At 61.6% G+C, this 42,022-nt stretch carries 37 protein-coding genes; 22 read left to right on the top strand and 15 right to left on the bottom strand.

The features are described 5' to 3' along the window. Window positions 1–112 precede the first annotated feature (112 nt). The 4 genes from rpsK to rplQ all read left to right on the top strand — a co-directional run bounded on the left by rpsK (window position 113) and on the right by rplQ (window position 2,727). On the top strand, window positions 113–457 hold the full coding sequence (rpsK, locus tag VJX68_RS13770; RefSeq protein WP_324096280.1) for a 30S ribosomal protein S11: 345 nt from the start codon (window positions 113–115) through the stop codon (window positions 455–457). A gap of 39 nt (window positions 458–496) precedes the next feature. After that, window positions 497–1,123: a 30S ribosomal protein S4 gene (gene rpsD / locus VJX68_RS13765; RefSeq protein WP_324096278.1), complete on the top strand. Its 627-nt coding sequence runs from the start codon at window positions 497–499 to the stop codon at window positions 1,121–1,123. Window positions 1,124–1,207: 84 nt separating this feature from the next. After that, window positions 1,208–2,236, top strand: a complete 1,029-nt coding sequence (locus VJX68_RS13760) for a DNA-directed RNA polymerase subunit alpha (protein ID WP_324096277.1) — start codon at window positions 1,208–1,210, stop codon at window positions 2,234–2,236. A 38-nt stretch (window positions 2,237–2,274) separates the two neighbouring features. After that, entirely contained in the window at window positions 2,275–2,727 is a 453-nt protein-coding gene (gene rplQ, locus VJX68_RS13755; protein WP_349255917.1) for a 50S ribosomal protein L17, read from the top strand. Window positions 2,728–2,792: 65 nt separating this feature from the next. On the opposite strand, the gene VJX68_RS13750 is transcribed toward rplQ, so the two are convergent. Further along, a complete protein-coding gene (locus tag VJX68_RS13750) occupies window positions 2,793–3,020 on the bottom strand; it encodes a hypothetical protein (protein WP_324096276.1) in 228 nt (75 codons plus the stop codon). Window positions 3,021–3,119: 99 nt separating this feature from the next. Here VJX68_RS13750 and tldD point away from each other — a divergent pair, with 99 nt between their 5' ends. The 6 genes from tldD (at window position 3,120) to VJX68_RS13720 (ending at window position 10,887) form a co-directional block, all read left to right on the top strand. After that, a complete protein-coding gene (tldD, locus tag VJX68_RS13745; protein ID WP_324096275.1) occupies window positions 3,120–4,568 on the top strand; it encodes a metalloprotease TldD in 1,449 nt (482 codons plus the stop codon). A 28-nt stretch (window positions 4,569–4,596) separates the two neighbouring features. Next, window positions 4,597–5,946, top strand: a complete 1,350-nt coding sequence (locus tag VJX68_RS13740) for a TldD/PmbA family protein (protein WP_324096274.1) — start codon at window positions 4,597–4,599, stop codon at window positions 5,944–5,946. Between the two features lie 127 nt (window positions 5,947–6,073). Next, window positions 6,074–6,904 carry a Crp/Fnr family transcriptional regulator gene (locus VJX68_RS13735; RefSeq protein ID WP_324096273.1) on the top strand — a complete coding sequence of 277 codons (831 nt, stop codon included), beginning with the start codon at window positions 6,074–6,076 and terminating at the stop codon, window positions 6,902–6,904. Between the two features lie 141 nt (window positions 6,905–7,045). Further along, complete coding sequence (gene clpB / locus VJX68_RS13730) at window positions 7,046–9,661, top strand: ATP-dependent chaperone ClpB (protein ID WP_324096272.1); 2,616 nt, start codon at window positions 7,046–7,048, stop codon at window positions 9,659–9,661. A gap of 197 nt (window positions 9,662–9,858) precedes the next feature. After that, the gene (locus VJX68_RS13725) at window positions 9,859–10,317 is read left to right on the top strand and encodes a cupredoxin domain-containing protein (protein WP_324096271.1); all 459 of its coding nucleotides are present in this window, start codon (window positions 9,859–9,861) and stop codon (window positions 10,315–10,317) included. Window positions 10,318–10,320: 3 nt separating this feature from the next. Beyond that, entirely contained in the window at window positions 10,321–10,887 is a 567-nt protein-coding gene (locus VJX68_RS13720; RefSeq protein WP_324096270.1) for a c-type cytochrome, read from the top strand. Between the two features lie 22 nt (window positions 10,888–10,909). On the opposite strand, the gene VJX68_RS13715 is transcribed toward VJX68_RS13720, so the two are convergent. After that, a complete protein-coding gene (locus VJX68_RS13715; protein ID WP_324096269.1) occupies window positions 10,910–11,188 on the bottom strand; it encodes a metal/formaldehyde-sensitive transcriptional repressor in 279 nt (92 codons plus the stop codon). A 254-nt stretch (window positions 11,189–11,442) separates the two neighbouring features. Between VJX68_RS13715 and VJX68_RS13710 the strand changes: the two genes are divergently transcribed. From VJX68_RS13710 to VJX68_RS13695, 4 genes are all read left to right on the top strand, one after another. After that, entirely contained in the window at window positions 11,443–12,720 is a 1,278-nt protein-coding gene (locus VJX68_RS13710) for a TolC family protein (protein WP_324096268.1), read from the top strand. Then, window positions 12,717–13,844, top strand: coding sequence for an efflux RND transporter periplasmic adaptor subunit (locus tag VJX68_RS13705; protein ID WP_324096267.1), 1,128 nt, complete (start codon window positions 12,717–12,719; stop codon window positions 13,842–13,844). The genes VJX68_RS13710 and VJX68_RS13705 overlap by 4 nt, the downstream gene beginning before the upstream one ends. Before the next feature lie 44 nt (window positions 13,845–13,888). Beyond that, on the top strand, window positions 13,889–17,011 hold the full coding sequence (locus VJX68_RS13700; RefSeq protein ID WP_324096266.1) for an efflux RND transporter permease subunit: 3,123 nt from the start codon (window positions 13,889–13,891) through the stop codon (window positions 17,009–17,011). A gap of 84 nt (window positions 17,012–17,095) precedes the next feature. Further along, the gene (locus VJX68_RS13695) at window positions 17,096–17,938 is read left to right on the top strand and encodes an SMP-30/gluconolactonase/LRE family protein (protein WP_324096265.1); all 843 of its coding nucleotides are present in this window, start codon (window positions 17,096–17,098) and stop codon (window positions 17,936–17,938) included. On the opposite strand, the gene VJX68_RS13690 is transcribed toward VJX68_RS13695, so the two are convergent. The 4 genes from VJX68_RS13690 to VJX68_RS13675 form a co-directional block, all read right to left on the bottom strand. Continuing rightward, complete coding sequence (locus VJX68_RS13690; RefSeq protein ID WP_324096264.1) at window positions 17,935–18,831, bottom strand: DMT family protein; 897 nt, start codon at window positions 18,829–18,831, stop codon at window positions 17,935–17,937. The genes VJX68_RS13695 and VJX68_RS13690 overlap by 4 nt on opposite strands. An 11-nt stretch (window positions 18,832–18,842) precedes the next feature. Beyond that, the gene (gene hpnI, locus VJX68_RS13685; RefSeq protein WP_324096263.1) at window positions 18,843–19,982 is read right to left on the bottom strand and encodes a bacteriohopanetetrol glucosamine biosynthesis glycosyltransferase HpnI; all 1,140 of its coding nucleotides are present in this window, start codon (window positions 19,980–19,982) and stop codon (window positions 18,843–18,845) included. Between the two features lie 111 nt (window positions 19,983–20,093). Beyond that, complete coding sequence (hpnJ, locus tag VJX68_RS13680; protein WP_324096262.1) at window positions 20,094–21,542, bottom strand: hopanoid biosynthesis associated radical SAM protein HpnJ; 1,449 nt, start codon at window positions 21,540–21,542, stop codon at window positions 20,094–20,096. 214 nt (window positions 21,543–21,756) lie between these two features. After that, window positions 21,757–22,518 (bottom strand): class I SAM-dependent methyltransferase, encoded by a 762-nt coding sequence (locus tag VJX68_RS13675; RefSeq protein WP_324096261.1) that lies wholly within the window; start codon window positions 22,516–22,518, stop codon window positions 21,757–21,759. A 140-nt stretch (window positions 22,519–22,658) separates the two neighbouring features. On the opposite strand from VJX68_RS13675, the gene VJX68_RS13670 reads away from it, so the two are divergent. Genes VJX68_RS13670 through VJX68_RS19450 form a run of 3 tightly spaced genes read left to right on the top strand, consistent with a single transcriptional unit; the run spans window position 22,659 to window position 24,907 of the window. Then, window positions 22,659–23,306 carry a 7-cyano-7-deazaguanine synthase gene (locus tag VJX68_RS13670; RefSeq protein WP_324096260.1) on the top strand — a complete coding sequence of 216 codons (648 nt, stop codon included), beginning with the start codon at window positions 22,659–22,661 and terminating at the stop codon, window positions 23,304–23,306. A 7-nt stretch (window positions 23,307–23,313) separates the two neighbouring features. After that, window positions 23,314–24,327 carry a BMP family protein gene (locus VJX68_RS13665; RefSeq protein WP_324096259.1) on the top strand — a complete coding sequence of 338 codons (1,014 nt, stop codon included), beginning with the start codon at window positions 23,314–23,316 and terminating at the stop codon, window positions 24,325–24,327. A 4-nt stretch (window positions 24,328–24,331) separates the two neighbouring features. Continuing rightward, window positions 24,332–24,907, top strand: coding sequence for a hypothetical protein (locus VJX68_RS19450; protein ID WP_324096258.1), 576 nt, complete (start codon window positions 24,332–24,334; stop codon window positions 24,905–24,907). A 270-nt stretch (window positions 24,908–25,177) separates the two neighbouring features. Here VJX68_RS19450 and VJX68_RS13655 read toward each other — a convergent pair whose 3' ends face one another. Genes VJX68_RS13655 through ggt form a run of 3 tightly spaced genes read right to left on the bottom strand, consistent with a single transcriptional unit; the run spans window position 25,178 to window position 29,607 of the window. Further along, complete coding sequence (locus VJX68_RS13655; RefSeq protein ID WP_324096257.1) at window positions 25,178–26,176, bottom strand: lysylphosphatidylglycerol synthase transmembrane domain-containing protein; 999 nt, start codon at window positions 26,174–26,176, stop codon at window positions 25,178–25,180. Continuing rightward, window positions 26,154–27,890, bottom strand: coding sequence for a phospholipid carrier-dependent glycosyltransferase (locus VJX68_RS13650; RefSeq protein WP_324096256.1), 1,737 nt, complete (start codon window positions 27,888–27,890; stop codon window positions 26,154–26,156). Before VJX68_RS13650 ends, VJX68_RS13655 begins: the two co-directional genes overlap by 23 nt. A 31-nt stretch (window positions 27,891–27,921) precedes the next feature. Next, a complete protein-coding gene (ggt, locus tag VJX68_RS13645) occupies window positions 27,922–29,607 on the bottom strand; it encodes a gamma-glutamyltransferase (RefSeq protein ID WP_324096255.1) in 1,686 nt (561 codons plus the stop codon). Between the two features lie 97 nt (window positions 29,608–29,704). Between ggt and VJX68_RS13640 the strand changes: the two genes are divergently transcribed. Further along, complete coding sequence (locus VJX68_RS13640) at window positions 29,705–30,523, top strand: enoyl-CoA hydratase-related protein (RefSeq protein WP_324096254.1); 819 nt, start codon at window positions 29,705–29,707, stop codon at window positions 30,521–30,523. 77 nt (window positions 30,524–30,600) lie between these two features. Here VJX68_RS13640 and VJX68_RS13635 read toward each other — a convergent pair whose 3' ends face one another. Beyond that, on the bottom strand, window positions 30,601–31,089 hold the full coding sequence (locus VJX68_RS13635; RefSeq protein ID WP_324096253.1) for a universal stress protein: 489 nt from the start codon (window positions 31,087–31,089) through the stop codon (window positions 30,601–30,603). Window positions 31,090–31,208: 119 nt separating this feature from the next. Between VJX68_RS13635 and VJX68_RS13630 the strand changes: the two genes are divergently transcribed. From VJX68_RS13630 to VJX68_RS13620, 3 genes are read left to right on the top strand one after another with little or no spacing between them, the layout of a single operon-like run. Next, window positions 31,209–31,583, top strand: a complete 375-nt coding sequence (locus VJX68_RS13630) for an Hsp20/alpha crystallin family protein (protein WP_324096252.1) — start codon at window positions 31,209–31,211, stop codon at window positions 31,581–31,583. 28 nt (window positions 31,584–31,611) lie between these two features. After that, complete coding sequence (locus VJX68_RS13625; protein WP_324096251.1) at window positions 31,612–34,134, top strand: Lon protease family protein; 2,523 nt, start codon at window positions 31,612–31,614, stop codon at window positions 34,132–34,134. Window positions 34,135–34,179: 45 nt separating this feature from the next. After that, on the top strand, window positions 34,180–35,583 hold the full coding sequence (locus VJX68_RS13620) for a nicotinate phosphoribosyltransferase (protein ID WP_324096250.1): 1,404 nt from the start codon (window positions 34,180–34,182) through the stop codon (window positions 35,581–35,583). A 13-nt stretch (window positions 35,584–35,596) separates the two neighbouring features. On the opposite strand, the gene VJX68_RS13615 is transcribed toward VJX68_RS13620, so the two are convergent. From VJX68_RS13615 to VJX68_RS13600, 4 genes are all read right to left on the bottom strand, one after another. After that, on the bottom strand, window positions 35,597–37,774 hold the full coding sequence (locus VJX68_RS13615) for a hypothetical protein (RefSeq protein WP_324096249.1): 2,178 nt from the start codon (window positions 37,772–37,774) through the stop codon (window positions 35,597–35,599). A 31-nt stretch (window positions 37,775–37,805) separates the two neighbouring features. Beyond that, entirely contained in the window at window positions 37,806–38,657 is an 852-nt protein-coding gene (locus VJX68_RS13610; protein WP_324096248.1) for a class I SAM-dependent methyltransferase, read from the bottom strand. After that, window positions 38,654–39,526 (bottom strand): glycosyltransferase family 2 protein, encoded by an 873-nt coding sequence (locus VJX68_RS13605; RefSeq protein ID WP_324096279.1) that lies wholly within the window; start codon window positions 39,524–39,526, stop codon window positions 38,654–38,656. Before VJX68_RS13605 ends, VJX68_RS13610 begins: the two co-directional genes overlap by 4 nt. Window positions 39,527–39,648: 122 nt before the next feature. Then, window positions 39,649–40,713: a 3-deoxy-7-phosphoheptulonate synthase gene (locus tag VJX68_RS13600; RefSeq protein ID WP_324096247.1), complete on the bottom strand. Its 1,065-nt coding sequence runs from the start codon at window positions 40,711–40,713 to the stop codon at window positions 39,649–39,651. Between the two features lie 241 nt (window positions 40,714–40,954). On the opposite strand from VJX68_RS13600, the gene VJX68_RS13595 reads away from it, so the two are divergent. Beyond that, entirely contained in the window at window positions 40,955–41,587 is a 633-nt protein-coding gene (locus VJX68_RS13595) for an anti-sigma factor (RefSeq protein ID WP_414643486.1), read from the top strand. A 12-nt stretch (window positions 41,588–41,599) separates the two neighbouring features. On the opposite strand, the gene VJX68_RS13590 is transcribed toward VJX68_RS13595, so the two are convergent. Further along, window positions 41,600–41,737, bottom strand: coding sequence for a hypothetical protein (locus VJX68_RS13590; RefSeq protein ID WP_324096245.1), 138 nt, complete (start codon window positions 41,735–41,737; stop codon window positions 41,600–41,602). Window positions 41,738–42,022: the final 285 nt, after the last annotated feature.

Below are 42,022 nucleotides of genomic sequence, written 5' to 3'. Positions count from 1 at the left end.
GGGTGGCGCTCCTGCCGCATCGGCTGCGGGCGGAGCCGCTCCTGCTGCGGCTGGCGCTCCGGCAGCAGCCGGTGCTCCTGCCCCCCGGCGTGCGCGACGCGCACGTCGTTCGGTGCCCGAGGGCGTCGCGCATGTGCATGCGACCTTCAACAACACGATCGTGACGATCACCGATCAGCAAGGGACCGTGATCGCATGGTCGAGCGCCGGCTCGGTCGGCTTCAAGGGCTCGCGCAAGGGCACTCCGTTCGCCGCGCAGATGGCGGCAGAGGCGTGCGCCCGCAAATGCTCTGAAGTCGGGATGCGCGCGGTAGTCGTCCACGTCAAGGGTCCGGGCGGCGGCCGCGAATCCGCAGTCCGCGCGCTGCAAGCGGCCGGACTCGGCGTCATCTCGATCAAGGACGTAACTCCAATTCCGCACAACGGATGCCGTCCGCCGAAGCGCCGCCGAGTCTGAGCCGAATTAACCGCGAGCGAACAAGGAACGTAACTTAACATGGCGAGAAACCTGGGACCGGTCTGCCGTCTGTGCAGACGCGAAGGACTGAAACTCTTCCTCAAGGGAGAGCGATGCTACAGCGACAAGTGCGCGATCGAGCGGCGCAATTATCCGCCCGGCGCGCACGGACAGGCGCGCACGCGCTTCTCCGAATTCGCGATTCGGCTGCGCGAGAAGCAGAAGGTCAAGCGCATTTACGGCCTGATGGAAACGCAGTTCGCCGCGTACTTCGCGATGGCTGAGCGGATGGACGGCATCACCGGCGAGAATCTGCTGGTGCTGCTCGAGCGGCGGCTCGACAACGTCGTCTATCGTCTCGGTTTTGCCAGCTCGCTGGCGCAGGCGCGGCAGGTCGTTCGTCACGGGCATATTTTAGTTAACGGCAGGAAAGTCACGATTCCCTCGACCCTGGTCGAGGTTGGCAGTGTGATAAGCGTGGCCGAGGCGAGCCGCACCAAGAAGGTGATCGTCGAGGCAATCGAGATGGCACAGCGCCGCGGCGTTCCGCCGTGGATGGCACTCGAGCGCGAACAATTCCGCGGCTCGCTCCGGGCGCTGCCGGCGCGCGCTGAACTGACAATGCCGATTAGCGAAAAGCTGATCGTCGAGCATTACTCAAGATAGGGCGGAGGCTACCGATTCGGCGTCCCGGTCCGTGGTGGACCTGTGTGGGCGCGGGAAATCCATCGGGAAAAAAGAGCACAGACTATGCAAAATGACTGGCGAGATCTGATCAAACCCAAGGCTGTCGAGTTCGACGAGAAGGAAGTCACTCCTTCCTACGGCAAATTTTCCGCGGAACCGCTCGAACGCGGCTACGGAATCACCGTTGGCAACGCGCTGCGGCGCATCCTGCTGTCCACCCTGCCCGGCTGCGCGATTACGGCAGTCAGGATCAAAAACGTCCTGCATGAGTTCTCGACTCTGGCCGGCGTCAAGGAGGACGTGACCGACATCGTCCTCAACTTGAAGGAAATCCGCCTCCGCCTGCACGAGGGCGAGCAGATTACCGCGACCTTGAAGGTCAAAGGCGAAGCGCAGGTCACCGCGCGCGACATCACCGGCGGACCCAGCCTCGAAATCCTGACCCCGGACAAGCATATCGCGTCGCTCGACAAAGGCGCCGACCTCGACATGGAACTCGTCATCAAGCGCGGCCGCGGCTACGTCCCCGGCGAGCGCACCGATGAGGAGGAACCGATCGGCACGATTCGCCTCGACGCGATCTTCTCGCCCATTCGCAAAGTCAACTTCACCGTCACCAACGCGCGCGTCGGCCAGCGCACCGACTACGATCGGCTCGCGCTCGAAATCTGGACCGACGGCTCGATCAACCCGCGCGAGGCCCTGACCTACGCGGCACGCGTGATGCGCGATCAGATGACGATTTTCGCGGGCGTCGAGGAAGAAGCCGAAGTGCCCGCCGGCGCGGCCGAGGGCGGCGAAGCGCGTCCCACGATGAGCGAGTTGCTCTATCGGCCAGTCGAGGGGCTGCCGATTTCGGTGCGCGCTTTCAACGGCCTGCAGAACGCCGACATCAAGTATATCGGCGAGCTGGTGCAGCGCACCGAGCAGGACATGCTCAAAATCAAAAACTTCGGACGCAAGTCCCTCAACGAGATCAAGGAAGTCCTCGCCGACATGGGCCTCTCGCTCGGAATGCGGCTGGAGAACCTGCCACCGCGCGGCGAGCTCGACCGCATGTGGGAAGAGCAAGAACGCCGCGAATCGGCATAAAGTCCGACGCGAGTCTGCATAGCTTTTTGGAGTAACTGATGCGTCATCTCAATTCGGGCCGCAAGCTCAATCGCACTTCGGCGCATCGCAAGGCGCTGTTCAAGAACATGGTGCTCGCGTTGATTCGTCATGAACGAATCAAGACAACTGATCCCAAGGCCAAGGAACTGCGGCGTATCGCGGACCGGATGGTCACGCTCGGCAAGCAGAACGATCTCGCCGCGCGTCGCCGCGCGTTCGCGGCGTTGCAATCGCATGACGCGGTCAAGAAGCTGTTCGACGAGATCGCGCCGCGCTTCAAGGATCGCAACGGCGGCTACACCCGGGTGATCAAGTTCGGCCATCGCCGCGGCGACGCGACGATGATGTCGGTGATCGAGTTCACCGGACAGGAAGAGCAGACCAAGGCCAAGAAGCCGCGCAAGCGCTCCGCCGCAAAGAAGGAAGGCGCGACCGCCGAGAAGCCTCGTCGAGCCGCCGCCGCGGGCTGATCCAACTCTAACCTCACGACCAACGACGCAAAGGCACGAAGAGAATCTCTTCGTGCCTTTTCTTTTTACTCGATGCGCTCGAGCAGCTTGGCGCGCAGCGCCATGTGCGCGCTCTTGAGCCCCGACAGGATTCCGTCTTCGAAGTTCCACTCGCCGCTCGCCATCAGGTCGGCGAAGTCGTTCGGGTTGCGGATGTCCTCCGGGGTGAGCCCGGGATGAATCGCACGCGCCATTGCGAGCACCTTGCTCTCCTGCTGCGCGATCATCTCGAGCATCAAGCGATCTATTATCACCAGTGTCTCCCGCGTGGCCATTCGCAGATCGTAACGCAGCGAGCACCTTCTTGGCGAGTGCGCGCTTTGATAATGTTGATTCACAGGCGGCAAAATATAATGTCCAACGAACTCGTTGCTCCCGATAAATTCTTCCTCAACCGCTTCGGCATGAACCACGGCGCACTCGAGCGAATCCTCGGCAGCGCGCTCGAACGCAAGGCTGACTACGCCGATCTCTACTTCGAGTACCGCAGCGCCGAGGGCTTGGGGCTCGAGGAATCGATGGTGAATCACACCAGCAAGAGCGTCAGCCACGGGGTGGGCGTACGCGTGTGCGCCGAGGATCGCACCGGCTACGCGTATTCCGACGAAGTCACGATCGACAGGATGCGCCTTGCGGCCGAGGCTGCGCGCGCGATCGCAGACCAGCGCGGCACGACGCCCGCCGCCGTGCAGGTCGGCGCCCCGGTCGCGCGTCACGCGCTGTACGATCTTCCGAGCACGCCGCTCGACGTTCCGGTGCAGGAGCGCGCGAAGCTGCTGAGCGAGATTGATCGCCTCGTGCGCGCCTCCGATCCGCGCGTGAAAAACGTGATGGCGTCATTCGCGTGCGAGCGGAAGATCGTGATGATCGTGAGGAGCGACGGGCAGGTCGCCGCGGACGTGCAGCCGCTGTGCCGGCTCAACGTCACCGTGATCGCCGACGACGGCAAAGGCCGCCAGATGGGCTCCTACGGCGGCGGCGGGCGCGTCGAGTGGAACTACTTCATCGAGAATGACCGATGGCGTGAGTATGCCCTCGAAGCCGCGCGCCAGGCGATCGTCAACCTCGACGCTATCGACGCGCCTGCGGGCGAGATGGTGGTCGTGCTCGGACCGGGATGGCCGGGGATTCTGCTGCATGAAGCAATTGGCCACGGTCTCGAAGGCGACTTCAACCGCAAGAAGACGTCCGCATTCGCAGATCGAATCGGCCAGAAAGTCGCAAGCGAACTTTGCACGGTGATCGACGACGGCACCATCCCGAATCGTCGCGGCAGCCTGAACGTTGATGACGAAGGCACTCCCACTTCGCGCACAGTGCTGATCGAAAAAGGAATCCTGCGCGGCTACTTGCAGGATCGGATGAACGCACGGCTGATGAAGATGGAGCCGACCGGCAACGGCCGCCGCGAGAGCTTCGCGCATTCGCCGATGCCCCGGATGACCAACACCTTCATGCTCAACGGTGAATCGACGCCCGAGGAAATAATCAAGTCGGTCAAGAATGGCCTCTACGCCGTCAACTTCGGCGGCGGACAGGTCGATATCACCAACGGCAAATTTGTTTTTTCCGCGAGCGAGGCTTACCTGATCGAGGACGGCCAGGTAACGCGGCCCGTGAAGGGCGCGACCTTGATTGGCAACGGTCCCGACGTGTTGACGCGCGTCTCGATGGTCGGCAACGACCTCGCACTCGACGCCGGCGTCGGCACCTGCGGCAAGGACGGCCAATCGGTACCGGTGGGCGTGGGACTTCCGACGATTCGAATCGACGGCATAACGGTCGGCGGTACGCGCGCATGACAATCAAGATGATAGTGAGAACAATCTGATGGCGGCGGTTGATATTGAACTCGCCAATTGGGCGCTCGATGAAGCGAAGCGCAAGGGCGCCAGCGCGGCGGAGGTTTTGTGCGTTACGGCGGAGTCTCTGGATGCAGGCGTGCGCCTGGGCGAAGTAGAGAAACTCAAGAGCTCGCGCGAGCGCCGGCTCGGTCTGCGCGTGTTTTGCGGACAATCTTCAGCGACCTCCTCGACGGCCGAACTCGAGCGTGACTCGCTTGGCGCTTTCGTTGCGAGCACGGTCGAGCTTGCGCGCCTGTCGGCCGCCGATCCGTGGGCGGGACTGCCCGACCCCGGGCTTCATCCGAAATCGTTGCCCGAGCTTTCGCTGGCGGATCCCGACAGCGGAATCGTGACCGCGGATCGCGCACTCGAGATCGCGCGCATCGGCGAGAATGCGGCGCTGAAATTCGATCGGCGTATCAAGAATTCAGGAGGCGCCGAATTCAGTTCCGGACGCTACCGGGTACTATTCGCCAACAGCCAGGGTTTCTCCGGCGAGTATTCCGGCACTTCGTACAGCCTTGTGGTGGCGCCGATCGCGCAAGATGGCGACGCGATGCAGCAGGGAGTCTGGTACACGTCGAATCGCCGCTTCGGAAAACTCGAGGATGCGGAGTCGGTCGGAATAACTTCCGCCAAGCGAGCGCTACGCCGTCTTGGAGCGCGCAAAATCAAGACGACGCACGCGCCGGTGGTGTTCGATCCCGACATGGCCGCAGGCTTGATTCGATCGATCGTCGGGGCCGCATCGGGGCCAGCACTATACAAGGGAGCGTCATTCCTGCTCGGCCAGCTGGGCAAAGCGATTGGCGCTCCGGGCGTCACGATCGTTGACGACGCGCTGATTCCCGGCGGACTCGGCTCCAAGCCTTTCGACGGCGAGGGGCTGCCGACCTCCCGCAAGAACGTGATCGACAAGGGCGTGCTCGCGACCTACCTGCTCGACTGCTATTCGGCGCGCAAGCTCGGTCTCGCTCCCACCGGCAACGCCGCGCGCTCGGTCGGCGAGGCTCCCAGCGTCTCGACCACCAACCTGTACCTCGAGCCCGGTGGATATACGCCCGCGCAGATAATCGGTTCGGTGAAGGAGGGGCTGTACCTGACCGAAACCATCGGATTCGGCGTGAACATGGTCACCGGAGATTACTCGCGCGGGGCCGGTGGAATCTGGATCGAGAATGGCGAACTCGCGTACCCAGTGCAGGAGATCACCATCGCGGGCAACCTGAAGGACATGATCGCCGGCGTCGAAATGATCGGCAACGATTTGAACTGGCGCTCGTCCACTGTCGCGCCAACGATCAAGATCGCCGAGATGACGATCGCCGGCGCCTGATAGCCTCCGATACTTTTTTACCAGTATCAGCCTCCCTCTTGACGTAGGCGCAAATCTGAGCTAACTGTTTGTAGGGTTTAATTACACACGTCGGCCGTCATATGGTGCAGCCGCAAGGGAGATGCCTATGAACCTTCAGGTTTCCGCACAGGCTCAGGAAAGGCTGCTATCCAAGCTCTCATCGATGGGACTTCCGCGCTCCGCCGCCACGACGCTGCTCGAGCGCCACATGCTCGTGCGCTATCCCAAGGGCGCGGAGTTGTTTACGATGGGCTCGCCCGCCGATGTCGTTTTTGCCGTTCTTACAGGCCTGGTCAAGGTTCATAGCTCGCGCGCGGGCAGCGACCCGGTGCTCGTCGAACTGGCCGGTCCGGGCGACCTGGTTGGATATGCGGATTTTGCCGACGCGGACGGCGGGCGCTCGCAGTTGTTCGAGGCGACCGCGCTGACCAACACCTGCGTTGCGCTGTTCACGCGTCATCAGATCGCCGAAGTGCTTAAGGGTCTCGAGCCAGAAGCGCTGCTCGGGATTACCGAAGCGATCAATTCGATGTGGTCGTCGGTCGTCTACCGCTACGCGACTTTTTTGGGAATGTCGCTGCGCAAACGGCTCGAGATTGTGCTGGGCGAGCTGGCGGAACGATTCGGCGTGCCCGATTCGCGCGGTACGCTCCTGCTGCCTGAGCTCGCGCAGGAAGAACTCGCCGAGATGATCGGCAGCTCACGCCCGATGGTCAGCAAGCTGCTCACCGAGATGACCGAGCGCGGCATGCTAATTCGCGAGGGACGGCGCCATATCCTTATCGCCGCACAAAAGCCTGACAACGCAGCGGCCGCGGCTGCTCCGCGCGAACCCAAGCTGCACCCGGCGTTCGAGCCGGCGCCCGCGGCCACGCGCCGTGTGCGAGCGGATCGCCGTGCGGTGCGCCCGACCGTGACGCCGATTGAAAATATCTAGGCCTTCGACGACAGCACAAAGCCTCCGTGGGCCTGCGCCTGACTGCGAACTCGCGGTTGGGCGCGGGTTTTCTGCGTGGATTTTCGTTTGCCCCAGACTGAAAAGTAGTTAGCTTAGTCAAAAGGGAAAGCCGACGATCGCATGAACGCTAACCGATTCACCGAAAAACTTCAGGAGGCGCTCGGACGCGCGCAGAACGCCGCGCTTAGCGCTCACAACCAGGCCGTTGACGTCGAGCATCTGTTGGCGTCGCTGCTCGAAGATAACGAAGGGCTCGCGTCTTCGATCCTGAAGCTCACGGGCGTCGATCGCGATGCGGTGAGCCGCAAGCTCAGCGCCGAACTCGCGAAGATTCCGCATGTAACCGGCGGCGGCGCCGACAGCGGGCAGGTCTACGCGACCCAGCGCCTGGGCCGCGTGCTCGCGCGCGCGGAGCAGGAGGCGGGCAAGCTCAAGGACGAGTACGTTTCGGTCGAGCATGTGTTGATCGCGATGCTCGATGAGCCGGGCGCCGCTTCAAAAATTCTGCGCGAAGCCGGGTTGACGCACGACAAGCTGATGGCCGTGCTCAAAAAGGTCCGCGGCAGTCAACGCGTCACCTCGTCGAATCCCGAGGCGACCTACGAGTCGCTGGAAAAATACGGCCGCGACCTGACCAAGCTGGCGTCGGCCGGCAAAATCGATCCGGTAATTGGACGCGACGAGGAAATTCGACGTGTAATCCAGGTCCTCTCGCGCCGCACCAAGAACAACCCAGTGCTGATTGGCGAGCCGGGCGTCGGCAAGACCGCGATTGTCGAGGGCCTTGCACGCCGAATCGTCCAGGGCGACGTGCCAGAGGGAATCAAGAATCGCAGGCTGGTCGCGCTCGACATGGGAGCGCTGATAGCGGGCGCCAAGTTCCGCGGCGAGTTCGAGGAACGGCTCAAGGCCGTCTTGAAGGAAGTGCAGGAGGCCGCAGGCGAGATAATTCTGTTCATCGACGAGTTGCACACCGTCGTCGGCGCTGGCGCGGCTGAAGGCGCGATGGATGCGTCGAACCTGCTCAAGCCCATGCTGGCGCGCGGCGAACTGCATTGCATCGGCGCGACGACGCTCGACGAGTACCGCAAATATATCGAGAAGGATGCTGCGCTGGAGCGGCGGTTCCAGCCGGTGATGGTCGAGGAGCCGAGCGTCGAGGATACAATCTCGATTCTGCGCGGCCTCAAGGAGCGCTACGAAGTTCATCACGGAATTCGCATCAAGGATTCCGCGCTGGTGACGGCGGCGGTGCTCTCGAAGCGTTACATCACCGATCGATTCCTGCCGGACAAGGCGATCGACCTGATCGATGAAGCGGCGGCCAAGCTGCGCACCGAGAAGGAATCGATGCCGGTCGAGATCGACGAGGTCAATCGGCGCGTGATGCAATTGGAAATTGAACGCGAGGCGCTCAAGCGAGAAACCGATCAGGCCTCGCGCGATCGCTTGCAGAAACTCGAGAAGGAACTGGCCGAGGTCAAGGAAAAGCGCGCGGGCCTGCAGGCGCAGTGGGAAACCGAAACCGGCGGCCTCGAGAAACTGGCAAAAATCAAAGCTGAGATCGAACAAACCAAGCTCGCAATCGAAAAAGCCAAGCGCGAGTACGACCTCAACAAGGTCGCCGAGCTGCAGTACGGCAAGCTCGCGTCACTCGAGAAGCAGCTCGGCGCCGAAGAGCAGGGGCTGATCGAGAAGCACACCGGCGGCAAACGTTTGATCAAGGAAGAAGTGGACGAGGACGACATCGCCGAAGTCGTCGCGCGGTGGACCGGGATTCCGGTGTCGCGCCTGCTCGAAGGCGAGGTGCAGAAGCTCGCGCATCTCGAGGAGCATCTGCACAAACGCGTGATTGGCCAGGACGAAGCGGTGATCGCGGTTTCCGACGCGGTAATTCGTGCCCGTTCCGGACTCAAGGATCCCAACCGCCCGATCGGATCGTTCATTTTTCTCGGTCCCACCGGCGTCGGCAAGACCGAACTCGCGCGCGCGCTGGCCGAGTTCCTGTTCGACAGCGAAGCCGCGATGATCCGAATCGACATGTCCGAATACATGGAGAAGCACACCGTCTCGCGGCTGGTGGGCGCACCGCCGGGGTATGTCGGCTTCGAAGAGGGTGGGCAGTTGACGGAAGCCGTGCGCCGCCATCCTTACTCGGTCATCCTGTTCGACGAGATCGAAAAGGCGCACGCCGATGTATTCAACGTCCTGCTGCAATTGCTCGACGACGGCCGGCTCACCGACGGTCACGGACGCACGGTGGATTTCCGTAACACGGTTGTGATCATGACGTCGAATATCGCCAGCCAGATTATTCTCGGGTTCAAGGGACAGGACTACGAGAAGATGAAGGCGCAGGCGCTCGAGGTCTTGCGGCAGAGTTTCCGGCCCGAGTTTCTCAACCGCGTCGACGAGGTCGTCGTGTTCCATCCGCTGACCCGCGACGAGCTGCGCCAGATTGTCGATGTCCAGTTGATACGCCTGCGCCAGCGGCTCGAGGAGCGCAAGATCGAGCTCGAATTGAGCGACAAGGCGCGCGACTACCTGGCCGAGAACGGCTACGATCCGTCGTACGGGGCGCGTCCGTTGAAACGGCTCATCCAGCGCGAACTCGAAACGGCTCTCGGTCGAAAACTGCTCTCGGGCGAGATTCGCGACAGTTCACGGGTTAGGGTCGATGCGGGCGCGCGGGGCTTAGAATTCTCCAGCAAACCGCTGGCCGGCGCATCTAAGTAGCTGTTTCCACGCTAAATTTTACGATATTCGATCTAATCTCCCGCGCGCTCTTGTCTCGCGCAAAATAAGCATTAAACTTTAGCTGGCTTGATGATCGCATGGTCGATTAATCAGCTTGGCTAATGTTGAAGCTGGTTGCGCGGCGAGCGAGGAATATCAGTACCCAGTGATAAATCTCCGGCATTAGAGGGTAAGGTATGGCTAGCTCCACAATCGGTCTCCGCATTGCAGCCGCCGCTTCACGCAAGCCACGGTCTCGTACTTTCGTCCGTATCGCGATCGTCGCCGCAGCCGCCGCGATCGCCGCGGCGCTCGCGCTGCTGCCCGATCCAGCCAAAGCGGCCAGCAATCCCGTCGTGATCAAGATGGCTGACACGCAACCGTTCTACACACCCGCAAAAGTCGCGATAAAAGTCGGCGATACCGTGCAATGGGTTAACGGCGGCGAGAAGGTGCATTCGGTCTCGACCAGCGCCGCCAACGCCCAGAATCCCAAAGACACTTCGATGCCGAAGGGGGCGGAGGCGTTTGATTCAGGCTTCATCCCACCCGGCGGCGACTACAGTTATACGTTCACCGTGCCCGGCACCTATCGTTACTTTTGCCTTCCGTATGAGAAGGCGGGTATGTTCGGGGTGATTGTCGTCAAGAAGTAGAGCGTGGAGACTTTCAGAAACGTGATCGGTCCGCTTGCTCGGACAATTCGCGTCGCGGGATTGCTGCTGGCCGTTGCGATTGCGATCGCGGCGTTGCCGGCGCCCGCCACTTGTTTCCCGTGGAGCATCGACATGTACCGCGGGCCGGAGGTTCAGCCCTACGCCGTGGCGCCGCGCATCACTCCGGCGGACACGATTCCAGTGCATGGCGGAGAGCCGCCGATGGACCTCGAGCAGGCGACGATCAAGATGCATAACCCGTTGCAGCCGACGCCGGAGAATCTCGCGAAGGGTAAAGAGCAGTTCAATACCTACTGCGCGCCGTGTCACGGCGAATCGGCGGATGGCAACGGCCCCGTCGCGCACATCCTGGCAAAGCCGCCGAAAAACCTGGTCACTGGTAAGAGCAAAGATCTTCCCGACGGCTACTTTTACGGCACAATCCGCGACGGCAACTTGGCGATGCCCTCTTACGCTGAAGAAATGGCGCCCGAGCAGCGCTGGCAGGTCGTGATGTACATCCGATCGATGCAGAGTGCAGCCGCGAAAGCCAAGGTCGCGGGCAACTGATCCTGCCTCACTGACCGTTTCGTCACGTCAGGTAGGTCTTGATCACGTCGATCAGGTCCTGCGCGGCCTTCGCCTGGGCGGAGGTCGGATGATCGTCGGGATCGACCAGATGAAGCTTGATGTGACCCTCCATCACTTCCGCCATGAGGCTGTCGAGAGCTCCTCTGCCGGCGGCGAGGGTATGCATGATGTCGGTGCAATCGAGTTCGCGTTCGAGCGCGCTCTCGGCCGCATCCAGCTGGCCGCGGATGCGGCGTACGCGGTTGATGAGTTTTTTCTTATCTCTGATCGTATGAGCCATTGACGGGTCGCCTCGATTTCGTTATAGCATACCCTGGTAGGTATAATACAATACCCCAGCGGGTATTAAGGAGCCTCCTGCCATTTGCAATGCAGCTGTTGCGCGGGACGCTTTCGGTCGTCGAATCAAAGCGGTTTAATTGATTGTCGATTGCAGACCTGACGTGGCTTATGTAACCGATTCGGGGTCATGGCGATGGAACCTTTCCAAGTCGGCGACGTGTTTGAATGGGCGGCGTGGACCCAGGAGTCTGGATGCCCACGATAAAGATCGGCGGCGCTCTGATGCTTGCGATCGCGGCAATAGCCCTTGCCGCGTCGCTCGCGCGCGCCGCGGACGCTCCGCTTTCTGAATCACAGCTCGTCGAAATCGCAATCGAGGCGAATCCGCAGGTAAAGTCGGCGCGCTACCGATGGGACTCCACGGTCCATTCGATCAAACAGACGGTCGCGCCGAATGATCCGGTATTCACTTACACCAACAGCGACAGTCCCAAGAATCCGCTCGGGCGCGCGTCGCTGCGCGAATTCAACTTCACCGAGACTTTTCAATTCCCCGGCAAGGCGCTTCATCAGCGCGACCAAGCGGAGTTTGCCGCCGAGATTGCGCATCTTATCCTCGCGGCGACGGTGCGCGACGTCCGCGCCGCGACCGAGACCGGCTATTTCCAGTTGGTGCTCGACCAGGCCCTGAGCGACGTCAACGCCGAGAACGTCCAGAACCTCGACCAGGTGGTCCGAGTCACCGAGACCGCTTACTCGGGCTCGGCGGTGCCGCAGACCGACGTGATCAGCGCGGAGTTCAACCTGGCGGCAGCGCGCCAGCTTCAACGCCAGTACCTGACTGCAGTTCAAAACGATGAGACCGCTCTGAATCTGCAACTCTATCGACCGGTGGGCGAACCGTTGGTCGTCGATCGAACTCTTAAACTGGAAGCCCTCAACTACCCGCTCGACGCGCTAACCGATCGCGCGTACACGGTCCGGCAGGAAATCCTCGAAGCGGCGCTCGCCGAGCGCAACGCGAACACCGCGCTCTATCTCGCGAAGATGGAGTACCTGCCGGACTTCACCGCGGGCGTTCAGTACGACGATTACCTGGTTCCAAGCTTCGCCCCAAAGCCGAGTCAGACGCGCGACTGGGTCGGTATCGTCGGTTTCAACCTGCCGGTCTTTTTCTGGCTCAGGCAGGACGAGGACGTGGCGCGCGCGAAGGCTAATCTGGCAGCCGCGCGGTCCGACCAGGCGCTGATTAAAATCCAGACTGCCGCGGCGGTTGCCACGCTGTACCGCAGCGCGCAGTACGCCTACGAGACCGCGATCCTCTATCGCGATTCGCTGATTCCACTGGCGCGGCAGAATTTCCGAGTCGCGCTGACCGCCTATCAGTCTGGTAAGATCGATTTCGTCACGCTCTCGACCGTGCTGCAGAGCGAATACGCTGCGCGGGTGAATTACCTGCAGGCAGCGAATCAATTTCTGGCCGGCGAAGTCTCACTCGAGCAGGCCATCGGAGCGCCACTGCGTCAATGAACCGCCGCAACTTCAATCCCATCGCGCTTGCGGTGCTGGCTGCGGGAATCTCAATCGCCGGATGCCACACTGACTCGGCCGGCCCGGCCGCCGCGGTTCCTGAAGCGACGCCCGTCGTGCAACTGGTTCGGCAGCAGGGCGTTGAAGTGATCCAATTCAATGCAGCGGACGTCCCCGGTTTGAAGATGGTGGAAGTGCAGAACATCGAGATGCCGGGCATCCTGGAAACATCAGGGCAGATCACGTACGACGATCGCAGCGTCTCGACTATCGTTTCGCGCGTGCAGGGGCGAATCGAGCAAACGCGCGTGTCGCTGTGGGACAACGTCCAGCGCGGCGAAAAAATCGTCGCGCTCTACAGCCCCGACTTCATGACCGCGGAATCCGAGTATCTGCAGGCGCACGAGTCTTCAACTCTGATCGCGGCGCCGGGCGTCGGCGGTACGTCGGATTTTGCCAGCGCGCTGTCGCTGGCGGCCAAGCGTAAGCTGCAGTTTCTCGGGATGAGCGACGCCGATATCAAGGCCATCAAGGCGCCCGATCCTACCGTCTGGATGCGCGCGCCAATCAGCGGCACCGTCGTCGACAACAAGGTGCAACGCGGCGCCGCGGTCAATCCGGGCGACGTGCTCTTTTCGCTCGGCACGCTCGACGACGTCTGGATCACCGGCGACATCTACGAGGATGATCTCGCACGCGTGCGCGTTGGCCAGGAGCTGTCCGCGGTAACGACCGCTTTTCCTGATGAAGTGTTCAAAGGTGTGATCGCGCGCATCAGTCCGAATGTCGATCCCACCACGCACACGCTTCAAATCCGCTGCGAAGTGAAGAATCCCGGCGGCAAGCTCAAGCCGCAGATGCTCGCGAAGGTTAGCATTGTCACTCGCCCCGGCGAGGCGCTGGTAATCCCGCAGGACGCTCTCGTATTCGACATTGACAACTACTACGCATTCGTCGAGGTCAGCCCCGGCATGTTCGAGCATCGCAAGGTCTCGATCGCGTCGTGGAGCCGCGTCGGCTACGCGCGCGTCGTCTCCGGGCTTAAGGCCGGCGACCGCGTCGTCAGCGGCGAGACGCTGCAGGTGAACGCGCTTTGGCACCAGGCTCACGGAGAAAGTTCCTAGAACCAGGCGGATTGGTGGTCGCAACCGGCATTTTTGGCTAAGCGATGATTCGATCGTTGATGGCGCTGGCACTGCGCGAGCGGATAGTCGTAATCGGCATCGCGCTGATGCTGCTGCTGGCCGGCGTCTTTTCGTTCTCGCAGTTGGATATCGAGGCCTATCCGGATCCGGTTCAACCACTGATCGAGATCCTGGCGCTGCCCAACGGTCTCAGCGCCGAAGAAGTTGAAAAGCTGGTCACGGTGCCGATCGAATACGGCCTGGCCGGGATGCGCGATCTCCAGGCGATGCGCTCGATTTCGCTCTACGGACTTTCGGACATTCGCTGCTACTTTTCGTGGGACAGTGACTACTACTGGGACCGCGTCGAGACGATCAACCGGCTGTCTTTCATCACGCTGCCGCAGGGCGTGACGCCCGGAATCTCGCCCGACAATCCGATCGGCGAAATTTACCGCTACACGGTTGAGAGTCCCGATCACGATCTGACCAACGAGAAGACCATCGAGGACTGGATCCTCGAAAAGCAGATCCGGACGGTGCCGGGCGTCGAGGATGTTTCGGGTTTTGGCGGATTGACCAAGCAGTTCCAGGTCGAAGTCGATCCGCACAAGCTGAACTACTACCAGGTTCCGCTATCCGCCTTGATCGCGGCGCTGCAGAACTCGAACACCAATTCCGGCGGCAACTATATGAGCGTCGGCGAGCAGGCGTTCGACGTCCGCGGGCTCGGATTTTTCCGCAATCTCGACGACATCGGCAACGTCGTGCTCAACACCAGCAAGTCCATCCCGATCAAGGTTTCCAATGTCGCCGACGTTGAGGTCGGCTACGCGCCGCGTCTTGGAATTGTCGGCAAGGACAATCAGAACGAGGTCGTCACCGGCATCGTGCTGATGCGCAAGTACGGCAACACGCTCGAAACGCTCAAGGGCGTGGAGGCCAAGGTCCGCGACCTCAACACCTCAGGCATCCTGCCCAAGGGCTACAAGGTCGTGCCGTATTACGACCGCACGCAACTCGTCGATACCACGCTTCGCACGGTGACCGAGAATCTTACCATCGGGATGGTGCTGGTGTTTCTGGTGCTGGTTTTCTTTCTCGGCAACTTGCGCGCCGCGCTCATCGCCGCGGTGAACATTCCGCTCGCGCTATGCGGGGCGTTCGCGCTGATGCACGCGACCAACACGCCCGCTAATCTTATTTCGCTGGGCGCGATCGACTTCGGCATCATCATCGATACCACTGTCATCGTCATGGAAAATATCGAGCGGCACCTGACCGCGCCTGAGCGCCAGCACGAAAGTTACCGGCTTAGAATCCTGGCTGCCGCGCAGGAAGTTGGCGGCCCGATGTTCTTCTCGACGCTGATTTTCGTGATCGCGTTCCTGCCGCTATTCACGATGCGCGGCGTCGAGGGCGCCATCTTCTCACCGATGTCGCACACCTACGCGTTCGCGCTGGGCGCCGCGATTCTGCTCGCGGTCACGTTATCGCCGGTGTTGTCTTCGTATTTCTTCGCGCGCGGAATGCGAGTGATTCACAATCCCATCTGGGCGGCGATTGCCGCGTTTTACCACGGGATGTTCGAGTGGGTCCTGCGTTGGCCGCGCCTGACGTTGACCGCAATTGTTTTGCTGGTGGCGGGCGTGCTGTCGCTGTTCCCGCTGCTGGGCGGGCAGTTTCTGCCCAAGCTCGAGGAGGGAAATATCTGGGCGCACGCGACGATGCCGCTGACCATCTCACTCGAGCACGGCGCCAAGCTGTGCAACCAGATGCGCGCCATCTTCAAGAGCTTCCCCGAGGTCACCACGGTTGTGTCGCAGCTCGGCCGGCCCGACGACGGGACCGAGACGGCGGGGTTTTTCAACATTGAATTCTCGGTCGATCTCAAACGTGACGATCAATGGCCTCCAGGAATCGACAAGCCGAAACTCATCAAGCAGATCGACGACAAGCTGACCCGGACGTTTCCCGGTGTCAGCTTCAGCTACTCACAAAACATCGAAGACAACATCGACGAAGCGATCTCGGGGGTAAAAGCCGGCGAAAACGCGATCAAGGTTTTTGGACCGGATCTGGCCACGGATGAACGAATCGCCAACGATATCAGGGAAACGCTGGGCGGGGTTCCCGGCGTCGTCGATGAAGTGGTGCTGCGCTCGATGGGCCAGCCGAATTTGCAAATCACTCCGGACCGCACCGCTTGTGCGCGCTACGGGCTGAACGTCGGCGACGTTGGCGCGATCGTGCAGGCTGCTATTGGCGGGCAGGCCGTCACGCAAGTGCTCGACGGGGACCGGCGCTTCGACCTGGTCGTGCGATGGAAGCCGGAGTACCGCGAGAGCCTCGATGCGGTGCGCCAGATCCGCGTCAACCTTCCGGCAGGCGGTCAGATTCCCCTCGATCAGGTCGCGAATATCGAAACCGCCGAAGGCGCGTCATTCATCTACCGTGAGGCGCTGCAACGTTACGTGCCGATCAGGTTTTCGGTCCGCGATCGCGATTTGCAGAGCACCATCGTAGAGGCCAAGCGTCGAATCGCGAAGGAAGTCCACCTTCCGGAAGGCGTGCATCTGGAATGGTCGGGCGAGTACGGCGAATTGCAGGCCGCCAATCGCCGTTTCGCAGTCGTCGTCCCGTTCGCGCTGCTGCTGATCGCGGGCGTGCTCTACGCCGCGACCCAATCGCTCATCGACACCTTCATCATCATGGCGCAGATTCCGGTCGCGTGCCTCGGCGGAGTCCTCGCGCTGATCATCACGGGTACACCGTTCAGTGTGTCGGCCGGCGTGGGGTTCATTTCGATTTTCGGAATCGCGGTCATGGACGGCATCCTGTTGAGCTTCTACATCCGCAGGCTTTGGGAGCAGGGCCTTCCGTTCGTCGAGTCGATCATAACCGGATCCGACCGCCGTTTGCGCGCCACGATGATGACCGACCTGGTTGACGCGCTCGGACTGCTGCCTGCGGCAGTTTCGACTCGAATCGGTGCCCAGACGCAGCAGCCGCTGGCGATCGTCGTGATAGGAGGCGCACTGGCGATAATGATGCTGACGCGAATTTTGCAGCCGGTGTTGATCTACCTTTGCCATCGCCGGCTGCGCCTCGACGATCAGAACCGCTCGCGCATGACGCAGCCGGTCGATGTCGATCTTCCGGACTGATCCCGCTAACCGCCGAAACCGCTCATCGCCGAGCCTCGCCGCGCATCGTGAACCGTGGTAAACGGGCGGAGGAGGATCGCAGCGATGGAATTCGAGATGCTCGCGAGCGGCTACGGACTGCTCGAAGCGCCGCGTGTCGACGACCTCGGCCGTCTATACTTCACCGACATTCCCAACGGTGGCGTTTACCGGCGCAATCCCGGCGGCAACGTCGAAACGCTGATCCCGAAACGAAAAGGCGTCGGCGGATTGATCTTCAATCGAAGCGGTGGGCTCGTCCTCACCGGCCGCGGCCTGATCCATTGGGACGAGAAGACCGGCAAAAGCCGCGACCTGTTCGCCGTGTGGGAAGGCAAGCCCGTCAGCATGAACGATCTCACAACCGACGATCACGGCAGTGTCTACACAGGCACGATCAACTTCGATCCGCTGAGCAGCAATAAGCCGATTCCTGGCAGCCTGTTCCGCGTCGATCCGCCCGGGCGCGCGGTGAAGTTGTGGGACGGCATCGAGGTCAGCAACGGGCTCGGTCTCAGCCCCGACAGAAAACACCTGTATCATTCGGATTCCAGCACCGGCGCAGTGTGGGTTTATGACGTCACGCACGAGCGCGGCGTCAAGGACCGGCGTATCTTTGCGAAAATGCCGGCGGGAATGCCCGACGGTCTGGCAGTCGATGCGCAAGGCGGCGTGTGGGTTGCGGCGGTGCGCGTAGGCGAGGTTGTACATTTCTCGAAGGACGCCACCGTGATCAAGCGAATCAAGTTGCCGGCCACGATGGTGACCAGCCTGGTCTTCGGCGGGCGCGACCTGCGCGATCTCTACGTGGTGACCGCCGACAACACCGACGATCCAGACCGCAAGGGAACGATCTTCCGCGCGCGCGCCGACGTACCCGGCCTGCCCGTGCCGAAAGCGAACTTCTAGGTTTTCGCTTTCGACAGCGACCCGACCACGACCGGATCGCCGGGCACGTGTTGGCGCGATCCAGCCAGCAATGCGCCGGCCGCGATCGTCAGTATGAATGCACTAACGCGCATCGCGGCGGGAATCGAACCGGCAGGCAGTCGTTCGCCGAACACGATCATCCCGCCGATGATCGGTACGATGTTCGACAGCGCTCCCGACAGCGGCATCGCGATTATCGCGCGCGCCGAATGAAACGAGTTCTGCAGCATGACAATCCCGGCGATGTTGGCGGCGACCGTGCAGTACACGTAGGGACTGGAGACGATTCGGATCGCGACTGAAGCAGTGTCGCCGGCGGAGATCGCTTCCGTCATCGCCTTGGTGAACAGTGCGCCCAGGCCGAACGCGACGCCGGACAGAATCGCCGCAGCCGTCCCGCTGGCGTTCATCCGCGCGACGGCCATGGGAGCCAACCCCGCGAGCGTCAGCACCGCGGCGAACGTCACCATCGTTGCGGACTCTAGCTTGCCTTCAAACTCTTTGCCGCCAAGCGACAGCGTGAGCATCACCATCCCGAACACGATCGCGCCGATTCCGACCCATTCGCGAGAGCTCGCACGCTCGCCAAGAATCAGCACCGACGCAATCACGAACAGCGCGATCCCGCCTTGCCCCATCACCGCCACCATCGACACCGGCGCGCGCGACACCGCTATCACGTAGCAGGCCCAGCCCGCTGTCTGCACGCCGAGTCCGCCGATCCACATGGGATCGCGAATCCATGCGACGATCGCGCCGATCGTGTTCGCGCCGGCCGCCATCGGCAGATCCGACGAGCGGCTCTTCATCATCAGCAGGCCGAGCGCCATCAGCAGGCTGGCAACGACCGCGAAGATCAGGGAGAGAATCACGCGTTCAGCTCTTAGACTTCGCGCATCGCGCCGCCCCGGATCACCTTGAACTGGCGGCCGGCCCACATCACTTTGTTACTGAACAGGCTGGCAAACCAGACACCGGTCATAATCAGGTCCTTGAACGGAACCATCCACAACTGGCTCAGCATCTCGGGCATCTTGAGCACGCGACTGACGATCGCCGCCGACATCGCGAGTCGCGCCGCCAGGACCAGCACCAATGCCGCAAATGCCGCCGCGCTGCCACGCGAGAGCGCCACCAGCATCAGCGCCCAGAACGGGCCGTGCATCAGGATTGTGGCGATGCTGATCGGGCGCACGGTGCGGTAGGTGCGCGCCCAGCGCAGTTGATGATGCCAGAATTCAGCGAAACTCTTTTCTTCGCACGTCAAGGTTACGATCGAATCGGACAGTTTGATCTCGTAGCCTTGGGCATTGGTGAAGTTGCCCAGGTAGAAGTCGTCGGCCAGCATGTTCTTGACCGCGCGGAATCCGCCGGCGGCCTCGAGCACCTTGCGCTTGATTGCGATCGTCGCGCCGAGCGCATAGTGCATCGGCTCGATCATTTCGGCCAGCAGAATCTGCGGCAGGAAATCGGTGTTGACGTAGAGCGCCTCCAGCCGCGACGCGAACGAGCCGCCCGGCCGCGCCCGATAGGCGCAGGTCACGATGCCGATCTTCTCGTCCGACGTCAGTTCGCCGACAATCCGCTTGAGGTAGTCGCGCTCGACCGATACATCGGCGTCGCTCAGCACGAATATTTCAGCCTTCTCGGAGCGGTCGGCCATCTTGATCAGCTTCGCTATCTTGCGATTGCTGCAATCCGGTTCTTCGCCTACGACCAGCGTGATGTTTGCGTACTGGTAGCGTTGCCGCAGCGCCACCGGAACTTCAGCGGCCGGATCCTCGTAGTTATGGACGCCAAAATAAAAGTCGATCCGTGGGTACGCGATTTCCAGGAAACTGACCAGGTTGGCTGCCAGCGAATTGCTGCTGCCGTGCAACGGCTTCAGCACCGCCACGCGCGGCGGAACCTTTGGGATTGGTGGCAGAGGAAAGGTCGTCCGCTTTGCGAACCTGATGGCAGCGACCGTCGCCGCGGCGTAGTAAAATACCGACACGCACACGGCCGCAGCCGGTAAAGCCATCCAGATTGTCATCGAATGATTCGCGCGGAACTCCGGCCCGGCGCGACCGACGACGCCACAGACATCCTGCTGCGGACCTTGCGCCCGGCTCCTATGCGCGCCCGGTCGCCGTCAGGCGGAAGCCTGCTGCGCCGTCTGATGCCGTCGCTGGCGCATCGTCGAGAGAAATTGCCGCCCCTCGTTCAGCATCCGCTTGGTCTCTTCCATCGACGTCATCATCTTCTTCACCGATTTGAGGATGTACTTTGGGCGGAAGTAGAAGCTGCGATAGAAGCGCTCGACCGCGCCGTAAATCTCCTCGTTGGTCAGCCCCGGATAGGTGATCGTGCACTTCTGGTAGCCGGATTCGTCGAGCAGCGGATCGACCGCCAGGAACCCATTCTTGGTCACGTAGTCGAACAGCTCCGTGCCCGGATACGGTGACGCGAGCGACACCTGGATAGTCTCGCAGTCCATCTCGCGCGCGAACCGGATCGATTCCTCGATGGTCTCCTTGTTCTCACCCGGAAGTCCTAGGATAAAAGTCCCGTGAATCAGGATCCCAAGTTCGTGGCAATCCTTGGTAAAGCGCCGCGCGCGCTCGAGGCCGACGCCCTTCTTGATGTTTTTCAAAATCTGCGCGTTGCCCGACTCGTAGCCGACCACGAACAGCCGGAGCCCGCCGTCCTTCATGATCTTCAGCGTTTCGTAATCGACGTTGGCGCGCGAGTTGGTTGACCATGTGATCCCGAGCGGCTTCAGCAGCTGCGCGATTTTGCGCGCGCGCGCTGGGTCCGCCGTGAAAGTGTCGTCGTCGAAGAACAGTTCCTTCATCTTCGTGAACTTCGACTTCATCGCGGCCACTTCCTCGTACACGTTCTCCGGGCTCCGCACACGATAGCGATGCCCCTGCGTGACCTGCGGCCACAGGCAGAACGTGCATCGCGCCGGACATCCGCGCCCGGTGTACATCGACACGTAAGGATACTGGCAGTAGGGACTGTTGTACTTCAGGTAGTCGAGGTTCTTTTCATAGACCTCGGTCACGAACGGCAGCTTGTCAAGTTCTTCGTCGGTGAGCGCCGGCCGGTCGGGATTGTGATGCTGCGTGCCGTTCTTCTGCCAGCTGATTCCGCCGATCGTGCTCCAGTCGCGGCCCTCTGCCACCTCGAGCATCGAGTAGTCGAATTCCTTGCGCGCCGCGATATCGATCGCCGCCGATAATTTCAGCGTCTCCTCGGGCCGCGCCGTCGGATGCCCTCCGACCATCGCGATGATCGCGTTTGGATTCGCCGCCTTGATTGATTCCGCCGTGCGCGCGTCCATCCGCAGCGACGGCGTCGAGGTGTGAATCACGACCAGGTCGTAGTTCTTCGCCTCGTTGACCGTCATCTCGACCGTGTAGTTATGCGGCGGCGCGTCGAGCAGGCGCGCCCCCGGGATCATCCCGGCAGGATAAGCCAGCCACGTCGGGTACCAGAACGACCAGACCTCGCGCGTCGCCTGGTAACGTGAACCGGCGCCGCCGTCAAAGTCATCGTACGACGGTGGATTCAGAAAAAGCGTCTTCATTACATCCATTATCTAAGCCTACCCCGCAGCCCTGTCCGATTGGTTAGTCAGCGACTATACAAACCGCGACCACCGAAGGCAAGATTGCGCTGAATCTATAATCACTTCCTCAATGCATTCTGTGGTGCAAGGGAAACTGGGCATTTTCGAGGCTTTTTCGGCTCGGTCCCGACCACCTTGAGCGTATCGGGTGAGGATCAAATTCCCAAGTTCTTCCACTCCTCTATCCTTTTTTCGCCACAGCGATCATCCGCCGTGTACCTATCCCATATTCCTCGCTGTCGAATCCCCCGAACACCGCCGTCACGCGCATCCCCACGCGCTCCAGCAACCGCGTCATCTCAGTCAGTGTGTAGAGCCGGATGTTATGCCCAATCGACTCGCGGCGCCCGCCCTTTGGATCCACCACGATAAAGTGCACGTGCATCCGGCTGGTCGCGAGATCCAGGTCGCGCCGCTCGACGTACAAGGTCCCGTCCGCGCCCGTATGCCAGTCGTTCTGGACATAGTTATCGATCGCCCACTCGCGGTTCAGCATGTCGAGCAGGAGCCGCCCGTCGGCTTTCAGGGCCTTGCCTGCCGATTCCAGCACTTTCAAATCCTCGGCTTCGGACTCCAAATATCCAAATGATGAGTACATGTTGACGATTGCATCGAACTTGTTTGCGAACGGGATCTCGCGCATGTCGGCGGCCACAGTCTCGATTTCGACCTTGCTCGCCTTGGCCGCCTGTTGCGCGAGTTCGACGTAATCGGGATTCAAATCGAGCCCCGTAACCTTCAATCCCCGTTTTGCCAACTGCACCGAATGCCGCCCCTGGCCGCAGCACAGGTCCAGCACTGACGCGCCCGCCTTCAGGCCGAGCGCGCTCGCAACGAAGGCGCTCTCTTTTTCAGCGCGCTCTTCGGTGAACATGTGCCCGTACACGTTCAAGTAGTCGATCCGAAAAAAATCCACGTACCAGGCAGAGCCTTGCGATGTCATCGCGTTCCCCTCAAGCGATTCGGTGAAGCTGACAATTCAAGTTAACGCATAACCCGCCCACAAGATCGAGTCTCCGCGCCATCCTGTGGCCCCATCGCTTTCAATGATGCTACGGTCTTGCGCGAACGGAGAGAGTCAGCGTGGACAAGATCTCAGTACTAGCCAGCGGTGGCCTGGACAGCTCGGTCCTGATCGCGAAATTGGCGGCCGCCGCCGAGGTGTATCCCATCTACGTGCGATGCGGCTTTGCATGGGAAGAGATGGAGCTCAAAGGTCTTCAAGCCTTCCTCGACGCGCTCCACAACCGCAACCTGATGCCGACTACCGTGCTCGCCGCTCCGACCGCCGTCCTGTACGGCGACCATTGGAGCGTGACGGGCGCGCCCGTTCCCGCCGCGGACGAGCCCGACGAGAACACCTACCTGCCCGGCCGCAACATTCTTCTCATTTCGTTGGCCGCCATCTGGGGCAGCACCCACGGCGTTTCACGCATCGCGATCGGCTCGCTCGGGAGCAACCCCTTTCCCGATGCTAGCCGGGAGTTTTTTGACAACTTCGCCCGCGTCTTAAGCATGGGACTAGGAAATAACGTAACTATCGAAGCGCCGATGAGAGGTCTCCACAAGGAGGATTTGATCAAGCAGTTCAAAGACCTGCCGCTCGAGTTGACCTTGACCTGCATGGCTCCCAAGGGCGGTCAGCATTGCGGGCAATGCAACAAATGCTTCGAGCGTCAGCAGGCCTTTCATAAGGCTGGCGTCATGGATCGAACCACCTATATCGGATAGCTAACCGGTGGCTAAATTCCTGCTCATAGCTCTAGTGCTCCTGCAAGTAAGTGTCCTTGCGGCATGCACCTCTCATCCTGCTACCGAGGCAAAGCCGGCATCCACTGCGCTCAAGGTCGCGCTACTCACGCCCGGACCCGTCAGTGACGCGGGCTGGAACGCCGCCGCGTACGAGGGGCTGCAACTCATCAAGGCCAAGCTCGGCGCCGACACGGCCTTGGTGCAAACCAAGTCGCCCGCCGATTTCGAGGACGCCTTTCGCGACTTCGCCTCGCGCGGATTCGATCTCATCTTCGCCCACGGCTTCGAGTACACCGATTCCGCCGTCGAGGTAGCGCGTAGCTTTCCCAATACTTACTTCGTCGTCAGTTCGGGCAGTGAATCCTCCGCGAACGTCGCGTCTATCACCTTCAATGTCGATCAGGCGACCTACGTGGAAGGAGTGCTGGCGGCAGGCGTTTCGAAAACCGGAGTGGTAGGCGCTATAGGCGGTATAGAACTGCCATCGATTAAATTGTTCTTCGAGGGTTTCAAGCGCGGCTTTCTTGCGGAGCAGCCCAAGGGCCGCATCCTGATCAGCTATACCGGCAATTTCGACGATGTTGGCGCGGCCAAGGAGGCGGCGCTCGCGCAAATCAGCCAGGGCGCCGACGTGCTGATTCACAACGCCGACGCGGCGGGCCTCGGCGTCTTCCTCGCGGCCGAACAAGGGCACGCCTACGCCTTCGGTGTATTCAACAATCAGAACAACGTCGCGCCGGATGTCGTCCTTGCCAGCGCCGTGACCTCGACCCCGCTGGCCTTCCTGAAAATCGCCACTGAAGTGAGGGACAAGACCTTTCATCCCGGGATGCTGGAATTTGGCATGCAGGACGGGATGGTGAGTGTAGTATTCAACCCAAAGCTCGAGCCGAGGATTCCCGTGTCCGCACTCGAACGGGCGCGCAAAGTCGAGCACGATCTAGCGACCGGCCAGCTAGTCCTCGCGCCGACGGTCGCTACGCCCTCTGCCGTCAAATAGGCCTTTGCGCCTCGAACTGGGCTGCCACTATTTACCTGACCCGCTCAAGGGGATCGTCTGGTTCGCGTTTGACGCGTTGTCAAAGACGGTCACCGCCGAGGCCGGCTGCGGACCTGTTCCAGCCGGAGTAAAGACCACCCTCAACTTGCACTTCTTCTTCGGCAAAAGTTGCGCGCCACAGGTCGTTCCACCTGCCGGGAACGCGAATATTGGGGAGTTCGTCACCGTTGCCGGCGGGTTACCGAAGACGATCGGCGGTCCACTCTTGGCAGGATTGCTGAGAGTAAATGTTTGCTTTTTCACCTTGCCTACTTTCACGTTGCCGAAATTCTTCATCGGCGGGGTGATCTTCAAGACGCCGGCACCCTGGGTCGGTGTCGCTGTGGGCGTCGGGGTTGCGGTTGAAGTCGCGGTAGCGGTCGCCGTCGGCGTCGCGCCGCCCGGGACATTCAACGACACCGTATCGATCGCAAAGTCGCTGCAGTCGCCCGTGCAGCTCAGGGCTGGGGACACGAATTGTAGCAAAGTGCAGCAGTACCCACCTGTTGTTGTTCTGGGATTGTTCCACCGCTACGGGTAGCTTCGTTCCGTCAAAAACTATTTTCAGCCGGAAATTCGATTCCACGAGATTTCGGGCGAGTCCGTTGGGTGTATGTCCTGACGGTTAGCCATGCCGCAGAGTAGCACAACAAATCCGCGATGGTCAGGCTAAAAAGGGCATCCCGAGACGCGGGCTGGAGCAAAATCTTGAATCGCGCGCAAAAGAGGGGCGGTGTACAAAGACCCTCATCTGTCTCGTCGCCCTAACAGGGCGAGGAGACAGCGATCGGAACCGATGTTGGGTTTCACGTTAGCCTAAGTGACTTAGCGTCACTTCGACCGGCGCGGGCGTTGTCACGAATGCGATCGCGCCTGTCAGACCGCCGACCATTGTCGCAGCGAACCACAACAGTCCCAGGGCGATGGCGTCTTCTTTTCGCATTCCAGCCATTCCGAACAGCACCAGGTAGGCCGATTCGCGAATCCCCAACCCATTCAACGTCAGCGGCAGGCTCGCAAACACGTTCGCAATCGGGACGCAGAGGATAAACAGCGAGAGCGGCACCGTCATGCCAAGGCCGGCGGCCAGCAGGTACTGGCAGATGGCCAGGGTTATCTGCAGGACCATCGACAACGCGATCGACGGAATCAGCGCCGCCGGATGATGGAGATACGGCGCGACAATTCCGCCGGCGCGGCGTAAAGGCCGCGGCATCAGATGAATCAGGCGCGCGACGAGCGGCGCCGCGAGAAATCCCGCGAGCGTGATCGCACCGACTGCGATTGTCGGCGTGACGATCGACGATGGAATCGGCGCGAAGTTCAGAAATATCGCCGCAGCCGCCGCCAGCCAGAACAATCCGAGCAATCCCACACCGCGATCCGCGACTACGGACGCAATCGCCTCGCCAATCCTGCCATGCCGCCGTCCGAGATAGACGGATCGCGCCGCGTCGCCGCCGAGCAATCCCGGCACGAAGAGGTTCGTGAACATGCCGACGAATATGTACGCGAAATACTCGCGGTACCGGCCGTGAACTTTCAGGATCGCTGCCAGCAATTGCCATCGATACGCGCACATCGCCTGCCCCGCGAGGTAAAGCGCTACCGCCGCGACAAAAAAAGCCGGGCGTTCGCGACTGAGGATGCGAAAAATCGGCCGCGCGTCGTAATGCGTCAGCAGAATGGTGACCACCGCCACTCCCAGCCCCGCACGCATCGCGAACGCGCGATACGGATGCGCCGGCCGTGCCGCCGGTGCGGCCGCTGGGGTCGACGCGGCCTGCTCAGTTGACGGTGATTGGCTCACGGCGCGAGATTCGTTCACGTCGGACAATTGCGCGCTTCTTTCCTTCGACTGCGATCAGGTCGAACTCGCCGAAGCGCTCCTTCATTCGTGCGAGATCGCCGGCGTCTAGCACGACCACGACCCGGCCCGGCTGCTCCCAACGCCGAAACATCTGCTCGTCGTTGTTCATGAACCATTCGGGCGCGTCCGGATCGAGCCGCGAGCCGAAGTCGAGTTCAGTGCGCCCGCCGACGAGCACGACGCGCTTGCGATTGTAGAACGGCAGCGACTGAACGTAGCGATGGTAACAGATGATGTCCGCGTCGGGCGCATCCGCGGCGATCGCGCGGCTGAGTGCGGCGTACGAGCGCATCGGCTCGGTCTCGAGCCGGACCCATCCGCCCGCAATCAACACAACCGCCAGCGTGACGACGATCGCGCCAAGTCCCGCAGCCGTGCGGCGCATAACGAACATCGACGTCGTGACCGCGCCGCCCACAAGCAGGAGCGCGCCGATCGCATACATCGCGGGCCGTGCCGCCATCACGTACGGAGTGCGAAACTGCGGCGCCGCGAGCGCCGCGACGATTATGCCTGCGCCCAACAGCGCGAGCATCGGACCGCTTTCGAGGAGAATCCGCGAATCGGGTGGACGCCGCGCGGCGGGCGAGCCGGCGGCAGGCCATGCGCATGACACGAGTCCGTCGGCGATCAGCACGGCGATGGGAGGGACGGCGGGCAGGATGTACGGGATAAGCTTTGCGCTCGCGCATGAGAAGGCGACGATGGTGACGCCGGCGGCGATCACGCAGAAGCTGCGCGCCGGGTTGCGCGCGGTCTCGCGCCAGGTGAGGAACGGCACGAGCAGCGACCACGGCAGCAGTCCGATCGCCAGCACAGGGACGTAAAAGTAGAACGCTTCGCTGTGGCTGTAGTCGGTCTCGAACGCGCGCCGCAGATGTTCGCCGATGAAGTAGAAGTCGGCGAAGCCCGGCTCGCGGATCGTCATCGCGATGAACCACGGCGCCGCAATCAGAGTCGTGAGCAGAAAACCGGGTATCGCGCGGAACTTCGCGATGGCGCCGCCAAGTTCGCGGTTGAAAGCCAGCCAAAGCAGCATCGAGAGAACTGGCAGTGCCGCGCCGACTGGGCCCTTGGTCATAACGGCCAGACCCATGGCGACGTACGCGAGCCAGCACCAGCGACCGCCTTCATGCCAGTGCAGATAAAGCGAGAAGGTCGCGATCGTCACCAGCGCAGTGAGCGTCATGTCGGTGGTGAGCACTTGCGCCATCAACGCGTACAGTGGCGTCGTCGCGAGGATCGCGGCGGCGAGAATCGCGTGGCGGCGGCCGAACGCGCGCAGTGTGAAGAAGTACGCCGCGAGTATTCCGGCGATTGCGGACAGTGCGACGGGGAGCCGCGCGGCAAATTCCGAGACGCCGAAGATCCAGAACGAGATGGTAGTCAGCCAGTAGAGCAGCGGCGGCTTTTCGACATAGGCGACGTAGTTGAGATGCGGCACGAGGAGGTTGCCGCTCTGCAGCATCTCGCGCGCGATCTCCGCGTAACGCGCCTCGTCGGGCTCCCACAGACCGAATGAACCGAGATGAAACATGCAAACCGCGAGCGACAGTGCGAGGATCGCGGCGAGGTCATACGCGATCGGCGTCGCAGGCGCCGACGGGGCGGCGATGGCTGGCGAAGAGATTTCGTTGCGAGCGATTCCGGACACGAGGGTTGAGTCTAACGTGCCGGGGCGATGGCTAATAGCCGATGGCGCCGCCGCCTTTGCGCGGATCGAACGCGCCGCGGAGATTTGCCGGCGCTATCGTGATCGCGCCGACGGCACCTAGATTCGGCACGACCTTGAGCTTGTAGCCCATCTGCTCGAGCGCGCTGCGGGTCGCCGGGGGCATCGCTTGTTCGACGATCACGATGTCGGGCGCGGCCTGCTCATGAATTCGCGGCTCGGCGACGGCGCTGGCCGCGTCGAGATGGAACGCTAGTATGTTGAGCGCGACCTGCAACACGCCGCTGACGATAGTCGGGCCGCCGGAGCCTCCCGTCGTCATGACAGGCACGCCGCTTTTGGTGACGATTATCGGCGTCATCGACGAGAGCGGGCGCTTGCCGGGCCGCACCTCGTTGGCGCGCTCGCCTTCGAGGTGGTACGCGTTGGGCACTCCGGGTGCGACGGCGAAATCGTCCATCTCGTCGTTGAGGATAAGGCCGAGCGCGGGCACGCTCATCTTGGCGCCGAAGACGGTGTTGATAGTGGTGGTCAGCGCGACGACGTTACCGTCCTTGTCCACGACGAGGAGGTTCGAGGTGCCGTGATCGTGCGCTGCGGGCGGCGGCCGCATTTCCTTCGGATGCAGGGCGCGCTCGCGCAATTGCTGGATGTTGGTATCGGAGAGCAGCTTTTGGACATCGACTCCGATGAAGTCCGGATCGGCGTATCGCTCTCGATCGATAAAACCCTGGCGCATCACTTCAATCAGGCGCGCGAGGTACGGCGGCGAATTGACGCCGAGACCGGCGAGATGGCCCGAGTCGAGCGCGCCGAGCATCTCGAGGACGACGCCGCCCGAGGACGGCGGCGGCATCGCATAGACTTCGTAACCCTCGTAGCGGCGGCGAATAGGATCGCGCCAGTCGGGCCGATAGTTGGTGAGGTCGGCGGCGCTCAGGAGTCCGCCGCGGGCTTTCATGAACGCGACGAGCGCGGATGCGACTTGGCCGTGATAGAAATTCCTGACCGGATCGTCGCAGAGGCTCTTCAGCGTCGCAGCTAGATTCTTTTCGACGATCATGTCGCCGGCTTTGGGCGCGGAGCCGTCGGGCTTCAGGAAGACCTGGCTCAGCCCGGGATCATTTTTCAGCTTCGATGCGAGCTGCGCGATTTCGCCCGCCAGATGTGGACTCGCGGCATAACCGTCGCCGGCGAGTTTCTCCGCTGGCGCTGCGATTTGCTGAAACTTCATCGTACCGAAGCGTCTGAGCGCGGCGTCGATGCCCGCGATCTCGCCCGGCACAGCCACCCCCAGGATTCCGTCGCGCGCCAGATCCTCGTCGGGCTTGCCGTTGCGCATGTACATGTCGGGGCGGGCCTGCAGGGGCGCGGTTTCGCGATAGTCGAGCGCGTAGAAGGCGTGGGCCTTCGCAATATAGATGAGCATGAAGCCGCCACCGCCGATTCCGCACGCGGCAGGATTGGTGACGCCGACGGCCAGCGCGGTGGCAACAGCGGCATCGACGGCGTTGCCGCCCTGCTTGAGAATCTCGACGCCGGCGCGCGCGGCGTCCTCGCTTTCCGAAACTACCATTCCATGGACGCCGACCGCGGAGGTGTCGGCCGCATACGAAGGCGTCGCCGTAAATAGTGCCAGGGCGACGACGCAAACTTGGATTCCGCGTGGCATCAACATCACGGCTTTACTAACAGCCATCGCGGACGGATGAAAGCAGGTCTGAGCGGAATCGCGTGGCGTTAGATTTCGCGATTGGGAAGTGCTTTGATCGCAGAGCCAACCGGAGGAAGAAAAAATGGACTTCGCTGAAATCATTTACGAGAAGAAGGATCGCGTGGCTACGGTTACGATGAACCGGCCTGAGAAGATGAACGCGTGGACGCCGAAGATGGGCGCGGAGATGCGTACCGCGATGCTCGACGCCGAGCGCGACCCAGCGATCGGTGCGATAATCGTGACTGGCGCCGGGCGTGCGTACTGCGCGGGTGCGGACATGGGAGCGCTCTCGAATATCGCGGCGGGACACGCGGGAGCGCGCAGTGCCGACCCGCCTGATGAATGGCTGGCGGTGCAACGCGTCGATTACCGCACGTCGTACTCGTGGCCGCTGGCGCTCAACACGCCGGTGATCGGCGCGATCAACGGCGCGTGCGTCGGCTTGGGCTTCACCACGTGTCTCTACCAGGATATCAGGATCGCATCGGAGAACGCGCGGATGGGGTTGATCTTCACGCAGCGCGGGCTTGCGATCGAGCACGGCAGCAGTTGGATGCTGCCGCGAATCGTCGGGCTGGCGCGCGCGACGGAATTGGCGATTACGGGCAGGCTGGTCGATGCGAACGAGGCGCTCGAGATGGGGCTGGTGAATCGCGTTGTGCCGCAGGACAAGCTGATGGCGACGGCGCGGGAGATAGCGTCGGGAATCGCGACCAAGTGCTCGCCGCTCGGCGTCGCGCAGGCGAAGAAGATGATCTACCAGCATCTGTTCACCGATCTCGCCACGGGCGTGCGCGACGACGACGCGTCGATGGAGATGATGACGCGGTCGGAGGATTTCAAAGAGGGCGTGAAGGCGTTCGTCGAGAAGCGCGCGCCGAAGTTCACGGGGAGGTAGCAGGGTAGCGACGTGGTGCTGAAGCCCAGAACCCTCACCCAACCGCTCCCGTGAAATAACGGGCGAGGGATCAGAAACTACTTGTCGAGGGGGTGCTTGAACTTGCGATCGGGGTGGCGAATCGTGAGCACCGGGCAGGGCGCCTTTTGCACGACGCGCTCGGCGACGCTGCCCATCAGGACGTGCGCCAGGCCGGTGCGGCCGTGGGTGCCGAGCACGATCAGGTCGGCATTTTCGCTTTGGGCGGTGTGCAGGATTTCCAGGAATGGCGAGCCTACCTTGAGTTGAACCTTTACCTTGAGGCCGGCGCCGCGCAGGTTGCCCGCGATCTTGTCGAGCTCCTTCTGCGCGAGCATCCGCTGCTCTTCCGCGATACGGCCCATCGCGCCGACGTCCATCGCAGGGCCGAGTTCCGGCGTCATCATTACCGGCGCGAGCGGCTGATCGACGTGCAGGAGCACAATCTCAGCCGAGAACTTTTGTGCGAGTTCCTGGGCGAAGCTGAGCGCGAGGTTCGAGTCTTCGGAGAAATCGGTGGCGGCGATAATTTTTGAAAAGGTTGGCACACGGAAACCATAACGCCGGGACGGCAATCGTGGCAAGGGACGGTTGAGCCTCGCGCGGACTCGACCTGCGCAGTGGCGCTGCATTACAATTTGCGCGAAATCGTGGGAAACTGACGCCTATGGCAAGCAGCCGCGGATTAGTTGCAGACTTCGAGCGCGCCTTCGAAGAGTTCTTCGACGAAATGTTGATCGACCGCTGGAAGTGCGCAACGCACGCGGTTGAATTCGAACGCGCGCAGGTTATCGACCATCCCGACCGTTACGAAGTGCGAGTCGTGGCGGTCGGCGTCGATCCAGCAAAGATACAGGCCGAAGTCTCCGGCCAGCGGCTGGCAGTTCGGGTGCCGGACAAACTCGGCGGCACGCTCGAGAGTTCATTTGCGTTCTCCGACTCGATCGACGGTGAAGCCTCGACCGCGAAGTGGTCCGAAGGCACGCTGGTTATCACGCTGCCGAAGAAGAAAGGCCGGCGAATCGCGCTCAAGGCTTCCTAGTCGCCGCGCCGCGAACGCCGCTAGCATCATGACTGACAAGGGCGACCTCATCGCTACCGACGCCAGCGCCGCGCTGATTCATGTACCGCCGCCGGTGGAGCTTGCCGCTTCCGAACTCAAGGCACTGGTGCCGCTCGATGCGGTCTCGCTGGAGCGCGCGGCGGCCGCCGATGGCGACGCTGAACTATTCGGGCAGAGCCGCGCGCTGGATGCGATACGGCTCGCGATCGGAATCGATGCACCCGGCTACAACGTTTTCGTTAGCGGCCTGCGCTCGCGGCATGAGCGCGAAACGGTACTGCGCATCCTCAACGAAAAAGCCGCGACGATGCCGACGCCCGGCGACTGGGTGTACGTCAACAATTTTCGCAATCCCGAATCTCCCGTCGCGATTTACCTGCGGCCCGGCCAGGGCGTCGAGCTGCGCGTCAAGATGACGGAGCTGGTCGGCTTTGTGCTCGAGCAATTGCCGAAAGCCTTTCGGCGCGAGGACTTCGACCAGGAGCGCGCGGCGCTGCGCGACAAGTACAACAAGCGCGCGCAGGAGCTGTTCGGCACGCTCGAGACGCGGGCGCGTGAGCGCGGCTTCGCGATCCAGAGCACGCCGGTCGGGCAGGTGATTTTCATCCCGCTGATCGACGGCAAGATGCCCGAGTCGCCCGAGGTGCTCAACAAGGCGATGGCGGCGAAGACCGACGCCGAGCGCGAGCAACTGGCCAAGGCGCAGGGCGAGCTGCAGGACGAACTGGCGACGTTGACGATGCGCCAGCAGGAAATGATGCGCGAGTTGATCGACGACATCCGCGCGATCGAGCGCGCGTTCGCGGCGCGGCTGATCACGCCGTCGACAGAAGACTTAAAGCATCACTTTAACAATCCGGCGGTTGATGCGTACCTCGACGAAGTCGCGCGGCACATGCTCGGCAATCTCGATCGATTCCGCGAGCAGCCGCCGGCCGAGCAGGGCCCGAGGCCGCTGACGATCGAGGAAGGCGCGCGATGGTTCGACTACCAGGTCAACGTGATGGTCGACAACTCTGCGACGCGCGGAGCGCCGGTGGTTCTCGAGGACGCGCCGACGTATCGCAACCTGTTCGGCACGATTGAGCGGTGGCTCGATCCGCTGGGGCGCTCGGGCACCAACTTCACGCGCATCATCGGCGGGTCGTTTCTGAAATCGCACGGCGGTTTTCTCGTGTTCGATCTCGAGGATGCGGTGGTCGAGCCCGGCGTCTGGAAAACGCTCAAGCGCAGCCTCAAGTCGGGGCGCATGACGCTCGAGACTTTCGAGCCGCTGCCGTTTTTCTCGATGAGCGGACTCAAGCCCGAGCCGATCGAGATTCACAACAAGGTCGTGACGCTGGGCGGCGCGTACCTTTACAACCTGCTCTACTTTTACGATTCAGACTTCGCGGACTTGTTCAAGGTGAAAGCCGAGATGCGGCCGTCGGTGGCGGCCGACGGCGCGGCGGCGGCGCATTATGCGGCGCGCGTGGGAGCCCTGGCGCGCAGGGAGAATCTACCGCCGTTCGAAGCCGGAGCGCTCGCGAAGATCGTGGAGTTCGGCATGCGGATGGCGGGCGACCGAGCGCGATTGCTCGCGATGCTCGAGCCGGTCGACGATCTCGCGCGCGAATCGGCGTACTTCGCACGCAACCAAGTGGCGCAGCGCGTGACGGCCGCGCACGTCGAGCGGGCGCTTGGCGAACGGATGCTGCGGCTCAATTTTATCGAGGAGGAAATCCGCAGACTGATCGCGGAAGGCACGCTTATCGTCAATATTCGCGGCACCAGCGTCGGACAGATCAACGGCCTGGCCGTGCTGGACGTCGGCGGTTATAGCTTCGGGCGGCCGTCGCGCGTGACGGCGACGGTGGCGCTGGGACAGGCGGGCGTGATCAACATCGAGCGCGAGGCGCGGATGTCGGGATCGACTCACGACAAGGGAATCATGATCCTGAGCGGATTTATGCGCGCGCGATTCGGGCAGCAGCATCCGATCGCGATGACCGCGAGCATCTGCTTCGAGCAATCGTACTCCGGAATCGACGGCGACAGCGCCAGCTCGACCGAGTTGTACGCGCTGATGTCGGCGCTGTCGGGCGTACCGCTACGCCAGGATCTCGCGGTGACGGGTTCGGTAGATCAATACGGCACTGTGCAGGCGATTGGCGGCGTCAACCAGAAGGTCGAGGGTTTCTACCGCGTGTGCAAGGCGATTGGCCTGACCGGCACGCAGGGCGTGCTGGTGCCGCGCACGAATGTCGCAAACCTGATGCTCGATCCGGAGACGACCGGAGCAATCGAGCGCGGCGAATTCCACATCTATCCGATCGATACGATCGATCGCGGCATCGAGACTCTGACCGGTGTGCGCGCGGGAACGATCGACCAGCCCGGCACGATCAACTATCTCGTCGATCAGCGGCTCAAGCGGATGGCCGACATCCTGCGCGAACGCCCAGTCGGCGAGACTCGCGTCGTGCAGGAGCCCGCCCCAAGCCCGCCCGCGCCTAAACCGCCGCCCGCACCGCCGGAGCCTCCGCGCTAGAAGGGTGGCGCCGCGTTGGTTGCGGATGAGCAGGAGACATCGCGGATGCCGATAGATCTCCGACTCGACCCGGCTGAGGTCGCGCTGTTCACCGATCTCTACGAGCTCACGGTCAGTGCGGCGTTCTTCGAGCACGGGTTTAACGACACTGCGTCGTTCGAAGTCGCAATGCGCCGGATGCCGCCGGGGCGTGGCTTCATGGTCGCCGCCGGAATCGAGCGGCTGATTGAGGCGCTAGAGGAATATCGTTTCGATGGCGCCGCGATCGAGCATCTCGAGTCGCTGCACCTCTTCAAGCCGGCCTTTCTGGAATTTCTGTCGAAGCTCCGCTTCACCGGTTCGATCCGCGCGCTTCCCGAAGGCACGATTTATTTCCCGGGCGAGCCGATCGCCGAGATTCGCGCGCCGCTAATCGAAGGCCAGCTCATCGAAACGCTGGCGCTCAACCAGCTCGGCTTCGCTTCGAGCGTCGCGACCAAGGCGGCGCGATGCTTCGCCGTCGCCGGCGGCAGGCGGCTGGTGGACTTCGGTCCGCGCCGCGCGCAGGGTGCGGACGCGTCTCTGATCGCGGCGCGCTCGAGCTATCTCGCGGGTTTTCATGGCACCGCCAACGTGCTCGCCGGCAAGCGTTACGGGATTCCGGTTTTCGGCACGATGAGCCACAGCTTCGTCATGGCGCACGAGCGCGAGCGTGACGCCTTCAGCGATTTCGTCTCGAGCTTCCCTACCCTCAGCACGTTGCTCGTTGATACTTACGACACGGCGCGCGGCGTCGAGAATGCGGCCGCGGTCGCCGCCGCTGTTCGCGAGGCGGGCGTGAAGATTCAGGGCGTGCGGCTGGACAGCGGCGACCTGCACGAACTCAGCCGCAAGGCGCGCCGGATTCTCGATCAGGCCGGCTTCGGCGATATCGCGATCGTCGCGAGCGGCAATCTCGACGAATACCGAATTGCGGAACTCGTCGACGCCGGCGCTCCGATCGACGCGTTCGGGGTCGGCACCGCGCTCGCCGTCAGCGACGACGCGCCGGCGGGTGACTTCGTCTATAAGCTCGTCGATCACAAGGATCGCGGCCGCCTCAAGACCTCGGCCGGAAAGGTTTCAACGCCGGGCCGCAAGCAGTTGTTCCGCGGTTATGCGCCGAGCGGCTCCTTCTTCGCCGACCTGGTCGGAATTATGGACGAGGGCACGACCACGGTCGCGCGCGAGTTCAAGCCGATCGCGTCGAAAACGGTTCAATTGATGGAGACCGTGTTCGACAAAGGCCGCCGGATCATGCCCCGTCCCACGCTCGCCGAGGCGCGCGAGCGCGTGATGAACGGGCTGACGGCCCTCGACGCCCGCTACAAGGCGCTGCGGCGGCCCGCGGAATTTCCGGTGCGGCAGACTGCCGCGCTCAGCGCGCTGGTGATCAGCGAAAAACTGCGCGCGCAAAAGCGCCAGGATTGAATCGCGCCGACGGCTAAGGACTCGGCGGTCCCAAGCCAGCCAGTACGCCCGCGACAAATGGCGTCGTCCGCTCGGGTGGCGGCGAATCGCGCAGCTTGCGCGCGGCGGCGGCGAGATGCGCAGCTTCGAAGGTCACGAGCAACGGCTTGATGACATCGAGGCGCGGACGCGAATCAGGCGTCCATCGCGTCGGTCCGGGATAATCGATCTCGGACGCGCTCGCACGGTAGCGCTCTATCAGCGGTCTCACTCCCTCGTAAGAGCCTACGACGATGATGCCTATCCTACCCCCGGGTGCAGGGCCGATTGCCCAGTCGAAATAGGCGTGGGGAGCAGGATCGACGAGCCAGTCGCGCGGGAGGAGATCGAGATGCTTGAGTTCAAGGGCCGAAAGTTTCGAGAGGTCGTGTCCCTCGGCGAGATACTTTCCGGCGGCCTCGAGGATCGCATCGAAGCGCAGCGCGTCGGCGCGCGCTTCGACCTGCGCGGCTGGAAGTTTGGCATACACGGCGAACGAATCGCGCGGGATTTTGTAAAGCCACACGCCTTTCTCGTTCAGTCCTGCCACTCCGAGCGAATCGAGCGTCCGCTTGAAGGTCTCAAAATTAGGTTCGATCGGATCCGCGATTACTGCTTGCACTCCGAAGCGAGCGATGTAGGCCTTCAACTGATCGCCAGCCTCGGGCAAATCGATCCCGCTGTAAAAGTATTTGACCACCGGCATTCGAATGAATTCGAACGGTGTGGTCGTGGTCCATCCGCCCGCCATCCTGAAGTACATGTCGCTCCGCGCCTGCCAGAACATGCTTTTGCCGCTGTCAGGGAACGGCAAGGGCAAAACGATCTCGCGCGGTTCAAGTTCATTTGCGTAAACTCGGTCGGTGAAAAATGCGGGAATGGAAAGCCGGCTTATCCAGAAAGAAGGAACCGGATTTGGTGCAAAGAACAAACCGACCATCAGAGCAGCAAAACATTTTGTCGATGGCCGTGCCGGCGCGTCAGTGAACCAGATAGCCGCTATCAGCGAAATCACGAGCGAGGCGTAGATCGCGAATCTTGCCGTTAGGGCGCTCGATATCACAGGCAGCATAGTGAAGAGTGCCCACGGCATCGGAACTGTCGCACGTCCCGCCACGCGCAGTGCAGGTCCAAACGAAGCGACGACTGCAATCGCGAGCATCGCAATCAGAAACCTGCCAACCGGCGTGCGCGACTTCATCCGGCGGTATGCTTCGATCACGATGAGCAGTGGGATTCCTATGTATACGCCGTTCTCGTAGAGATCGCCGCTGAACTTTTCTGTTATCGCGCGCGAAAATCCGAAGGTGCCGAGGAGATTTACCTCGGTTGGAACGAAGAGATTGAGCAGGTCGCCGGTGAACCTGGCGGGCGGCCAAGCCTGCGGACCTGCAGAGCCGCGCGCGAAAAGGTAGTAGAGGTACGGGGAGACCACAAGCATCGCAATTGCGTAAGCCGCGGCCAGCGAGCCGATCAAGCGAATCAGTCGCGCGCGCGTTTCGCCGTCGAAGAAAATGAGCGCGACCAACAGCGCAAATCCGCCGAAGACGGTCATGGTCGCGAATAGCTCGATCCCGCAAAGAAATTGCACTATCACAAGCGAGGCAATCTCGAGCGTGAAACGCCGCACTGAGATTTCGCCATCCAGGCGGCGAAGTCCCACCAACACGGCAAGAGGAATTGGGAAGGCGAATATCAAATTCAGATGGCCGCCCAGCATCTGACCCAACATGTACGGCGAGAAGCCGAAGATGTAACCGCCGAGGACCGAAGGCCAGAACGCGCCTGTGACGCGGCGGCATAGCAGGAATGCGGAAAGCGCGGCGAGTGGAAGCGCGATGATACAGAGAATGTTGTAAGCGGTGGCCTCGCCGAGCGTGCGCCCAATAGGAATCGCGATCCATGCCGGGAGCGGTACGAACGCAGACCACGCGAGATTGAATCCGCGCGGCGCCCATACCATGTCAGTCATGAAGGGGTTAACGCGATTGGCAAGTGCGTACCGCCACCATCGAAGGAACCACATGTAGATCCACGGATCGGCTTCGCGCCCAATGAAATAGCCGGGATGTGCGGCCAGACCGCGATCGAGCAAAAGAACCGCTAATGCGAAATAAAGCGCAAACGCCCTGAACGACTGCGATCGATGATGTGCGCGATCCTGCGGACTCATCGGCGGGAATCCCGGCCGAAAAACCGCCGACTCATCGTTTACGCGCGACAACGTACATGATGTCGAAGAAGTTCAGATAGATTGGCCACTCGCCGATGCCAAGGCGCTGGATCAGATCACCGACCAGCGGACTACCGTGTCTCTGATCGAATACTCCATATGCCATGCTCTTCAGACTCCGGTAGAAGCCGCAGTGGCGTCGATAGATCACTTCGAAGCCAAATCTTTCAAGCAGAGTCCCAATGCTGGCAAGAGAAAAATAATGCGCATGGGTCGGCGGATGCATCAGCCGCCACTTGGTCCGCCTCATCCGTGCGTTAAGGCTTCCAAAGTCTCCGGTTGTGATGGCGAGCAACGCGCCTCTATCCATGTGTTCCGCCAGCTTGGCGATGTACAAGTCCGGGCGCGCAAGATGCTCGATCGTGTCCCACATGCATACGACATCGAAATCGCGCGCATCAAGGTCATAGTTCAGAAGATCCGCGCACACAACATCAAGCCCCAGTTTGTCCCTGGCGTAACTCACAGCTGCGGCGGATACGTCGATGCCCTCGACTGAATCGAATCGGTGCCTGGCAACATCCAGGAAGAAGCCGTAAGCAGAGCCCACTTCGAATAGACGGCGATGCCGCTGGGGACTCATGAGCGAGTCAAGGACTCGCAGCCGCGAGAGGAAGTTTCGCTGCGTCACCTTCCGGTCGGAGACGTAGTCCTGGTACTCTTCGCCGGCGAAGTAGCTTTCAGTGTAGAGAGTGGCCAGGTCCTGATCTGTCGTTTCAGCCGGTGCAAAAGCATGGGCACATCGCTTACAGCGAAGCAGGCCCCCGAAGATTGCTTCAGTCGAGGAGGCCTCGCAGACCAGACACTGGCCGGACGCGCTCAACTCAGCTCTTGCTCACAGATAAAGCGTGGACGTTGTTTGACCTCAGAGTAGATCTTTCCGATGTACTCGGCGACCAGACCAATGATCATGATTTGAAGTCCGCCGAGCGCGTAGATGGGAAGGACCGTGGACGCCCAGCCCGGGACAACGTTGCCGCGCACCGCGCTCACCACGACGAACACGCTGAGCGCGAGAGCAACCAGCGTGATCAGAACGCCGCCGATCGCGATCATTCGTAACGGCACCACGCTGAACGAAGTGATTCCATCGAGCGCAAGCCCGATCATCTTCGTCCAGGAGTAGTGAGTGGTTCCCGCAAAGCGCTGGTGCACGTCGAAATCGACTACTTCCGACTGGAAGCCCATATTCGCGAAGATGCCGCGAAGGAACAGGTTGACCTCTTTGTAATCCGCCAATGCGTCCAGGACCCTGGAGGAAACCAGGCGGTAGTCGGGATGGTCTCTGAGCACGCCGGTTCGCATCGACTTCATCAACCAGTAAAAGGCGGATGTGCCCAGCTTCTTTGAAAGCGAATCGGAACCGGAGGTTCGTCTGATTCCGTTCACTATATCGGCGCCATCTCGATACTTGTCGAGGAAGGCATAGATGGCATGTTCGTCATGCTGCAAGTCGGCATCCATCGAAATCACACAATCGGCGCGATTCCTGACGCTGAGAAGACCGGCCAGTACTGCATTCTGATGACCGAAGTTCCGCGCCAACTTCAGCGCTTTTATCTGCCGGTCGGCCTGGTTGAGCTCGCAGAGCAGACTCCAGGTCCCGTCGATGCTGCCATCATCGACAAAATAGAGGAAGCTCTCGGTCGCGACCCGTCCCTTTTCCTTAAGGTCGCTCAGCACGGCTCCCATCCTGCGAGCCGACTCGCGTAGGACGAGTTCCTCGTTGAAGCACGGCACTACGATCGCTAGACGCGGCCGAGTTCGCTCTGGGTCGGGCGCTATCGGTGGGAGGGAGTTAAGATCGTCCTTTATCACTGAGGCAGAGCCGCGCTATTTGCGCCCAGTGCGGCGGCGGCGTTGAGGAGGCAGCGCTCGGTCGTTGGCCAATCGATGCACGGGTCGGTAATTGACACGCCGTACTTGAGCTTCGTGCGATCGGAGCTGGGCGGCTGGCTACCGGCTTCGATATTGCTCTCGAGCATCGCGCCCATGATCGCGCCACTGCCGGCACTTACCTGGTCGACCAGCGTGCGCAACACTTCGGGCTGCCTGGTGAAGTCCTTGCTGGTCTGCGCGTGCGAGCAATCCACCATCACGCGCGGCTCGAGCGCGGCGTCGGCGAGCATCTTGCGGCACTCCTCGATGCTAGCGGCGTCGTAGTTCGGCTTGCGTCCGCCGCGCAGCACGATGTGTGTATCGGGATTTCCCGAGGTGCGAATCACCGCAGACATTCCTTCCTGGGTGATACCGAGAAAAGAATGCGGCCGGCGCGCTGATTGAATCGCGTTGATCGCGACCTGCAGATTTCCTTCGGTCGTGTTCTTGAATCCGACCGGCATCGACAATCCACTCGCCATCTCGCGATGCGTCTGCGACTCGGTCGTACGCGCACCGATCGCAGCCCACGCGACGAGGTCCGCGATATACTGCGGCGTGATTGGATCGAGCAGTTCGGTCCCCGCCGCGAGCCCCAGTCGGTTTATCTCGATCAGCAAGCGTCGCGCGATACGCAATCCTTCACGCATGTCGCAACTGTCGTCCATGCGCGGATCGTTGATCAGCCCCTTCCATCCCACAGTCGTGCGCGGCTTCTCGAAATACACGCGCATGATGATGTAGAGCCGATCCGAGGTGGTGCCCTTCAACTTCGCAAGGCGGCGCGCATAGTCAATCGCCGCGTCGGGGTCGTGTATCGAACACGGCCCGACGATACACAGCATCCGACGGTCGCGACCCGCCAGGATTTCGCGAATGGTCTCGCGCGCCTCGACCACCGTGCGCGCAATGCCCTCGTCCACCGGCATCTCGTTCTTGAGGAGATGCGGCGCGATCAGCGGTTCCGTGGCGAGAACGTGAACGTCCTGAATTCGACGCATAGTTAATCGTTATTTCTATAAGAAAGGGCGCGGCTAACAAAGCCGCTACCCATTGGGCATAATACCGTCGGATCGAGTCCTCGGACCTGACACACATGTCATGCAGAATGTCGTGCGGAGTGTCGTGATAGAGCAGGGCGAACCGCAGCCGAGTTCAGAAGGGCGTACCAGCGGCGAACCGCCGCTGATCGACCGGCCGCCGCGCCTCCTCCGCGTCAGGCTCTGGCAGGCAATCGCTGGGATGTCCGTCGCTATCGCAATCGCCTCGCTTATCGTGATTTCCGAACTCGCCGGCTCGCTCGCGCGGCGCACCAACTATGTGAACCGTCGCGTGGCGGCTCTGAATGCGACCGTCCGCACTCTGCGCCGGCAGACGGCGGCCGAGCAGCGCAAGCTCGGCTCCGAGCGCGAACGCGCGAGCGAGGGCGAGGTGTTTGAAAAAATTCTCTTCGCGCCGGACCTTCGCACAATCAAACTCGCTGCGCCTGGTGAGAAGGACAAGGAAAAAGATAAATCGATCGCGCTATCCGGCGGTCCCGACCTTCCCTCCGGAACACTTGCGATGAGCGAGTCGGCCGCGGGTGCGATGCTCGAAGCGACCGGACTCAAGCCAACCGGCCCCTTCCAGGTTTACCGTATCTGGTGGATGCCCAAGCGCGGCGCGCCCATTTGGGCCGCGGATTTCCTGGTCGCCGACGACGGCCTCGCGACGGTACCCTTGGATTTGCCGTCCGGGCGCGAGAAAAGACTGTCGCTTATTGTCACGCTGGAAGATGAATCGTACAGCGATGCTCCCGCGGGTCCGATCGCACTCAAAGCGGAATCTTCGCCGTTACCGGGAAGCGCGCAGAGCGCGCGCAAATCGCGGCACTGAGAGCGGAATCGATCAGTCGGCGCCGATGAACTCGAGCAGGAGGGCAAACCCCATGGCGCCGACTGCGACCATCTCGGTGGTCGGGTCGGTGTTGTTCCACAGGTAATAAAAGCCGAAACCGAAGGCCGTCAGGCTGAGTAGTCGTCGCATCGAGGCGTCCTTTTCTACTGAGTCCCCTCCGATATTCACGAGGCGCGCCAAACCTGACGAAACAAGTAGCCAAATAGCGCAGCCAAGTAGCTAAAGATAATAATATGAACGCCTGGACTAATGAAAGAGGGCATCAGCGTTTACGTTGCCGGGGACTTTTTTCTCTCGGGGGCTTTACAGCAATCATCAATGTGCTAGATTGTTTTTGCGGCGGCGCTTTGCGGCGCGGCCTGTGGAAACTTCACTTCCGAAATCCTCACATGCCCGTTGACACGGACCGGATTA

Origin of the sequence: Binatus sp. (SeqCode), assembly GCF_035272065.1 — a bacterium.
Taxonomy (GTDB): Bacteria; Desulfobacterota; Binatia; order Binatales; family Binataceae; genus Binatus.
Note: the sequence above shows the minus strand (reverse complement) of the source record. Positions and strands in the feature narration are given on the sequence as shown.

Coding starts and splice junctions, on each gene's coding strand:
- rpsD (WP_324096278.1), top strand. CDS start 497: ATGGCGAGAAACCTGGGACCGGTCTGCCGTCTGTGCAGACGCGAAGGA.
- VJX68_RS13760 (WP_324096277.1), top strand. CDS start 1,208: ATGCAAAATGACTGGCGAGATCTGATCAAACCCAAGGCTGTCGAGTTC.
- rplQ (WP_349255917.1), top strand. CDS start 2,275: ATGCGTCATCTCAATTCGGGCCGCAAGCTCAATCGCACTTCGGCGCAT.
- tldD (WP_324096275.1), top strand. CDS start 3,120: ATGTCCAACGAACTCGTTGCTCCCGATAAATTCTTCCTCAACCGCTTC.
- VJX68_RS13740 (WP_324096274.1), top strand. CDS start 4,597: ATGGCGGCGGTTGATATTGAACTCGCCAATTGGGCGCTCGATGAAGCG.
- VJX68_RS13735 (WP_324096273.1), top strand. CDS start 6,074: ATGAACCTTCAGGTTTCCGCACAGGCTCAGGAAAGGCTGCTATCCAAG.
- clpB (WP_324096272.1), top strand. CDS start 7,046: ATGAACGCTAACCGATTCACCGAAAAACTTCAGGAGGCGCTCGGACGC.
- VJX68_RS13725 (WP_324096271.1), top strand. CDS start 9,859: ATGGCTAGCTCCACAATCGGTCTCCGCATTGCAGCCGCCGCTTCACGC.
- VJX68_RS13715 (WP_324096269.1), bottom strand. CDS start 11,188: ATGGCTCATACGATCAGAGATAAGAAAAAACTCATCAACCGCGTACGC.
- VJX68_RS13710 (WP_324096268.1), top strand. CDS start 11,443: ATGCCCACGATAAAGATCGGCGGCGCTCTGATGCTTGCGATCGCGGCA.
- VJX68_RS13705 (WP_324096267.1), top strand. CDS start 12,717: ATGAACCGCCGCAACTTCAATCCCATCGCGCTTGCGGTGCTGGCTGCG.
- VJX68_RS13700 (WP_324096266.1), top strand. CDS start 13,889: ATGATTCGATCGTTGATGGCGCTGGCACTGCGCGAGCGGATAGTCGTA.
- VJX68_RS13695 (WP_324096265.1), top strand. CDS start 17,096: ATGGAATTCGAGATGCTCGCGAGCGGCTACGGACTGCTCGAAGCGCCG.
- hpnI (WP_324096263.1), bottom strand. CDS start 19,982: ATGGCTTTACCGGCTGCGGCCGTGTGCGTGTCGGTATTTTACTACGCC.
- hpnJ (WP_324096262.1), bottom strand. CDS start 21,542: ATGGATGTAATGAAGACGCTTTTTCTGAATCCACCGTCGTACGATGAC.
- VJX68_RS13675 (WP_324096261.1), bottom strand. CDS start 22,518: ATGACATCGCAAGGCTCTGCCTGGTACGTGGATTTTTTTCGGATCGAC.
- ggt (WP_324096255.1), bottom strand. CDS start 29,607: ATGGCTGTTAGTAAAGCCGTGATGTTGATGCCACGCGGAATCCAAGTT.
- VJX68_RS13640 (WP_324096254.1), top strand. CDS start 29,705: ATGGACTTCGCTGAAATCATTTACGAGAAGAAGGATCGCGTGGCTACG.
- VJX68_RS13630 (WP_324096252.1), top strand. CDS start 31,209: ATGGCAAGCAGCCGCGGATTAGTTGCAGACTTCGAGCGCGCCTTCGAA.
- VJX68_RS13625 (WP_324096251.1), top strand. CDS start 31,612: ATGACTGACAAGGGCGACCTCATCGCTACCGACGCCAGCGCCGCGCTG.
- VJX68_RS13620 (WP_324096250.1), top strand. CDS start 34,180: ATGCCGATAGATCTCCGACTCGACCCGGCTGAGGTCGCGCTGTTCACC.
- VJX68_RS13615 (WP_324096249.1), bottom strand. CDS start 37,774: ATGAGTCCGCAGGATCGCGCACATCATCGATCGCAGTCGTTCAGGGCG.
- VJX68_RS13605 (WP_324096279.1), bottom strand. CDS start 39,526: ATGGGAGCCGTGCTGAGCGACCTTAAGGAAAAGGGACGGGTCGCGACC.
- VJX68_RS13600 (WP_324096247.1), bottom strand. CDS start 40,713: ATGCGTCGAATTCAGGACGTTCACGTTCTCGCCACGGAACCGCTGATC.
- VJX68_RS13595 (WP_414643486.1), top strand. CDS start 40,955: ATGTCCGTCGCTATCGCAATCGCCTCGCTTATCGTGATTTCCGAACTC.
- VJX68_RS13590 (WP_324096245.1), bottom strand. CDS start 41,737: ATGCGACGACTACTCAGCCTGACGGCCTTCGGTTTCGGCTTTTATTAC.